This is a genomic window from Paenibacillus sp. FSL R7-0179 (assembly GCF_038002265.1).
GTDB lineage: Bacteria > Bacillota > Bacilli > Paenibacillales > Paenibacillaceae > Paenibacillus_AQ.
Map to the genome: position 1 here is coordinate 2612715 of NZ_JBBOCC010000002.1, position 57671 is coordinate 2670385.

Sequence of the window (57671 nt, forward strand, 5' to 3'; positions counted from 1 at the left end):
TCTTCGATATCCATGCTAACGGTGAGTTGATGAGCCGCGCGACCAATGACATAGACAATGTCTCGAACTCACTGAATCAGAGTGTAACCCAGCTGTTGAACAGTCTGATTACACTAAGCGGCTCTCTGGTCATTATGCTGATGCTGAATGTTCCCCTCACGGGAGTTGCTATGGTAACCATTCCACTGGTCGTGCTGGCGAGCCGCCGGATTACCGGCTTAAGCCGGATCTACTTCAAGGATCAGCAGCAGCATCTGGGTGAGCTGAACGGCTTCATTGAAGAAGCGGTCAGCGGCCAAAAGGTGATTAAGCAATACCGCAGAGAACAGGCGGAGGTTACCAGATTCCGCGGAATAAGCGGGGAGCTTAATAAAGCGAGCATCAAGGCGCAGATTGTATCCGGCCTGGTAGGCCCGGTAATGAACCTGATTAACAATCTGAACTTCGCGCTGATTGCCGGAATTGGCGGCTGGATGGCTTATCGGGAGTTGCTTACCGTGGGGGTCATCGTCAGTATGCTGAACTATGCCAAGCAGTTCGGCAGGCCCGTCTCCGACCTTGCGAACCAGTATAACCTGATCCAATCGGCAATCGCCGGAGCGGAGCGCGTATTTGAATTGATGGATATGCCCTCCGAATACAGCGGGGAGCAGCCTCAGGAGCTGGAGCGGATACGCGGGGAAGTTATTTTCCGGGATGTAGTGTTCGGATACAAGGCGGGCGAGCCTATTCTGAACGGGGTAAGCTTCACTGCGCAGCCGGGCGAGACGATCGCCCTGGTCGGGCCGACCGGTGCAGGGAAGACGACCATTGTCAACCTGCTGACGCGCTTCTATGAAGTGAGCGGCGGTGAGGTGCTGATCGACGGCAGGGATATCAGGGAGTTCAATAAAAACGGGCTGCGCCGTCAGCTCGGAATGGTGCTGCAGGATGCCCATGTTTTCTCGGGAACCATTCGCGAGAATATCCGGTTCGGCCGTCTGGAGGCCACGGACCGTGAAGTGGAAGAAGCGGCCAATCTGGCCAACGTCAGTGGCTTCATTGCGCGGATGCCTCAGGGGTACGACACACTGCTGGGTACAGACGGGACCACCTTGAGCCACGGCCAGCGCCAGCTCTTGACCATTGCCCGCGCCATTCTGGCCGATCCGGCTATCCTCATTCTGGATGAGGCAACGAGTAGCGTGGATACCCGGACAGAGATGCATATCCAGCAGGCCATGCGGACACTGATGAAGGGCCGCACCAGCTTCGTGATCGCCCACCGGCTTAGCACTATTCAGGATGCTGACCGGATTCTGGTCATCCAGGGCGGCCAGATCGCCGAGCAGGGAAGCCACAGCCAGCTTCTTGCGCTGCAAGGGATCTATTCCGAGCTGTATAACAGCCAGTTCAAGCAAGCCTTTGAAGCCGGGTAAGCAAGGCGCATAAGATATGAAAGTCGAACAGCGATCCTCCGGTTAGTTGAGAATCGCTGTTTTGCGTTATGGCTTGAGGGAAATCCTGCACAGTATACAACAATGCGCATGATCCAGCACCATGCTGAGGGAATTCCTGCACAAAGGAGTCAATTTCATAATTCAGTTTACTGAAAAGCAAGATTGGTCCAAAATCTAAGGTCATATTTTTTAAAAAAATCAGGCCACTTGCTGGGAGTCTCTCAACTGCTGATTCAATTTGTCTAATGCAAACTTACTCAAATTGTACGCGAGCGTACTGAGCTGGAAATCGACACTTGCCCGGACACCCCGGTGACGTGTGCGTTTCATCCCGAAATACTCTTTGAGATAGGCAAACACACGCTCCACGGCCGTCCGCTTGTTGTACAGGGTGGTAAAACTTTCGCTACCTCTGGCGGGATAAGTGTGCAACCGCAAATCCGTTTGCATGCGAATTTTAAACACTTTTTGGCAATCGGAACCGGAAAGCTCACAGCCTTTGCATTCGCTAGGCCGGGTGTACTTCAGGGTCTCATACTTGGCATCAAAACTGTCGTAACGGTACGTATGTCCTTGAGCGCACACCGGCGTGTAATCCAGATTCATTCCTGCAGGCGGGTCTTTATGGTGAATCAGGGAAATCGCAGGATAGGCGCCGAGCGTATGAATCAACTGGTAGATTGCCGCGCAGTCGTAGCCTTTGTCGCCCAAGATATGCTTGACCTTTAGCATCGGAAACTTTAGGAGCAGGCCTTTGAGAAGGACGACCGCCATACGCTGGTCATTCGGATTGGCCGAACTAAAGAGCCCACTGAGGATATACTGGCTGTCCGTGTCGACTAGCAGATTCGCCTTGAACCCGTAATAGCTGGTCATTCGGCCCTTCGTATTTTTCTTATCACAACGCGCAGCATGCCGGGGCAACTCGGTCAGCAGTTCATCGTACGTGTACGGCAACATCGCTTCAATGGTTTTCTGGAACGGTCCGAGACTTTGTTCATAGGCTTCCATTTCCTCGCGCCGACGTTCCTTTTCGGCCTGGGATGGACGACCTGGCTTGCTGTACCTGGGTTTCTTCAGCGGCGCGTTCACCGCCTTCGGCTCAGGCTCTTGATGTTCGAGCTGAAGCTGTTCGGCCACCGGAGCTTCGCCTTTCTTTTGCTCCCGGCGAGCCGCACGACGCTTGGAGGCTGATTCGCTAAATTGGCAATCCCATGCCTCAACCATCGAGGAATCCACAGCCAGATGGGTGCCGCTCACAAAACCTTCTTCTAGGGCAGAGGTGACTAGGCGATCCTGAAGTTGTTCCAGCATTCCCGTTTGCGCTAGGGCATGAATCAAACGAGAATAGGAGGCCTGACTGGGAATATTGTCCGAGCCCGTAAACCGGCACTGGACTCGAAATTCGTGGCTATGATTCAATCGCCGGACCAAGGCAGAGACAAACTCGATGTTCTCCATTTTGGCAATCAGCAGCGAGTAGATCATGGCAGGTACGTTTAGTTTTTCAGGCCGTCCACGGTGGCTCTTTTTCCGCAGTGCGAACAGAACTGGAGCTAAATGTAAGTGTTCAAAGATTTGGCTATATTTATCTTCCGGAGCCATCTGGAGCAATTCCTCAAAGGAAAACAGTTCTTCTTGTCGAATAGAATAGATAGGGATTACCTCTTTTCTTCTCGGGTGTTGGTTTCGTCACCTATAACTTCGAGAATTTGGGGAGGTACTCCTTTTTCTATGCTCAAAAAAACCAGGTATAGCAAGGGTTTTGAATTATGAAATTGTCTCCAAAGTACAACAATATGTGTTTCCCAACAGTTAATCTCACCGAATTCCTGCAATAAGTGCAACAATGTGCATGATATGAGCTTAAAAGGATGGATTTCCTGCAAATAGTACAACATTTGTATTCAGTGAGGTGTTCAGTCAGGTGTTCAGTCAGGTGTTCAGTGAGTTGTTTGGTGGGGCGTTCCGTGAGGCAACATCCCTTTCAGAATTGCGTTTCGTGAGACTGCTTTCTATTTCAGATTTGTGTTAAGTAGGACAGCCTACGCTCAAACAGCGGAGCGGGCGGAACGATTGTGTAAAAGCGGAGCGTTCGCCTTTGTGTCCGGATTTTCACCGATTAGGTAAAAATAACATAAATCTGGACACAACAGCGATTGTAACAACGTTCCGTTTGCGCAGCGTCCACCTAAGCTAAGAAGTATATCGGACTCAAACCTAGGGTTTCCCAAGTAACTCCACCATAGTTTTTAGCTAATAATAAGCCAATTTCACCCCAGGACACATAAAGGACATAACACTCGACTATGCTGATAGGTATAAACGGGTTGAAAGCAGGGAGTACATTGAAGAAAAAGTTACTGCTTGTCGAAGACGAGCTGCGTATCCGTGAGCTGGTGTCGGATTACTTCATACAGGACGGCTGGGAGGTGCGCGAAGCCGATAATGGGCAGGACGCGCTCCTATGGTTCGATTCGCTGATGCCGGATCTGCTGATTCTGGATATTATGATGCCCAAAATGGACGGATTTCAGGTATGCCGGGAGATCCGCAAGAAATCGGCGACCCCGATCATTCTGTTGACTGCCAAATCCGCCGATGACGACAAAATACACGGCTTCGAGCTGGGAGCCGATGATTATGTGACCAAGCCGTTCAGTCCCAAGGTGCTGGTGGCCCGGGCCGCGGCTCTGATGAAACGGGTGGAAGGCGCGCACCAGCCAGAATCCGGTGTGGTGAGATTCGGCTCGGCCATCTTCAATACTATGGCGCACCGTCTTGAGGTAGAAGGCGCCGACGTCGAGCTGACCCCGAAGGAATATGATCTCCTGTGGCTGCTGGTCCGCAACAAGGGCCATGTAATCTCGCGGGACACCATCCTCAGCCGGGTCTGGGGAATTGAATTCGAGGGGGACTCCCGGGTCGTGGACAGCCATATCAAGAAACTGCGCAGCAAGCTGGGGTATGAATCCCGCCACATCCGCACGGTCATTGGAACCGGCTACAGATTTGAGGACGAAGAATGAAACGATGGGGAATTACCTTCAAGCTGTTCGTAATGACTGTCATCTTCTTCGTCTGCTTCTACGGGATGGTAATTCTGAGCCAGTTCCTGCTGTTCGACCGCTTCTACCAGGTACAGAAGGAGTCCCGTGTGGAGAAGCATCTGAAGAGCTTCGGGACAAGCTACACCAAAGAAGCCTGGGGCAGAACCCGCACCTCCCGCGAGCTGGTCCGGTTCATGCTGCGCAACAAGACACAGATGGTCATTATGAAGCCGGATGGCCGGATGAAGTCGGAAGATCCGTTCCGCATGAAGCTGATCGATGAGAAGGGCCAGACTCAGGTGATTCCCATGTCCCTGTTCATGAATCAGTTCGGCGACATGCTGAGATCGGCCCATCTGAAGGAGAATGACCGGGTGACTATACAGGGAGAGCATGTCGTCAGCGCAAGCGAGCTCGGGCATCTGTTCTATCCGGTTAATATTACTAAACAAGGCGGAACGCCGGTAGGCGAGGAGGCGGATTCGGACAATACCAGCATTACCGGAACCATTACGGAGCTGGTGCTGCCGGATATGAAAATATGGAGTCCGCGCCAGGGCATCCTGTTCGAGGCCATAGAGGACTGGTTTCCTTTAAATCCGGGTCAGCTGGAGAGCCTGAATAATCTGAACATGGTCAAGGAAGAGTGGACGGCTCCCTGGAGCGGTATCCGCAATTCCGTAATGATTCTGCCCGTGAAGCAGGCCGGCGGAGAGATTGAGCTGTTGTTCTCAGTGACCTCGCTGCAGGATGTTAAGGATTCCAATGAAGCGCTGCGCTGGTTCTTTTTATACCTGGGGCTTGGCGGGTTCGTGCTGATTCTGGTTCTGTCGCTGTTCTATTCCAAGATGGTGACCCGGCCCTTAATCAAGCTCAATAATACGGCCAAACGGATGGTGGCGCTCGATTTCACCGGTCATAACTCCATTCGCCAGAAGGATGAGCTGGGTAACCTGTCCAGAAGCATGTTCACCTTGTCCCAAAGTCTGGACACTGCACTGGGCGAGCTTCGGGAGACGAATCAACAGCTGGTGGAGGAAATGGAGCAGAAGAAGAAGCTGGAGCAGATGCAGCAGGACTTTTTTGCCAGTGCCTCCCATGAGCTGAAGACGCCGCTTAGCATTATCAAGGGCTTCGCCGAGGGGCTGGAGGACGGGGTGAGCGCCGGCAAGCAGGATCATTACATCAAGGTGATTATCGAAGAGGCCGACAAGATGGAGTTCCTGGTAAAAGATATGCTGGACCTGGCCCGCCTGGAGTCCGGCACAATCAAGCTGCGCAAAAGCTCCTTTATGCTAAGCGAAATGACGGAGAAGGTGACCGATAAACTGGTGCATTCCCTTCAAAATAAGCAGCTGGATGTGGTCATTATTCCGGCGAATGAATTGCCCGTGTATGCGGATGCTACATGGATTGAACAGGTGCTCAGCAATCTGCTGACCAACGCAATCCGTCATGCCGAAGAGGGCAGTACCATAACCGTTAGACTGGAGAGTCAGCCTAAGAAGCTTCTGTTCACCATCCACAACAAAGGGGAGCGAATCCCCGAGGATCAACTGGCGCATATCTGGGAGCGGTTCTACCGGATCGAGGCTTCGCGCAGCCGTCTGACGGGCGGAACCGGACTCGGATTGTCCATTGCGAAGCAGATTTTAGATATGCATGGCTGCCAGTATGCAGTGATGAACACCACGGACGGCGTCTGTTTTAGTGTAACCTTTGGAGGCTGAGCCGTCCCCTTACTAACTTGTCAGGAAAGGAGTGAACAGCATGAAATGGAGCTGGCTGCCTTCAATGTGCACACTGGGAAACCTGGGCTTCGGATCAATATCCCTGCTATTCACGATTGAAGAACGTTATGATCTTGCTTTATTAATGATACTTCTGGCTGCGATATGCGATGTTATGGACGGACTGCTCGCCCGGATGCTGCATTGCACCAGTGATTTTGGCAAACAACTGGACTCTTTGGCGGATATTATTTCTTTTGGCATCGCTCCCGCCTTTCTTATTCTGCTATACCGGCTGGAAAATGTGCAGTGGGTCGGACCTGTGGCTGCGGTTGCATTCCTGATCTGCGGGGCGCTGCGGCTGGCCAGATTCAATATCTCGGCTCCTTCTAAGGGCTTTGTGGGCATGCCGATTACGGCAGCCGGATTGCTTCTGTCGATGACCACACTTATAGGTGAGCGGCTGAAGCCGGAAATGCTCATTTTAATTATGGGACTATTGTCCATACTGATGATAAGCAGGTTTCCATTCCCTTCATTTAAAAAATTCGGTAACAGGAAGTGATTGTTCATGCCATGGGTCATCGAGATGATCTCACAATACGGTTATATAGCTATATTCGCGCTGCTGGCGCTCGGGCTTCTCGGACTTCCCGTTCCCGATGAGCTGCTGACGCTGTTCGTTGGCTATCTATCCTCTACCATGGTGCTGGATTTCTCGCTTTCGGTTCTGGTCTGCTTCATAGGCTCGATTACAGGCATGCTGATCAGCTATACCATCGGTCTCAGAGTGGGGCAGCCTGTCGTAGACCGGTATGGAAAATGGGTAGGCCTGACGCCCAAAAGGTTCGCCTATGTCAAACGCTGGTTTTTCCGGTTCGGCAACTGGACGATATTCATCGCTTATTTCGTTCCGGGTATCCGGCATGTGACGAGCTACATCTCGGGCATCAGCGCCATGTCCTTCCGAAAATATTTAATGGTCACCCTGGCCGGTGCCTTTATCTGGTCACTCCTGTTTGTCTCAATTGGCTATCTGATCGGTTCGAGGCTAACCTTTGCCTAAATAAGTAATAATCTTTTATAATCAAACAGGAACTTACAGCGGCTTAACGTTCTGTTATATACTGCAAGTAGTATTTATTGCTATGAAGCTAGGAATTATAGCGATCTTAGGAGGTATGACTGTAATGCCCGAATTACAAGAGATAGTGATTGAAGAATATGTGCCGGCTAAGCATGCCGCTTCCATTGCCGAGATGTGGAACAGAAGCGCAGAGAGCTGGGGCGGAGACGGAGCGTACCGGACCGAGGAAAGCGTGCTGCGTGAACACGAGAACAGCCCGATGCTCAAGTTGTTCCTGGCGGTAAGCGGCTCAGAGGTCATCGGATATTGCAGCTTCTCCCACTATAAAGAGGATACCGGGGCGCTCTATATCGCTCTGCTCAACGTGAGACCGGACTACCATGGACGCAAGGTGGGCAAGGCGCTGGTAAGGCGTTCGATTGAAGAGACAATTAAGCTCGGCTGGCCGCGGCTGGATCTCTATACGTGGCCTGGTAATGTCAAGGCCGTGCCTACGTATAAGAAAAGCGGGTTCTTCTGGGAGAACCGGGATGACACCACTCACCTGATGAACTTCATTCCCTCGGTGCTTCAGACCGGAGCGGTGAAGTCTTATTTCGAGAAGATAGACTGGTATAACGACAGCATTCGTGAAATCAAGGTGGAGCCTGACGGTCATGGGGAAAACGGCTTTGACTATTTTACATATGAATGGCTGAAGGCTGGTCTATCGCTGAAAATGGAATATGAGCGGACCGGCCGTGGCCTGCGCCTGATCGAGACGGAGGATTACCGGATACAGGTAACGATTCCTGCTCAGCATGAGCTGCCGTTTGGTGCGGAATACCCTGTCATTTACGAAGCCGTGAACAAAAGCGGTAAGCCCCTGTCGCTTCAGATTAGCGGTAAAAGCAATGCGCAAATCCGCATGGAGCTGGACGCTGCCCAGGAAATTGAATCCGAGGCGCGGATCGAAGGCCGCTTCTTCATCCATCCGGTGGAGGAGGAGCAGGATCTCTATCAGACCCACCCTGTGGTGGAGGCAGAACTGCTCATTAACGGCCTGCCGGCTGTATTCAAGCTGGGCATTAAGCCCAAATTCCCGGTTAAGGTCAAGCTCCAGGTACCTGACAGAACGCTTTTCGCGGGCGAAGAGGTAGAACTGGATGTAACGGTGGAGAATGAGTACAGCACAGACACCGTGTTCAGCTTTGAGCTGCCGGAGGACGAGATTCTGTCGTTCAGTCAAAAGCGATACACGTTAGAGGTTCCGGCGAAGAGCCGGAGAACCGTCACCGCAGCAGCCCGGCTGCTCGGGTACGGCATTTGGCACCATACGGTGAGCATCCGCAGTGCAGAAGAAGGAGCGGGTTCCGCCATTCTGGAGCAGGAGCTGAGCCTCGTTTTCACTGGAGCAGAGACGGCTTTTGGCGGCAAAACCGACAAGGATTGGATTATCAGCAATGGACGTTATTCGGCCGTACTGAACAAAACGAATCATTGGCTTACTTTTTTCCAGAACCGTAAATATCTGATGAACCTGCCTTATCCGAAGCTTGGCCTGCCTTATACGAATGAGTTCAACAAATTCTCGGCGCTGGATGTGAAGATCTCCAGAGATCAAGAGGCTATCGTACTTGAAGCTACTTATGAGGCCGGCATCAGGGAAGGCCTGCTGCTGACGATGATTGTGAAGCTGTTCAGCAACGGGATAGTCTCCCGTAATTTCAGAATCGACAACCCGCAGGATTCCGGTCAGGAGGAAGAGCTGTTCCTGAAGGACTGCTTCCGCTTCGGTCTGCATGGTGGAGTCATCCCTTACCGCGGCAAATATATAGATCTGAGCGCAGGGGTTGAAGCCTCCAGCCCGGATTACTGGGAAGCGCAGGAATTCACGGAGAACTGGATGTTCGCTAAGGATGAAGGCTTCTCCAGAGGGATTAGCTGGCCGTCAGAGCTCAAGCTGATCCAAGAGTCATGGATGCATGCTGTGGAGCATTCCCTGGGACGGATTCCTGCTGGCGGACAGAAGGAGACGCTGCCGCTGCGGATCGCGCTTGGTACCTGGGACCATTGGCAGGACTTCCGGGCCTTTGCACTGCAAAGCGGCAACAAGAATGCTGAAGAAGTGACCACAACAGAGCAGCTGGAGCTGAGCTTGAATAACGGGAATCCGTTCATTAGCAGAGAGGCTAAGCTTCTCCTTAAGGACCTGAAGAAGAGCTATCTGGCGGGTGAGATTCGGCTCTCTTCCGATGCAGGCAGCATAGAAGAAGCCCGGATCACGGTATTAGAGGAAGAGAAGCTCAGAGAAGCTGCTCTGCCGCTGACAGTTCCAGCAGGAGCAGCCCCGGATGTGCTGACCCTGCATTTGGATATGGAGAGTTATGTGCAGGATCAATCCTTCCTGGTCTTGCCGGTCGCGGATGTACGTGTCAGGCAGGAAAGGCTCACAGCTGAAGGGGCACAGGTACTGGCTGTGGACAATGGGATTCTGCGGATACAGGCCAGCCCTGACTTCGCGCCGGGATTGTTCTCGCTTGCCCATCAGGGCGAGGAATGGCTTGAATCTTCTTTTCCGCAGCCGGTCGCGAAATCCTGGTGGAATCCTTGGGTGGGTGGTATCTTAACCAGTGTGGAAGAAATCGCCTTACGCAGCTTCATGGAGGAGCCGCTAACGGCTGATTTCGCGGAATTGACTGATAATAAGGGGAACCGCTGGTCGGGGATACGGATGAGCGTAACCATTCAGAAGAATGACAAATACAAAGGGCTTGTATTGCATCAGTATTTCATGCTGCTGCCGGGCGTTCCGTTACTTGCCTCTACGGTACATGTGGAGCAGAATACAGGCGGGCCGCTGCACCCATTGCAGCTTGAGACTTCAACCTTCTATCAGGCCGCTTCTTCCATCAAGGGGGGGAGAGGATACCTCAAGAACAGCAGAGGTGAACAACTGGTATATAAGGCTGGCAAAGTGCAGGCAGGAGCTAAAAGTTCAAACGGACTTCTGCAACTGGGCTCTGAGGAGCGGAAGCAACGCTTGACGTTAATTGCAGCACCTGAGCATTCCTCTCCCTCGCTTATGGTTAATGCAGAGGCAATGTTGTCTTATACGGAGGAGTACCTGCATCTGCAGGATGGCAAAGAGCAATTCAGCAAGCCGCAATTCTATCTGATCTCGGATCTTCAGGTACCTGAACAGGCTTATGGCGATCTGCTATCGATCCGGTTCAAGAAGTGAGTCAGGGAAAGGAAGCTTCTATGAAAATCATTGACGCACATGTGCATTATTCCAATATTGCAGCCTTCCACGAAACGGCGCAGACCTTGGCGCATATCGATTATACCGGCAAGGGACTTCAGGAGGAGTTCCGCCGCAGCGGTGTCATTGCCGGAGTCGGCATGGGCGTGACCGAGACGGTTGCCGGAGCTTTTCCCGATTCCGCTGCCCTGAATCCTATGCTGCTTGATCTGAGCGGGACACTGCCGGACAATCTGTTCACCTGTGTGGGCATTAACCCGCTGACCCTTCATCTGGAGGGACAGCTTGAAGCCCTGGAGCAATCATTGCAGCGGACGGATGTCGTTGGCATTAAGCTGTACGCCGGGTATTACCACTTCAATGTGGGGGACGAAATATATGATCCGGTCTATAAGCTGGCTGCCGCTTACGGCCTCCCGGTGGTCATTCATGGCGGATTGACTTACGCGGACCAGGGATTGCTGAAGTATTCCCATCCGCTGTCCATGGAGGAGACCTTCCTGAAGCACCGGGACATTACCTTCATGCTCTGCCACCTGGGCGATCCTTGGGTCATGGACACCGCGGCCCTGCTGGAGAAGAACCCTAATCTCTACACGGATCTGTCGGGTTGGATTGTCGGCGATAAGGCCAAGGTGGACCGGCTGCTGACCGAGCAGACCTATACCGATCATTTCCGCCGGGCGCTGGTGTTCGCTGAGAAATACGACCGGCTGGTCTTCGGCACCGACTGGCCGCTCGTCCCGCTGGACGCCTATATTACCTTCGTGAAGCACCTGGTGCCTGAAGCCTGTCATGAGGATGTCTTTTATAATAATGCACTCAGAGTGTTCCCTAAGCTTGCGGAGCGGATCAGAGAACTGAATTTGTAATGATGGTTTTTAATGCATGCCCCCGGAATGGTATTCCGGGGGTTTTCGGTTTGTTGCGCCGGGCAGCGGGGCGGGCTACTTCTTCTGACGAACGACCTGTGGTAAGCTGAGATTAATACAGCCTCAGCTTTAAACTGTAATAATGAACCTTAGGGTGTTAAAGTCTGAGTATGAACATCGAGCTGATCCTGGATTGATCCTGGGCTGATATTGAACTGATCCTGAGCTGATCCTGAGTTAATCCTGAGTTAATCCTGAGTTAATCCTGAGTTAATCCTGAGTTAATCCTGCACCCTTTACCGACTTCTGCTCTTAAACTCAACTAGCTGATTGTATTTTCTGCAATAGAAAATGCAAAGCTGACCGTAAAATGAGATTCTATTGTATTTCATACAGTAGAATGTTGTGTTTTGAGTGAAAAATGGCCTTTTTTCAATATTCTATTGCACTGAATACAATAGATGCTATTTTGAAGTCTTTTTTAAAGCATTCTAATGTATAAAATGCAGTTACTATCATTCAAGTGCCTACAGCATCCGAATGACTAATGTGCAAATAAGAAGCTTACTCGTAAAGGTCCGGTAATGGTCTATTCACATTCACAGAGGGAGAGCTATCATGCCATACATACAGGTACACGATCTTGAAATGTTCTATGAACAGATGGGCACCGGAGAACCGGTGATCTTCCTGCACAGTCATTATTCCCGCAGCATGCTGGCCTTCAGCAGCCAGGTTCTGGATTTCCAGAACCAATACAGTTGTTACTTCCCGGATCTGAGGGGGCATGGCAGGACCCGCTGCACGGATCTGGACTGGTCTACTCCACGAATAGCTGAGGATGTCGCCGGATTCATGGATCGGATGAACATTGAACGGGCACATCTTATTGGATACAGTATGGGCGCGGGCGCAGGGCTGTACCTGGCGGTGAATCATCCTGGACGGATTGCTACGCTGACTACGATTGGAACCAGCGGCTTCTGTGAACCGGCTGGGGCCGGAGAGTACGAGCCTGAACAGCTGCTGGCGAATCAGCAGCAAGCCTTCATTAATCAGATGATCGAGAGGCATCAGGAGGCCCATCAGGGGAATTGGCAACATTATCTGCGGCAAACGGTGCAAGACTGGATCAGATACCCGGATCTCACGGAGGAGCAACTGGGCAGTATAACCTGCCCGGCACTGCTAATTTCAGGGGAACATGATCCGTTCGCGGGAGAGGATAGAACTGCAAAGCTCGCTTCCCTCCTCACGAATGCAAGGACACTGATCGTTCAGGGAGCGGGTCACCGCCCGCATATGCTAAGGGAACAGCCCATCCTGGTGAACGATACGATTCTAGTATTCCTTGCACAGAATCCTATCCACTAACACACAAGGGGATTTACACATCCAGAAAGGACGTACAGATGAAGAAAGTCATCGTGATCGGAGCAGGGATTCTCGGGGCATCGGCAGCCTATCAGGTGGCAATGATGGGGGCAGAGGTGCTGATTATAGACCGTCAAGACCCTGGACAAGCTACGGATGCAGCGGCAGGGATTATCTGTCCCTGGCTGTCACAGCGGCGCAATCAGGCCTGGTACCGGCTGGCCAAGGCCGGAGCGGCGTTCTATCCCGAGCTGATTAGCCAGCTTGAGGAAGGCGGCGAAGTGCATACCGGTTATGCCCGGGTTGGAGCGCTTAGTATACATATGGATGAGAGCAAGCTCGACAAAATAGAAGAGCGGGCTCGGATGCGGCTGGCAGATGCCCCGGAGATCGGAGTCGTCACACGGCTTAGCGCACAGGAGACCCGTGAACGCTTCCCGTTGCTGGCGGAAGGATACGCCTCGGTTCATATCAGCGGTGCTGCCCGGGTGGATGGCCGCGCCTTGCGGGACGCTCTGCTTCATTCAGCGAAGCAGCAGGGTGCGGTCATGGTTACCGGTGACGCTGCGCTTGTCTTTGAACCGGGCCGGGTCACCGGAGTCCACGCAGGGGGACACTATTATCCGGCGGATGAAGTGATTATCTGTGCAGGCGCATGGGCGAACCCGCTGCTCCGGCCGCTGGGCATTGACTTCAAGGTGAGCTATCAGAAGGGGCAAATCATGCATTTGCAGGTATCTGACCACAAGGATACGGAAGTCTGGCCGGTGGTGATCCCGCCTAGTGATCAATACCTGCTCGCTTTTGCCCGGCAGCAGATTGTTATCGGAGCTACTCATGAGAATGACGTTGAAGGATATAATACCAGAGTGACCGCCGGCGGGATGCAGGAGATTCTGGCTAAAGGGCTGGAAGCAGCGCCTGGACTGGCGGGCGGTACTTATAGTGAAGTGAGGGTCGGCTTCCGTCCGTTCACTCCGGGATTTTTGCCGGTCATAGGGGCTGTTCCCGGGTGGAGCGGAATCCTTGCGGCTAATGGTCTGGGAGCTTCAGGACTTACGATGGGTCCGTATATCGGTTATCAGCTGGCGAAGCTGGCACTTGGGAGAGAGCCTGATCTGGAGCTGGACGATTATAGCCTTCAGAGAGCCATAGCAGGCGGATGATTACGAATACATTTCCTTCATTGGAACATTATGATTCAATTCGGCTGACCTCATGAATTTTTGTTTGACAGAAGTGAAGGTCTGATCCATAATACAATCCATACTAAACGTATATGATTTATAGGAAGGGTGGATCACACGTGATAAATTTAAAAGCTTCTATGAGAAAAACAGCAGGGCTGGGCACACTCGCGGTACTATTCGTATCGCTGCTTGCCGGCTGCTCCGGATCTGCCAATCCTGCAGATTCCAGTAATGGGGCTAAGGCCAGTACGGCTCCAGCGGCAACGGAAAGTGCAAGCACCGCAGAGCCTGCAACTGGAGGCACCTTCGTGTATGGCCGTCCGGCTTCCGTAACGTCGTTTGATCTGCATAACCAGATTACATCGAATAATGCATTTGCGATTGATAAAGTGTTTGAATCGCTGGTTGCTTTTGACAGCAAGGGTGAAATTACCGATCAGCTCGCAGCCTCGCATAAGATCAGCGAAGATGGCTTAACATACACCTTCGTCCTGCGTGACGGCTTGAAGTTCTCGAATGGTACGCCGGTAACGGCCGCGGATGCGGTGTTCTCTCTGGAGCGGCATCTGAAGGTTGGCGGTCCGCTGGCGATCTCGGCCAAGGTGGATACAGTGAAGGCACAGGATGAGAAGACACTTATCATCACGCTAAAAGAACCCTACACCCCGTTCATCTCGGAGCTGTCCAACTTCTCGAACGGAATCATCCCGAATAACTTCGGCGGCGTGACCGAAGAGGAATTCTTCAAGAAGCCGGTAGGCACCGGGCCGTTCGTGATCGAGACTTGGGACCCGGCAGGTGATGTGACCTTTACCAAGAATACTAACTACTGGAAGGAAGGTAAGCCTTATATCGACAAGCTTGTCTATAAGCTAATTCAGGACGACAGCCAAGCCATCAACCAGTTGAAAGCCGGAGAGGTGAATGCAGTTGAAGCCCTGTCGTTACAGAATGCAGGCGAGATCAAGGACGGTGCAGACACAACGGTGGTTACGAACGGCAGCTGGGTGACTGAGCAGCTCTTCTTCAACACCCTGGACAAGCATTTCTCCGATGTGCATGTCCGCCGGGCGCTGGCGCTGGCGCTTGACCGTGACGGACTGACCAAGGCCTTGACTTTCGGCTATGCACAGACTGCGAAATCCCTGCTGCCGCCAACGATTCCTTACAACGCCAATGATACGCTGAAGACGCTGGATTTCGATGCGGCGGCTGCCAAGGCAGAGCTGGCCAAATCGGCCTTCCCTGACGGCTTCTCCACGAAGCTGCTGGTTGCTTCCGGCAACAGCACCCGGGCCCAGGAAGCCCAGATTATCCAGGCCGCCGGCCAGGCGATCGGGATCAAGATTGAGATTGAATCGGTGGAGCTGGCCACCTTCCGTGAACGCTTCTTCGCTTATGATTTCGCAGCGATGCTGAACAGCGGTCAGGCGGATTCCCCGGAAGCGAACTCGATTCTGGCGTTCCAGACCGACCCGGAAGGCTTCAGCAAATCGTACTGGACGCATTACACGAATGAGAAGGTAACCAAGCTGCTGTATGAAGGCCAGAAGACTGCTGATGGTGAAGGACGGGCTGCCATCTACACCGAGCTTTTACAGACGCTTGCCGATGAAGTTCCTTACATTCCGCTGTACTATCCGGATATTCTGATCGGCGCGCGGTCTTCTGTGGACGGACTTGTGGTTCTGCCTAACGGCAGCATCCGTCTGGAAGATGTCCGGCTAACTAAATGATGAAATCCAAGCTGACCCTGAGCGGTGCAGCTGGAAACAACGGTTCTTACAAGTGGCTGGCCTTAGCCCTTGTAAGAGCCTTACTTGTTATCCTCTGCGTAATGACGGCGGTCTTTTTCCTGATCCGAATTGTACCCGGCGACCCCGCCAAAATGATTCTCGGTGAATACAGCACACCTGAAGCGCTTAAGAATATGCACCACACACTGGGACTGGATCTCTCCTTGTGGGATCAGTTCACCCGGTTCGTGAAGCTGCTGTTCACTCAGGGAGATACCGGGAACTCCATTATTGCCGGCACCTCAACCAGAGAGCTCATTGCAGAGCGTGCTCCGGTCACCCTGCTGCTGATTGTAATAGCTTCGGTGCTTGCGATAATTATAGCTCTGCTGCTGGCAACGGTTGCTGCCACCCACAAGGACAAGCTGCTCGACCATCTGATCCGCATTATTCCAGCGGTTACCCTGGGGATGCCGGTCTTCTGGGTTGGGATTCTGTTCATTCTGTTCTTCAGCGTGCGGCTGGGCTGGTTCCCGGTAGGGGGAATCGGCGAAGGCTGGCCGGGTACGCTCCATAGTCTGGTGCTTCCGGCGGTCACGATTGCTTTTTCACAGATTCCTACGCTGGTCCGCTCGCTGCGTGCACAAATGCTGGAGGTACTGGAATCCGAATTCGTTGTTACTCTCCGTGCAGCTGGAATTCCGTCCAGGGTAATCCTGTTCAAGCATGTGCTGCGCAATTCGGCGTTGCCGACTCTGATGCTGCTGGGAGTGAATGTGTCCTACCTGATCGGGGGAACACTCGTTGTGGAGCAGGTCTTCGGGATCAAGGGCATCGGCAGCCTGCTGTTCACCTCCATCTCGAACAGAGATTTTCCGGTGATTCAGGGGATAGCACTCTATTGTGCACTGGCTGTTGTAATTATCAGTCTGCTGATCGAAATCATCTCCGGGTGGCTTGATCCCAGAACGAAGGGGAAATCATGAATACTACACAGATCGACACAACCCTGCCGGACCTCGGGAAGCCCGCAAGCGGACTCCGAAGAGTACTGAATACCCCGTCACTGCTGATCGGGATCATTATGTTCGCAATACTTATACTGCTCGCTATATTTATCCCTTACTTAAGTCCCTACAACCCGACGGAGCAGAATCTGAGCGCCTTCCTGCAGCCGCCTTCCGCAGCTCACTGGCTCGGTACCGACCAGCTTGGCCGTGATTTGTTCACCAGGCTGATCTATGCCGCCCGGACGGATCTGACGATCATGGTGCTGGCTGAGATTATTCCGTTCTGCACGGGCGTCATGCTGGGCATGATCTCGGGATACTATGGCAAATGGACCGATAGAATCATATCGCTGATCACGGATACTTTTATTGCCTTCCCGTTCTATCTGATCGTCATTATCGTGGCCTTCGCCAGCGGGGCAGGGGAGCGCGGAATCTATATCACCTTCATTCTCGTAGGCTGGATAGTATTCGCCCGTGTGGTCAGAGGACTTAGCGCATCCTTCCGGAAGCAGGAATGGATCGCCTCGGCGCAGACACTTGGTCTGCCCGGACACCGCATCCTTTTGCGTCATCTTCTGCCGAATGTATTGCCGCAAGCCGTTGTCGTGCTGATGACGGATATGATCGGACTCCTGGTAGCCATCGTTACACTGGGGTATCTGGGGATAGGGATTGCCCCGCCTACGCCGGATTGGGGAACAATGATCGCTGACGGACAGCCCTTCATTACCACAGCCTGGTGGCTGTCGGCGGTTCCCGGGTTCGCAGTCGTGTATACGGGAATTGCGCTATCTCTCCTGGGGGACGGACTAGCCGATATTTGGAGGAGAAAAGGATGACAACACAACCTGTGCTTGAACTCGAAGAACTGACACTCGCTGCCTCTTCCACAGAAATCCTGGTTAACAGTGTCAGCTTCTCCCTGGAACGCGGCGAAAGCCTCGGACTGGTGGGCGAATCCGGCTCCGGCAAATCGCTGACACTGCGGGCCATTCTCGGCCTGCTTCCGCGCGGGGTGGAGCAGACTGGGGGAGCGGTCCGCAGCAAGGTGAGCAGTGCCATGGTGTTCCAGGACCCCAGAGGGGCGCTGGACCCGCTATGCCCGGTAGTGAAGCAGCTGACCGAGGTTGTCTATTACAGACAAAGAACCAGCCTTAAGGCTGCACGGCGCATTGCCCTGGAGCTGCTTGAAAGACTCGGCCTTCCAGCTTCGCTGAAGACACAAGACCGCTATCCGGGGCAGCTCTCCGGCGGCCAGTGCCAACGTGTCGTCATTGCGCTGGCGCTGGCCTGCAAGCCGGGCATTCTGCTCTGCGATGAGCCGACCACCGCGCTGGATGTGACGGTTCAGCGCCAGATTATAGATACGATTACGAGTCTTCAGGAGGAGCTGGGCTTCGCTATGGTTTTTGTAACCCACAACCTGGCGATTGCCGCCAATCTCTGCTCCAGACTGGTTGTAATGAAGCAGGGCCGGATCATGGAGCAAGGTGAGACGCACAGTCTGCTGCGGCATCCGGCTGAGGCTTATACACAGATGTTAATGGATTCGGTACTCGCTCTGCCTGAGCTGGAAGGAGGCGGGGGCTCATGGAAGTAGCACTACAGGTGCAGGATGTAACTGTCCGTTATGGCGGGTTCACCGCCCTCGATCAGATCCGGCTGGAGCTTGAGCGGCATACCACGCTGGGGCTTGTCGGTGAGTCCGGCTCCGGGAAGTCTACGCTGGCCCGGGTCATCGCCGGACTGATCACCCCGGATGCAGGACAGCTTCTGCTGGGCGCGGAGCCGTTAGGCAGGAAGCGGAGCAAGACACAGCATAAGCAGATTCAGATGATTTTTCAGAATCCGGATTCTTCCCTCAATCCCAGGCATTCCGTCCGGCAGATTCTGGCGGAAGCCTTGCTGTTCCACCGGATTGTAGAGCGTTCGCAGGTTGAGCGCAGAAGTAAGGAGCTGCTGAGCCGGGTGGAGCTGGATGCCAGATCCCTGGACAGATATCCGCATGAATTCTCCGGCGGCCAGCGCCAGCGGATTGCCATTGCCCGCGCACTAAGTGTAGAGCCTAGCCTGCTGATTGCCGATGAGCCCACAAGCGCACTGGATGTCTCAGTGCAACGCAGTGTACTGGAGCTGTTCCATACGCTGCAAGCCGAGCTTAATCTGACGATGCTGTTCATCTCCCATGATCTGGGAGTCATTCATGCCGTCAGCGATACTGTCGCTGTTATGCGTCAGGGGCAGCTGGTCGAGGTGAATTCGAAGGATGAGTTCTTCGTCCGGCCCCAGCATGAATACAGCCGTGAGCTATTGTCTGCGGTGCCCAAGATGCCGCAATATTGAACATTCAACACATCAGGAGGACTATATGAACCGTCAAACTACAGGATTCGTACCATTGACGTTATCTGAGCTGGACACATTAACACAGCAGCTGTCCCGGTTATTTGGGACACAGCATCCTCCGGCAATTATTCCGGGAGAGGCGATTCTAGGCATTGAGGCGGTAGCAGCAGGAATTGCAGCGCCGGGACGTACGATTCTGAACATAGTAACCGGACCTTACGGAAGCTTGTTCGGAGAGTGGCTTACGCGCGGCGGGGCCACCGTTAAGGAAGTGAAGGTTCCGTTCGACCAGGTGGTTACAGTAGAGGAGGTCGCCGCAGCGATTGAGCTGCATCAGCCGGTTGCGATTTCTTTGGTGCAGGCAGAGGTGGTTACAGGCGGCTCGAACCCGGCGGAGGAGATCTTCAAGCTGGCCCGCAGGCACGACCTGATTACGATAACGGATTCCGTGTCTGCTGTCGGGGGAGAGGCGCTGTCTGTGGATGAGTGGGCAGTAGATTTCGCTGTAATGGGTGCGCAAAAAGCGCTCGCCGGTCCTAACGGAATCAGCGCGGTCAGTATTTCTCCCCGCGGTTGGGCCTTCCTGGAGTCGAACGAACGGGCTCCGCGCAATTCCATTCTGTCCTTGCTGGATCTGCAGCCGTCACAGGATGGCGCTGCGCCGCTCCGCGTCCCGCCGAATATCCCGGTCCTGGAAGCCAGAGCCCTGATCGAAGCCCTGGAAGCTGTTGCCGAGGAGGGACTGTCACAAGTAATCAAGAGGCATGAACGTGCAGCTGCTTCTGCTGTCGCCGGGATCATGGAGCTTGGGCTTGCACCTTGGCAGAAGGACAGCAGGCATTATTCTACGCTGACTACGACTGTCCGGATTGACGAGCAGCCGCTTCTGCTGATCAAGCAGCCTATCGGTATCATAGCTCCAGGGGACGGGGAGTTATTCGGTCAACTGCTGCGGATGAACCATTTCGGAACGAATGCAAGCCGCGAAAGTGTGGAAGCAGCGGTACAGACGCTGGCCAGACTGCTGAAGCTGGATGCTGAACCGGCCGTGCAGGCCGTCCGCCAGGTCTGGGGGGAAGCGGAATGATCCTCAAGCAGCCGCAATTTCAGGCATACACCGGAATCCATATTGCAGGTATCCAGGGAAAACGCTTCGATATCGAGATTACGAACGGGCGGTTCACCGCAGTGGCTGATGCGGCGCCGCAGCCGGAACAGGCGGAAGATGGCTCCCGGCAGCAGCAGCTATGGATCAGTCCAGGCATTCTGGATCTGCACACCCATCTGGCCTGGACTGACTTCGACCATGACGACCAGCTCCGCCGGGACCCAAGAGAGATTGAGGTGATGCAGGCGGAGGCCTTCGCCGCTACCTTGCGGACGGGGGTAACTACAGCCCGCGACGCCGGCGGTATTCTGCCTGCCACAATCCGGCATCTCGTGAAGTATTACCAGCAGCCGCTGCGGGTTGAGACCAGCAGTGAAATGCTGGGAGCTGCCGATGCCAAGGGGATCAAGCATTTGGAGAACCGCCTGACGGAGATCTACGCAACCGGGGCAGGCTGGGTCAAAATCATGGCAACCGGCGGTCTCGGCGCACCGACTGAGAAGGTTACGGAGCCGAACTTCTCCGGGGAGGAATTCGCCTTCATCGTCCGTCATGCCCATGCAAACGGGAAGAAGGTATTGGTGCATACCTGGGGCGGCGTGACGATCGACTGGTCCATCGGGGCCGGTGTGGAATCTATTGAGCACGGGATGTTCATGACCTGGGATCAGGCCGGGAGACTGGCGGAATCCGGCGTGGCTTATGTGCCTACCACTTCCATCTACCGGATTGCCGCCGATCCAAAGGGTGTGCTGGGGCTGCCGCCGGTTATCTGTGAACGTGCAGCCCGTGCAGCCGATGCTCATGCCATCGCGCTCGGATATGCCAGAGAGGCAGGGGTGCGGCTGGGCTTCGGCACCGATTACGCGACGCCTGCGCTGCATGGCTACAACCTGCAGGAATTCGACACCCTGCTGGACTATGGCTTGAGCCGCGCTGAGGCGTGGCGGTCAGCTACAGAAGACGCGGCCGGAATTCTCGGAAGCGGCCATGAGCTGGGCCGGATTGCGGAAGGCTATATTGCCGATGCCGTCATCTACGCCGCCGATCCGTATCAGGCCAAGAATGCGGATCAGCTGCGCACGAGCATTGTTACGGTCATTACCGGCGCGCAGGAGGAGGATTTGCTGTAACAGATGCTTGAAAAGGCTGTCCTTTCTGATGAAGGACAGCCTTCTTGCGGTCTGATGGCCCGCTGGCCAATGTAATCGAAAAACCGATTACATTCGGGCGCTTCGCTGGCGCGTGAGCCAATGTAATCGAAAAACCGATTACATTCGGGCGCTACGCTGGCGAGTGAGCCAATGTAATCGAAAAACCGATTACATTCGGGCGCTACGCTGGCGAGTGAGCCAATGTAATCGAAAAACCGATCACATTGGGCAGCGTCTAGGCATGCACCTCGAAACTAACTTCATTCCCCAGTCAGGGTCAATATTGTTCCAATCGTACCATTCACAGCTCCGTATACTGCTTAACCACTTGATCCAGGTAAGCCTCTACCTCAGGCGTCTTCTTATTCCCGGCAGCATCGAGCAGCGGCATCAGCTTGGCCAGAATGTTCAGCACTTTATTATCACCAGCGCCTTCCGTCAGGACATGGTCGCAGGCTCTTCGCAGCTCAGGGTCTAGCTCATTAGTGTCATAGTCATACGCAGGTGTATTATCAGAGCCGAGCAGTATTAAGGGAACCGTATAGGACATTTCATTGCGGATGGCCGCTGTCCGGTTCGACTTCGAATATTTCTGGACGTAATCGCTCATGATGGCCGCTCTGCCGATCAGCTCATCCCATGTGATCACAACAGCCGCATCGAAAGTGGACGGCTTGTTGCTCTCAGTAGCCATGATATCAATATATGCGGCAATATCCTTGCTGATATAGGGCTTGAACACCTTGAAGCCTTCATAGTGCATAACTGCATAATACATGCCTTCGCTGGTCTCCAGCTTGTAGCCTTTATCCCAGACCTCTTCAATGAGTTTGCGGATCGCAGGCTGTTTCACCTGCTTCAGAATCTCCGTATAGGTCATGTCGTTGTTAATCTGGGCATCCATTAGTGCCTTTTGCACAGATTCTGTATATAGTTTCTCAGAGAAGCGCTCCAGCCCCGCCCTCTGGGCATTCTCCAATTGAAGGGTCATTACTGTGCCATACCCGGAGCCAACTTTGGAGATATGGTTCATCAGATATTTGCGTGCCTGCGCCAGGCTTGCGGGATTGCTGGTGTATTTACGGAACTGGTTGTAGACGGCCTGGGCATCGGATGCGGATGCTGCAGCTACCGGCTGTGCACCTGTAAATACTGTACCACCTGCCAGAGTCAGCGCTGTACCGAGCAGCACCGCTCTTACTGTTTTTGTTATGGTTTTTGGTAATTTTTTCATTATGTACCTCCTACGGAATAAGATAAGATGCTTGCTATAACACACTAAAGAAATTAACGAAAAGCAAAAAGAAACGGAGGGGAAATTTGGAACTGGAGGAGCGATAGCGACCGCCTTTGTCAACGGATTTCCACCGCGAAATGCGGGTAAATTCAAGAAATCTGTTGACGGGCAGCGGCCGGAAGTCCAAATGTTCACAGCAGTGACGACCATGCTTCGAGTTCAATCCTAAAGTGTGTTTTTATCTATCCTATTTATTTGTACAAATTTAGGATAAGTGAATCGCACGGCCGCTTCCGAAATAACGCTTGACTTGGAACGCATTTCATAACCTATAGTTCAGTTGAAGACTAGACGAAGGGGAGAAGAGGACATGCATCAGAGCAGCAGAAAGATTATTTTCATCGATATTGACGGAACGCTTCTCATGGAGAATGGATTGGTCCCGGAATCGGCGGTGCAGGCATGCCAGCAGGCACGGAAGAACGGGCATTTGCTATATCTGTGCACCGGACGCTCCAAGGCAGAAATCTATGATTATATCTGGGAGATCGGGTTCGACGGGTTGATTGGAGCCGCAGGCGGTTATGTGGAGAGCGGTGGCGAACTGCTTTATCATAAAAAAGTGACCCCGGAGGATGCCAAGCATCTGATCGATTATTTTAACGCGAACGGGGTCGACTTCATTCTGGAATCCAATACGGCGCTTCACGGCAGCCGCCATTTACAGCCTCACCTGGAACGCAGAATCTATGGTGACTTGCTGAATGACCCGGAGGCGCAGGAGAGAAAACGGCAGTCGCCCCATCCCTATATTGCAACACTCACTTATGGGAACGAGGAGTTATATCTGGATGATGTCAACAAAATATGCTTCTTGGAGAGCAGCCTGCCCTTTGATCAGATTCAGGAGGAATTACAGGACCGGTTCACTGCGATTCAGTGCTCCATCCCGATCTTCGGGGAGAACAGCGGGGAGCTGATGATGCCAGGCGTTCATAAAGCTGCGGCTATTGCTGATGTTCTGAATCATCTGAATATCCCGCTTGAGAACAGTATGGCGATTGGAGACGGGCTTAACGATCTGGAGATGCTGAGTTATGTCCAGGTGGGGGTTGCCATGGGCAATGCCCGCGAGCCGCTCAAAGCCATTGCCGATGATATTACCGATTCGATTGAGAACGATGGACTCTATAACGCCTTCCTGAAGCACGGACTGATCTGACTAACGGGTTGATCTCCAGGAAGAGCTGTGTTAAAATGCACTTAATTAAGCGACAGGAGTTGAAGAGTATCGTGCGGACATTTCTTGCGTAATGTGACCAATAAACAAGCGTTCTTTGTGGCGCGCAATTTATGGTTGATATGCAGGAAGGGTCTGCCTCTTTTCACTCTGGTCCAAATATCCTTGTTCAAGTCCGCCTGGAGATAATTACCTAGGGAACGGATTTGCTGTGTTTATTTGAGCTGCGGGAGGAGAACCTTCTTGCAGCTTTTATTTTTGTGAATACAGGAGGATATGTGTATGTCTTTAATCAATGTGAGCAATTTAACGTTTGCCTATCAGGGCACCTATGATAATATTTTTGAGAATGTGAGCTTTCAGCTGGATACAGATTGGAGGCTGGGCTTCACCGGACGCAACGGGCGCGGCAAGACTACCTTCCTGAACCTGCTGCTCGGCAAATATGAATACAGCGGGACGATCTCCGCACAGGTGGGCTTCGAGTATTTCCCGTATGAGATTGCTGACCGGAAGGTACAGACCCTGGAGATTCTCGATGAGATCGACCCGGAGCTGGAAAACTGGAAGTTCATGCGCGAGCTGTCCCTGCTGAAGGTGAGCGAGGATGCGCTGTACCGGCCGTTTGAATCGCTGTCGAACGGAGAACAGACGAAGGTGCTGTTGGCGGCTCTGTTCGCGCGCGAGAACCAGTTCCTGCTCATTGATGAGCCGACGAACCATCTGGATGCGAAAGGCCGGAAGCTGGTCAGTGACTATCTCCGCACCAAGAACGGGTACATTCTGGTGTCGCATGACCGGGCTTTTCTCGATAACTGTGTGGACCATATCTTATCGATTAACAAGACCAATATTGAGATCCAGAAGGGCAACTTCAGCAGCTGGTGGCAAAATAAGTCCAGACAGGACCAGTTCGAGCTGGCAGAGGATGAGAAGCTGCGGAAGGACATTAAGCGCTTATCGGACTCTGCCAAAAGAACGGGCGGCTGGGCGCATGAAGTGGAGAAATCCAAAAATGGCACCCGGAGCTCCGGCAACAAATTGGATAAAGGCTATGTCGGCCATAAGGCCGCCAAGATGATGAAGCGCTCCAAGTCGATTCAGCAGCGCCAGGAATCCGCGATTGCCGAGAAGTCGAAGCTGCTGCGGAATCTGGAAAGCGCGGACAGCCTGAAAATTGCACAGCTTCCTTATCATAAAGAGCAACTAGTGGAGCTGGAGGAGGTTGCGGTCCATTACGGGGACACTACCGTATGTTCAGGAGTGACCTTCACCATCGAACAGGGGGACAGAATTGCTCTCTCCGGCAGCAACGGCTCAGGCAAATCTAGCCTTCTGAAGCTGATCTGCGGCGGGGACATTAGCTATACCGGCCGCTTCACAAGAGACAGCCAAATGGCTATTTCTTATGTGTCCCAGGACACCTCGCACCTCCAGGGCAGCCTGAACGATTATGCCAGAGAACGGGGAATCGATGAGAGCCTGTTCAAGGCCATTCTGCGGAAGCTTGATTTCTCGCGGCTGCAATTCGAGAAGGAAATGTCAACGTACAGCGGCGGGCAGAAGAAAAAGGTGCTGATTGCCGCCAGCCTCAGCGAGCAGGTGCATCTGCACATCTGGGATGAGCCGCTCAACTTCATCGATGTGATCTCCCGGATGCAGATCGAGGAGCTGCTGCTGGAATATGCTCCAACCATCCTGTTTGTAGAGCACGACCAGGAATTCTGTACGAATATTGCAACGAAGCAGGTGCTGCTCGACTAAGCAGGTCAGCAGACAACGGAATCAGCTTCATCCATTATGCGCATGCCGGTATGATCCGGCATGTGCTTTTTGCTGCACCGGCACATCTGCCTGCCACATCTGCCATCCCCGTCATCCCTTAATCCCGCCTCTGCCTGTAAGCGCTTCACAAGATCAAATCAGAACGATAGATATCCAACCGCTGTTATATAGGCGCGGGCGGCAGTTCCTTTTATGATAGAAGTATCAAGGGGGGAGACGATTGTACAACAAATTCTACAAATACCGCTGGCAATATCTGATGATCTTACCCGGAGTAGTCCTGCTGTTTCTGTTCAGCTATATTCCAATGGCCGGGATTCAGGTCGCCTTCAAGGATTTTCAGATTGGGACCTCGATCTGGGACAGCACATGGGCAGGCCTGGATAACTTCACGTTCCTGGAAGACCCGCAGTTCCTGACCGTGGTCCAGAATACGCTGTACATTTCGGTGCTGAAGTTCATCTGCGGCTTCCCGGCCCCGATTCTGCTGGCGCTCCTGATCAATGAAGTGACCCGGCCGGCGTTCAAGCGCTTCGTCCAATCCGTCAGCTATCTGCCGCATTTCTTCTCCTGGATCGTGGTTGCTTATATTCTGCAATCCTTCCTCACGCTGGACGGCGGGCTGGTCAATCAGTTCATTGGGCAGGCGGGGGGAGAACCGGTGTTTTTCCTGGGCTCGACAGAGTGGTTCCGTCCAATCGTTGTCTTCAGCGGCTTATGGAAAGAAACCGGCTGGAACACCATTCTCTATCTGGCCGCCATTACCACCATTGATCCGCAGCTGTACGAATCGGCGAAGGTGGAAGGTGCAGGCAAGCTGGCACAGATCCGCCATATCACCCTTCCCGGAATCATGCCGACCATCTCCATAGTGCTGATTCTCAGTATTCCAAGCTTAATTACAGTTGGGATGGATCAGATTTATCCGCTCATGAACTCTGCCAATCATAGTGTTGCCGATGTACTGGACACTTATATTCTCCGCAACGGGCTGCAGCAGGGGTACTTCGGGATGGCGACGGCAGTAGGGCTATTGTCTTCGTTAATCAGCCTAACCCTGGTCGTCTCAACCAATCAGCTGTCCAGAAAACTAAACGGGGAAGGACTGTGGTGAAGGCACATGAAAGCAAGCCGAGGTGAGAAAATAGCAGAATACATCATTATTGTGCTGCTATCCCTGTTATGTGTATCGGTGCTGTATCCGTTCCTCTACATGCTGGCGATTTCGCTGAATGACGGTGCGGATGCGGCCAAAGGCGGGGTCTATCTCTGGCCGCGCCGCTTCACACTGATCAATTACGAGATTGTGCTCGGCAATGAGACCATCAGGCATTCCTACCTGATTACAGTGGGCAGAACGATAATTGGCACGGTTGGCGGGCTGCTGGTCACGCTGCTGGTGGCCTTCGGCCTCTCCTACCGGGGCCTGCCGCTGCGCAGCACGATTCTAAGCTACATTCTGCTGACTATGCTGTTCAGCGGCGGACTCGTTCCCTTTTACATTCAGCTCAATAATCTTGGCCTGATTAATACGTTCTGGGTGTATATTCTGCCGGGACTCTTCTCCGTCTGGAACATGTTCGTCATGCTGAAGTTCATTCAGGGCATTCCGGAAGCGCTCGTCGAGTCGGCGGAGCTGGATGGGGCAGGACCGGTCCGTATTCTATGGCAAATCATTGTCCCGTTATCGAAGCCTATGCTCGCTGCGCTGGGGCTGTTCACCGCAGTGGGCCACTGGAATGACTGGTTCGCCGGAGCCTTCTTCGTCACGAAGCAGAATTTGATTCCTGTGCAGACCTTCCTCCAGCAGCTGCTGTCGGCACAGGATCTGTCGGCCGTGCTGGGCTCCAACAACAATCAGGAGGCGCTGGCCCGCAGCTCGCAGCTCCAGAATATTACGCTGATGTCGATCAAAATGTCTGTGGTGATGGTCAGTGCGCTTCCGATTCTCTGTGTGTATCCGTTCCTGCAGAAATATTTCGTCAAAGGCGTTCTTCTGGGGTCCGTGAAGGGCTGATCTCTTAGCTTAATGGCCTAATGGCCGTAGAAGCATTATGCAGTACAATAACATAATAGGGGGAGTATTCTAGTGAAAATCAAACAAGCCCGGCTTACAGCTCTGGCCATGACGGCGCTGCTGACTATCGTCAGCGGATGTTCCGGCTCCAATTCCGGCGGCGGAAATACGAAGGCAAGCAACAGCGGTACAGGAAATAAGACGGCTGCTACCCAAGGGGCAAGCGGTTCTGCCAGCTTCAACCTCTGGCTTGGCTGGACGGCAACCATCAATAATGACAGTCTGGTACAGAAGTATTGGCGGGAAGAGGAGCCGGGGGTCGATGTCAAGCTGGAGGCTACACAGGGCGATGCGATGACAGCGCTTAACCTGAAGATCAATACCGGCGGGTTTGAGGATGCGGCGATCTTCAGCCGGAACGAGACGGTGAAAAGCGCCATGCGGCGCTCCAAGCAGGTGCTGCCGGTGGAGCAGTATTTCGATATGCCAGATAAATATCCGGGACTTGCGACGATCCCCAAGCCATATCTGGAGCTAATGAAGGACGAGGACGGCCATATCTGGTCGATTCCGACCTGGTTTGACCAGAACCCGGAGGCGCCTTGGCCGGGCTGGGCATCGCAGGGCTGGTTTGTCAGAACGGATGTGTTGGAGAAGGCAGGCATGACTACAGCCGATCTGTCCACACTGGATGGGGTTGAGACCTTCCTGAAGAAGGCCGCACAGCAGAAAGACGCCTCCGGCAAAACGCTGCTCCCCCTGTCCTTCCTTATGGACACTAATGATTCGCTCGGCTGGAGTGATGAGAATGCAGTGCTGACTGCGTTTGGCGTCAGTACCGGCGGCAATGGTATTCAGAAGCAGGGGGATCAATTTCTTTTTGCTTATGATAATCCCAATTATAAAGCGGCTTATCAATGGATGAATAAGCTGTACCGGGAGAAGCTGATTGATCCGGAGGTAGTAACCAATAAGGGAGAGCAGTATATTGAGAAGAACAAGTCCGGCCGGGTTGCGCTGAATGTAGGCAGCTTCTGGAACATCAACGCTACAGCCTGGGAGACACTGGATGGCCCTACGGAGCCGGGCTGGTTCTATGAAGTCATTCCTTTTCCGAAGGTTGCAGGGGTAGAGAAGCTTGGCATCAACCAGGTCACGAACCCGAATCCGGGGTATGATGTCTATATCAGCCAGAAGACCAAGAACCTTGAGGCCATTCTGAAGTTCCTGGATTACAGCCTGCAGCCGAAGGCAGAACAGCAGCAGGTAATGAGCGAGGGGCCGGCAGGCAAGTACTGGGACTGGGTGGACCAGCCGCTGGGCAAGTGGAAATTTATAGATGAAACGTACAAGACCGCACGCAATTCCGGCGATGCCGCCCAGAAATCAAAAGTTACACCGGAGCTCTACATGACCTCTTCCTATAGCAATGAGTGGTACCCGTGGTGGAACACAGAAGATGGCGGTAAGGCAGGCGCAGCCAAGACGATTCAGTTCACCGAAGCCATCGGGAAGATGGGGACCATCCGTGTAGCAGAGCCTTATGATCTGATCGAGGTTAAGCAGGGCGGGGTATGGGAGAAATACTCCCTGGAGCTGGAGAATATCCGCAAGGAATACCGGGCTAAGCTGCTGATGGCGGGGGATGATGCCAAGTTCGAGGCGGAGTGGAACGGGTTCCAGGAAGCGCTGGAGAAACGCGGACATTGGAGTGAGGTCAAGGCCGAGTGGCTTGGCAGATATGAGGAAAAAATGAACGCAGGCAGCTAGAAACAAGTGGAAACGGCTTTGCCGTCCTTTTAAAGGACGGTACCGTTTCAGCGAGAAATAGAAGGATAATGTATAACGTGAAACATATTAATTCTTAAATTTTAAAATACGCCGGAGCGCCCTTCACCTGTGAGGGGGGCTCCCTTTATAGTTCTTGGGAGGGCCATATGATCAAGCAGAGCATAGAGAAAGGTATTATTCGTATGACCCGGTCCATGAATCTGAGAGGCAAAATTGTCCTGTTCTACGGCCTGATAGTATTCCTTCCGACGGTGCTGCTTGCTGCGGGGGCAGGCTACCTGATGCTGCAGACCGTCCGGGCCAATTATATTCTGACCATCAGGGAAGCTGTCCGCCAAAGTGCGCAGAGCATTGAGTTCCGCAAGCAGAGCTATGACCTTCTGGCCACACGGACAGCGACAGATGGTGAATTGATCTCAAGATTAACGCGGGATTATGCGGATATCACAGAACAGCTTGGTACCGTCAATTACGTGGACAGATCCTTCCTGTTTACAAGCAAATACCTTCCGGGTATTGAGAATTTCCGCATCTACCATACCAATGATACGCTGGTGCAGGATGGCGGCTTGTTGTGGAAGCCCGAGGGGCGGATGCTGTCCGGACAGCGGGAGCAGGACTGGTATGCGCAGCGGCTTTTTTCTCCGGATAATCTGATGTGGACCAATGCCAAGGATGACAGGAACAAGCTTGTCGTATCCCACAAAATCCTTGACAGCAACGGGGATGTACACGGGCTGGTTTATCTGCTGCTGGATTATAAAAGCGTGTTCGCGGAATCCTTCGACCATCCCTTTGACGGCGCCGGGGAAATGTATATCGTTGACGGCAGTGAACGGATCATCGCCTCCTCGGAACCGTCCGAGATCGCTGCTTCGTTATCCTCCTCTTCGTTAAGTGAGTACTGGGGCAGCGCTGACGGAACTACCCGGACGAACAACGGAACGGTGCTGATTACACAGGAGATCAAATCCGGCTGGCGGGTCGGCGCACTGGTGCATCTGGACCGCCTGGAGGAACAGTCCAGACGGATTCTGTATTATATCGCAGCGGGAATTGCGTTCTTCCTGCTGCTGTCGATTTTCCTGATCATGACTGTCCTGAAGAATACCATCTGGCGGATACGCAAGCTGGGGAGCCGGATGACAGATATATCGGAAGGATACTTCGAAGTAAAGGTGAAGAACCGGGACAAGGATGAGCTGGGTGAGCTGGAGGTGCTGTTTAACTCCATGTCCGGGCGGCTCGGGAAGCTGGTTAAAGAGCATACGGAAGCGCTGCTTAAGGAGCGTGAGCAATCCTTCCGGGCGCTTCAGGCACAGATTAATCCGCATTTCATCTATAATTCGCTCAGCCTGATCCGCTGGCGGGCGCTGGATCTGCAGGATGAGCTGCAAGTCCGCACGATAGATGCGCTGACGACCTTTTACCGGCTGGCACTGGGCAATCAGGTCAATGTAACCCGGCTGCGCGATGAGCTGGAGCATGTGAAGGCGTATATCGATATTCAGCAGCTCCGTTATCCAGGGCAGGTCTCGGTGGAATGGGAGGTGAAGCCGGAGATCCTTGATCTCTATACCATCAAGCTGATCCTGCAGCCGATTGTAGAGAACTGTTATCTGCATGGCGACATTACGGCCAGGGAGCATGCTTTTATTCAGATCACGGCTGAACGCAGTGGGGATGAGGTGCGCATCCAGGTGTTTGACAACGGGCAAGGGATCGGACAGGATAAGCTTGAAGAGATACGTGCCGGTACTTACAGCGGCAGCAGGAACGGGTTCGGCATGAACAATATCAGGGACCGTCTGGCGCTATATTTCGGTCCCGATGGCCGCCTAGAAATCGACAGCGCAGAAGACGAATGGACGGCGGTAACCATCCATATTCCGGTCTGCTTAGAACGTCCCGAGCTGAAGAGGAAGGAGGGGTAACATGCGTGCATTGATTGTTGATGATGAGCCCATGCAAATTCAAGGTCTGCTACGGCATATCCGCTGGGAGGCACTTGGCTACAGAACGCCGCTAACTGCCCATTCCGGGATGGAAGCGCTTGCGATTTTGAAGGAGAATCCTGTGGATGTGCTGATTACCGATGTGTCGATGCCCGGGATGACCGGAATTGAGCTGCTCGCCAGAATCCAGGCTGATTATCCGCAGCAGCAGGCTATGCAATCGGTAATGATCAGCGGCTTCGATGAATTTGAATTTGTGCAGGAGGCGATCCAGCTTGGGGCTAAGGCCTACGTGCTGAAGCCGGTCAAGACGGAGGAGCTGGAACAGAAGCTGGAGGCTCTCCGCGCAGCCGCTGAGAAGAAAAAACAGCTGGAGCAGGAAACAGCCCTGCTCAGGGAGAAGGTTACAGAGAGCCGGGAAGTGCTGCTGGAGCGCTTCATTAAGGATTTGACCGGCGGCTGGGTTCACAGTGCTGAACTGCTGGATTCATGGCGCCGTCTGCTTGATCTTCCGGCAGGAGAGTGGCAGGCTACACTGTTCCTGTTCGACTGTGACAGTCTTCACCTGCATCATAACCAGGATGCCAAGGAGCAGATTCTGCTGGGTGAAGCACTGCAGAATGCGGTGAAGCTGGGGCTGGAGGGCTTTTCCGGCGCTTATATCGGGAAAGCGGGAGCGGGTGAGACCGCTGTGCTGGTGCTGGAAGCGGTTCCGCAGGTGCGGGCCAGGCTGGAGAAGCAGTTAAGCTTCATTCAGGAAGTGCTGCGGGAGCAATATGCTGCTTCCGTTACGGTCGGCGTCAGCAGAGAGGCATGCAGCTGGACAGAAATTCCGCTCCTGTATAAAGAGGTCCGGCATATGATTGCCGATGCACGGCTTGCCGGATACGGACAGATTGTCTATTGTGACCGGCATCTGATGAATGAATACCAAGACTTCCGGCTGCGTGAGGAGTATATTCCAGAGATCGTAGGGCTGCTGGAGCTTGGGGAAAATAGCAAAGCGTCGGCTTATGCAAGCCATGCTTTTGAGATGATGCTGGCCGGAGAGCCGATCTCCTTCTCCTATGTACAGGCGTTCGGCATGGGACTGCTCAGCGAATTGGCACGCAAGCTTAAGCGGGATCAGGATACGGATACCGAAACGAACATTCTGATGTGGCAGCGTCTCATTGACTGCACCGGAGTGGAGGAAGTGCGGAAGGCCGTTCTGGAATATCTCGCCCATTACACACAGCGTAAGGAGAAGGAGCAGACTGCACAGCAGCATCATCTGATCCAGCAGGTCCGGCGGCATCTGGCTGAACATCTGCAGGAGAATCTGACGGTGAAGCAGCTGGCGGGGCTGTATCATCTGAATTCAAGTTATTTAAGCGTATTGTTCAAAAAAGAAACCGGCCAGACGATCTCCGAATATGTCCAGGAAACGCGCATGAATAAGGCAAAGGAGCTGCTCCGTGATCCTGGCATCAAGGTGTATGAGGTGGCGGAACAGGTAGGCTTTCAGACGGCGGCCTATTTCACCTTTCTTTTCAAGAAGACCACGGGTACCACCCCGCAGGAGTATAGAGATTACTATTACTAGGAGTGATAATTGTGCTGTCAAAGATCAGCCTTGAAGGCGAATGGAAGCTGCAACTGGAAGAGAAGGGGAAGGGACTGGTATTTCCTTTTACCGATGCAATCAGGCTGCCGGGAACTACGTCCCATGCCCTTAAAGGGCCGAAGAACAGCAAGATTCTCGTTGGCGCACTGACGGATGAATATCTGTTCGAAGGACCGGTCTGGTACTCCAGAGAGGTTGTGATTCCGGAAGAGCTGGCGGGTAAGCAATGCTGCTTATATCTGGAACGTACAAGGCTTACCACCCTATGGGTGGATGATGTGGAGATCGGCAGCCGTGACAGCCTGAACACTGCGCATGTATATGAGCTGCCGCAGCTGCAGCCCGGGAATCATACGCTTACGGTCCGGGTCGACAACACCGGCTATCCGACCAAAGGCGGGCATATGACCTCGCCGGATACCCAGACTAACTGGAACGGGATTACCGGCCGGATGGAGCTGCAGTTCTATGGGGAAGCCCGGATTAGCGGTCTCCGGCTGAAGCCTGATCTGCCTGCACGTTCGGTACGGATCACCGCCACGCTGGACAGCAAGCAGAGTGCTACACTCGCGGTATCTGCCAGTAGCTTCAATAGTGAGCTCACACATGCCGTAGAGGAACAGGAATATGTCATCGTACCGGGTCCGTTCACTATAGACTATACACTGGGTCCGGGTGCGCTGCTGTGGAGTGAATTCGCTCCCAATCTGTATACTCTCAGCCTTGTTCTCAAGGGCAGTGATGGTATTCCCGTTGACCGGCAGGAGGTGATCTTTGGGCTTAAGTCCTTCCGGGCTGAGGGAGATAAGTTCACCATTAACGGTGAGCAGACCTTCCTGCGCGGCAAGCATGACGGCCTGATCTTCCCGCTCACCGGCTATGCTCCGACAGACGTGGAAGAGTGGGTACGGATTCTGGGGATTGCGAAGTCTCACGGCATTAACCATTACCGCTTCCATACCTGCTGCCCGCCGGAAGCAGCCTTCACCGCAGCCGATCTGCTCGGAATCTACATGCAGCCGGAGCTGCCGTTCTGGGGAACGATTACCGCAGAGACGGACGAAGGCCACAACCAGGCGGAGCAGGATTACCTGATCAGCGAAGGATATGCCATCCTGCGGGAATTCGGCAATCATCCATCGTTCGTGATGATGTCGCTGGGTAATGAGCTGTGGGGCAGCAAGGAGCGGATTGATTCGTTCCTTGCAGATTATAAAGCGTTCGATGACCGTCCGCTCTACACTCAAGGCTCCAATAACCATCAGTGGGTCCCGGAGGTGCTGGAGCATGACGATTTCTTCAGCGGTGTACGCTTCACACGCGATCGGCTGTTCAGAGGCTCCTATGCCATGTGCGATGCTCCGCTGGGACATGTCCAGACCTCGCTGCCAGGTACAATGAAGGATTACGACGACCAGATTGTTCCGCCGGGCTTTGGGAGCGGTGAAGCCGTGTCCGCTGAGGCAGGCGGCGAGATCCTGATCCAGTACGGTACTGAAGCCAAGGCTGTGCAGGGTGGCAGTGAATCCAGAGAATGGATTCCCCGGGTACCCGTGGTCTCGCATGAGATTGGACAATATGCGACGTTTCCGAATTTCGCGGAAATTGAGAAATATACCGGCCCGCTCAAAGCGGAGAATTTCATCATCTTCCGCGAACGGCTGGAGAGCAAGGGGCTTGGCCATCTGGCCGATGCTTACTTCAAAAGCTCAGGCCAGCTCGCTGTCGCTTGCTACAAGGAAGAGCTTGAGGCTGCCTTCCGTTCCCGCCGGCTGGCAGGGTTCCAGCTTCTGGATCTCCAGGACTTCAGCGGCCAGGGTACAGCACTCGTAGGTGTTCTGGATGCCTTCATGGATTCCAAGGGTCTGATCAGCCCGGAAGAGTGGCGGACCTTTTGTAATGATGCCGTGCTGCTGGCAAGATTCCCTAAGTACAACTACGGCGCCGGGGAGACCTTCGCAGCCCATGTGGAGCTGAGCTGCTTCCGCAGTGGAATGCCGGAATCCATCGAGCTTCACTGGGAGCTGGCGGTTGAAGGGGGAGCTCGGACAACAGGCTCAGCCGGAGCCTTTATTCCTGCCGGAATCCATTACATTGACATTTGCGATCTAGCGGTTGAGCTTCCGGTGGTGGACCGGATGAGCCGTGCGGAGCTGGCGCTCAGGGTTCAGGGAACCGATATCCGCAAGAGCTATGACCTGTGGATATATCCGGAGCAAAGCGATAACCCGCTTGAAGCTGAAGGCATTCATGTGTTCACAGAGCTGTCTGAGGAGGCAGTCTCCCTGCTGGAGCAAGGGGGTAATGTGCTGCTGATGCCGGAACCACAGTCGGTTCAGAACGGAATCGAAGGCTATTATTGCACGGATTTCTGGTGCTACCCGATGTTCCGCTCGATCTCGGAGAGCATGAACCGGCCGGTGCCAATTGGTACCATGGGTCTGCTGATCGATAACGGCCATCCGGTGCTGCGCGATTTCCCGAGCGAGGCACACTCCACCTATCCGTGGTGGACTATCGTGGAGCATTCCAAATCGCTTATCATGGATGAGGCGGACCGCAGCTGGAATCCGATTGTACAGACGATCGATAATTTCGAACGTAATCACAAGCTGAGTTTCCTCACAGAGTGTCGCGTAGGTAATGGTAACCTGCTGCTGTGTGCACTGGATGCTGCTAAGGTAAGCGGAGCTCTTGAAGGCAGACAATTCTTGACCAGCATAGCTCGTTATATGAACTCTGCTGATTTCCAGCCGCAATACCAGGCAACGATTGAGGAGCTTCGGGCATTAATTTGTTAAAATGATCTAATAGAGCTGTCCCCAAGCCGTAAATCGGCTATTGGGGCAGCTCTTTATTTAGGTATAACGCCAGAATCCATAGGCTTCGCGCTATAAACTGTAGGTGCCGGAACGGTGGTAACTGCATTTTATACAATGGAATGCTGTAAAAAAGGCTTCTAAATAGAATCTATTGTATTCGGTACAATAGAATATTGAAAAAAGGCCCTTTTTCGCCCAAAACCCAACATTCTAATGTATGAAATACAATAGAATCTCATTTTAAGGTCAGCTATGCGTTTTCTATTGCAGAAAATACAATTAGCTACTTGAATTTAAGAGGAAAAGTCGGTAAAGGGGCAGGATAAGACTACTATTAGTTCGATGTTCATTCTCACAGGTTTAAAACAGGTACATGACTACTCTGCTGAACATACTCCAGGAACCTTCTGGAGGCGGGGGACAGATAATGGTCCTTGCGCCATTGCAGGCCAACCTCCCATTCCCAACCAGGTTCCTGGATGGGAATCCAGACCAGACCGTCAAGCATCAGTCCCAGCGTCTGCGGAAGCACGGAGACGCCGAGCCCGGCTTTGATGAAGCCGGCCACAGTAATCAGATCCTCAGCATAATAGGTTGAGGACAGCTCAAAATTAGTATTTTGGAAGAGGGAGGTGATGGTGTGCTTGAGTCCGCAATTCGTCTTCAGTCCTACAAACGGCTCACCCGACAGCTCGAACAGACTCAGCGAGGAACGCGCTGCGAACCGGTGGGAACTGGAGACCACAATATAAATCGGCAATCTGCGAAACACCATCCATTCCTTATTCTCCGCCGTAGTCTCTTTGGACGTAATCAGCATATCTGAGGTCCCGTTATCCAGCGCTTCGTCAATGTCCCCGTGATTCCCCTGATACAGATCGAACCGCACCTTCGGATGGTCTGCCTGATAGTCTCTGATGAGCGATGGGATCAGGTCCACGCCAAGAATATTCAGATAAGACAGATGAACGGTTCCGCTCTCCGCATTGGACGACTCCTCAATCTCCCGCACCCCATTCCTGATATTGCGCAGCGCTTCTTCGACCCGTGAACTGAACATAACCCCATAGCGGTTCAACTGGACATTGCGGCCCTTACGCTCAAATAAAGGAACCCCCAGCTCACTTTCCAGTTTGGAAATTGCATGGCTCAGGGCAGGCTGCGTAATTCGCAGCGCTTTGGATGCAGAGGTCATATGCTCAAGCCGGGCTACGGTCAGAAAATACTCCAATTGTGTGAGCTCCATGCAGACAGCCTCCTTATATATTACTATTATTAATGAATTTAATGAAAATAATAAATTAGACGCTCATATTAATCAAGTCTAATATATACATATAGACCTCAGGACGGCTCGACTTCCAGCCTAACCTGAGGAATCCTTAATGAAAAGAGGCTGTAACGATGGCTATAACTTATGCAAGTCCGCTGACAGAATACGAAGGTAAAAGAATCCTGGTAACAGGCAGTACCAAGGGAATGGGACAGGCAATCGCTGCCCGGTTCACAGCGGCAGGAGCTGAAGTTATGACTACTGCCCGGACACTTCCGAAGGAAGGGCCCGCTTCGGATTTGTTCGTCCAGGCCGATCTGTCCACGCCTGAAGGCGTGGAGCGAGTCATTGCAGCAGTCAAGGCCCGGTTCGGGCGGCTCGACATTCTGGTGAATAACGCTGGCGGCAGCTCAACACCAGCTGGAGGATTTCTCGCAGCATCCGATGAACACTGGATGGATGCGCTGAATCTGAACCTGCTGGCAGCTGTGCGGCTGGACCGGGGACTGATCCCGCTCATGCTGGAGCAGGGCAAGGGAGTCATCATCCATATCTCTTCCATTCAAAGAGTGTTGCCGCTGATCGAATCGACCATCCCCTATGCAGCCGCCAAAGCTGCGTTAAGCAGTTACAGCAAGAGCTTATCCAAAGAATTCTCTCCGAAGGGCATCCGGGTGAACCGGGTTGCGCCGGGCTTCATTCAAACCGAAGCAACCGGGGACTTCTTGAAGAGTATTGCGGAGGTGACCGGCAGTGTGGAAAGTGCGCTGCAGTCGGTAATGGACGCACTGGGCGGCATACCCATCGGACGCCCCGGCTTCCCTGAGGAGGTGGGCGAGCTGGTGGCCTTCCTCGCTTCTGACCGCGCAGCATCCATAACGGGTGCTGAGTACGTGATTGACGGCGGAACCGTACCTACGGTGTAAGGTGAAGCTAACCCTCACCTGCAAGCTCTGACTAAGCAATCCCCTACTTGATAGAACAGTCGGTTCAGCTATTTATTGGCTGTACAGCTGTTCTTTTTTTGTATTATTCAGTCTATTATTTTCTTGAAATTGTTGAGGATTATTGGAACTGTAAGAGGTTTTACAAACGAAAAGCAAAAAGAAGCGGAGGGGAAATTTGGAACTGGAGGAGCGGTAGCGTCCGCCTAAAAGCTTTCCGAAGGAAAGCTCGCATCGGAAGCATAAGCTTGTGTTTGGATTTCAACCGCCGAAGTGCGGTTCGAATCAAGAAATCTGGGGACGGGCAGCGGCCGGAAGTCCAAATGTTCACTGCAGCGACGACCTAGCTTTAAGTTGTAATAATTCTTTATCTTTTCTTTAGATTTGGTTTAGACTGGATTAAGAATGGCAGGCTATAGTTACAAAGAGCGCGGCTTGCATGACAAGATAGAGGGGGATTCACCATGTATACCATTCTCATAGCCGATGACGAATCGGAGATTGTTGAGCTTCTGCAGCTGTATCTGGAGAAGGAATATACGATTTTGACCGCAGAGAACGGAATTGAAGCGCTCCAGCGGATGCAGAATAATAAGATTGATCTGGCGATCCTGGATATTATGATGCCGGGGATGGACGGGCTGCAGCTGCTGAAACGGATTCGGGAGCATGAGCATTTCCCTGTGCTGTTCCTGTCCGCCAAGAGCCAGTATCATGATAAAATCCTGGGGCTGGAGCTTGGAGCGGACGACTATATCGCTAAGCCTTTTAATCCGCTGGAGATTGTGGCGCGTGCCGGGGCCATGCTGCGGCGGGTGCATCAGTTCGATGCTAAGGCACCGGAGGAGGAGAAGCGCAGTGAGCAGATTGTTCTTGGAAGGCTGACGCTGGACCGGAGCACCTGTCAGGTTGAGGTGGCCGGGGAGGCCGTCGCTCTGACTTCGACCGAATACAAGATCCTGGAGCTGCTGATGCAGCAGCCGGGACGTGTTTTTACACGCAAGAAGATATATGAGACTGTCTGGGAAGATTTCTACGTCTACGAAGACAACAGCATAATGGTGCATATCAGCAACATCCGCGACAAGATCGAACGAGATTCCAAGAGACCGGAATACCTGAAGACGATCAGGGGATTGGGGTACAAAATTGAAGCACCCGTGGAAAAGTAGAGATAACCGTCCGCTGCAGACGTCGCTGACCATCGACTTCCTGCTGTTCAACTGTATGCTGCTTATGCTGGTGTTAGTGGTCTATCTATTTGTCCAAAAGGATATTGCCCAGGTCATCCGGGAGCAAATGAAGCCAGACCCCAATCTCTCTGTGGAGGCCGGAGCGTACCAGGAGGAGCTGGGCCAAGGGCCGGAGAGTGAGCGTCTGCTGAAGAGCGGTGGCTGGCTGGAGCTGCTGGATTCCGGCAAGAGGGTGATTCAGGTCATTGGTGAGAAGCAGGATGAGATTCAAGCTTATGACGAGGACATGCTGTATCTGGGATTGGAGAACCGCAGCGACCAGCCTTTTTACTATTCTATTACGAGTGTTACGGAGCAGGACAGCGGGGCAGCCTGGATGTTGCTTAAGATTCCCCGCGATGTAATCAATATCTCCATTAACAACGAGTTTCTGGTCTCCTATCTGAATCATTCGGTGTTCTTTTATGTATTCCTGGTCAGCGGTTTGATTCTGCTGCTGATTTTTGTGTACAGCTATTGGGTCTCCAGACGGATCAAGAAGCCGCTGCGGGTGCTGAATCTGGGCTTGAACCGTATGATGGAAGGGCATTACAACACACGCATCGCCCTGTATGCAGAGACCGAGTTCCTGCGGATCGGCCACAGTTTTAACTATATGGCTGATGTGATTGAGAAGACCACCGAGGAGAAGCGTCTGGCGGAGAAAAGCAAGCAGCGGCTGATGGTTGATCTGTCGCATGACCTGAAGACCCCTATTACCAGCATCCAGGGGTATGCGCAGGCGCTTGTCGAAGGACGCGTTACTGACCCGGAGCGGCAGACGAAATATTTGAATTACATCTACACCAAGTCCGTGCAGGTCACGAAGCTCATTACGCATATGCTGGATCTGCTTAAGCTGGACTCACCGGATTTCATCCTGCGGATAGAGCGGCTAGAGCTGGGCGATCATCTGCGGGAGATGATTGCCGACACCTACGGCGAGTTTGAGCAAAAAGACTTCGAGCTTCACCTGCAGGTGCCCGAAGAAGAGGTCTATGCCCGTTATGATCCCGAGCTGTTCGCCAGTGTCATTAATAATCTGATCGGCAATGCGCTGGCCTATAATCCCGAAGGGACGCGCATCCGGGTATCCGTGATTCCCGAGGATACGCAGATCAGGATCGAGATTGCAGACAATGGCGTCGGCATTCCGAGGGAGCTGTGGGACACGATTTTTGATCCGTTTGTGCGGGGAGATGAGGCGCGGACGACGGCCAGCGGAGGAACCGGACTGGGCTTGTCCATCGCCAAGAAGAACGTGGAGAAGATGGAGGGTTCACTGCTGCTGGAGAGCAGGGAAGGGGAGCCGACGGTGTTTGTGATCCGTATCCCGAAATAGAGGAAATAATTAACTTCTTGTCGAATGTACTGATCTGGAAGATTCCGGCACCTTGCCGGGACACCTAACTTACATCGGGGGAAGGAATTAGAACATCTATGAAAAAACTAGCATTACTGCTCACCACTCTGCTGCTTGCGCTCGGAATGGTCTATCCGGGAGGCGCCGGACAGGCAGCGGCCGCAACCGCACCGGCGTACACGGAGATTGCTACGTTTGTCGAAGGCAACCTGCTTATTTCGCCAGTCAAATCTGTGCTTGTAAATGGCTCTGCCTATGTACCGGTTAAGCTGGCCGGACAGATTCCGGGTTTCACTGTGGTGGCGGATACCACTGGCGTAACGCTCACAGGCAGCAAAGGAAGCACCAAGCTGAACAAGGATAACTCCATTTTGTACAAAAGCTCCAATTACGTAGCCTTCAAAACCCTGCTGAAGCTCGGCGCGATCGACGGCAAATACGCCTCCAGCGCCATAGCGTTGTTCGTCTGGAGTACAGAGGATGGCAAGAATAAGAGCAACAGTATGCTCTACGCGATCAGCAAGCTGCCTGGAACGATGGGGACTGCGCTAGGTAAAAAGGTATACTTATATGGACATCCGGGCAGCCACTGGGTGAAAAGTGTACAGTACGTTGATGACAACAACCAGAACTTTGTGATGCAAAATGAGGCCGGAACCGAATGGGTCCTGGATTTGAATGATTTTGTGGACAATACCATGTATTATAGTGAGAATATCGATTATCTGAAGTATTACTATAATGGACAAACGGTGTGGACCCGGAACGCCAAGATTAGCGATAGTCCGTTCAAAAACTTTGAAAAAGCGACTATCGCTAACTTCCGCTCCAATCCTGTAAACGGGAATTTAGAGATGATCATCCGCCGGGCCAACGGACAGGAGATTCCGGTGGAGATTGATCCAACTGCGGGTGATTATGGTGATTACGTCGAAGACATCTTATATTTCAAGAATCCGCAAACGACCTTCAAGATCAGCGATAAAATGTGGTCAGCCATCCGTGAAGAGCGGGCGGTCAGCGGCATGACGATCACAGAGCTCCTGCTCTCCTGGGGAGATCCGGACAAGGTTTATGATGGGTATGTAGTGTACGGCGACCAATACGTCTATTTCATCAATGATAAGGTCTTCTCTATAGTTAATCTGTAATTAAGCGTGGACGAGGGGCTTCCCGTCAGCGGGCTTGCTTAAGGAATTCACAGAATTCCTTGGGCAGGCTCTTTTTCTTTGGGTTAGCGGTTTAGCTGGTGCAACTCTTCCAGGTTTTGAGCTTCGGGGATTTCATGTATAATGAATGCACTGGAACCAGCTATTCTTTTACACTATAGGAGGACATTATGCAACTCATTCAACCCCAGGCGATTCAGACCCGCATCGACCAATTCGTCGGCGAGGATCTATATATCCATCTTGAGCTCACAACAGGAGCTTATGCCAGTCATATCGACAGCACACGTCCCCCGGGCTCGGCGTTCATCAGCAATGCAGTGATCCGTTACACGAACGGCTCTATCTCAGGCACAGGACCTTACCGGGTTGGCCTGAAGACAGAGCAAGGCTGGATTTACGCCGAAGGACTTACCCATGTAGATGAGCACGATAAGGAGCGGCTGATTCTGGCCGGCCATGACAGTCAGGGCAAGCTGATTGTGGCGTTGCAGCTTAGCCGGACCCCTTTTTAAACAAAATGGAGGAACAACTAGCGTGAATAATAAATCTATGAACCATACAAGAATTCTGGTTGTGCTTCCCCATCCCGACGATGAGGCTTACTTCGTATCCGGGACACTGGCGATGTATATCGCAGCAGGTGCAGAGGTGACCTATGCCTGTCTGACACTGGGAGAGATGGGCCGGAACATGGGCGTTCCGCTCCTTGCAAACCGCACGACCCTGCCGGCTATCCGCCAAGCGGAGCTCGAAGCTTCCTGTAAGGCCATTGGGATTCAAGACCTGAGGATGCTGGGCTTCCATGACAAAATGATTGAGTTCGAAGACCCGGCACTCCTGGATCACCGGATTGCATCGCTCGTGAAGGAGCTTACCCCGTCGCTGGTTATTACGTTCTACCCTGGTTATAGCGTGCACCCGGATCACGATGCTACTGGTGCTGCGGTGATCCGTACCATTGCCCGGCTGCCCGCTGCGGAACGTCCGGTTGTACATAGTGTCGCCTTCTCGAACGGCCATCAGCAGCGGATTGGAGCAGCCGATGTAGTCACCGATGTGACTCCTTTTATCACGGTCAAAATCAACTCCATTCTGGCGCACCGCACCCAGTTCCAGCCGGAGAAAGTGCTTGGCGGCCTTAAACCCACCGATCCGGTAATCTGCGGCAAGTACGGTACGGAACGCTTTTGGACCTACCGGTTCCCGGAATGCAAGGAACAGCCGGAGGAAGCGGTACTGTGCAGCAATTAAGAATGGAGGGGTAGAAATGACAGAAGAGCGGGTATATATCCGCTTCCCCGGGCCTGAAGATGCCGCTGAGCTGTTGGGGATGTATTTGCGTAACCGTGAGTTTTTTGAAGAGCATTCGCCGGAGATCTGCGGGGATTTCTATACAGAGGAGTACCAGCGGGACAAGCTTACGCAGTATGAAGAGTTCAGGGCAGCAGATGAGAGATACGACTTCCTGGTCATTCACAAGGCTGACCGCCGGATCATCGGCAGTGTCAGTCTGTCTTTTGTGGTGAGGGGACCGCTGCAGAGCTGTATGATCGGGTACAGTCTGGACAAGGAATATAATGGTAAAGGCTATATGACGGAGGCGGTGAAACAGGTCGTGCGCTATGCCTTCGAGGAGCTGAAGTTCCACCGGATTACAGGGGAAGCTTCACCGGATAATCCCGGTTCTATCCGTGTACTGGAGAATGCAGGCTTCCATAAGGAAGGCATTGCCCGGCTGAATGTGAAGATCCGCGGCGTGTGGAAGGACCACCAGATTCTTGCAATCATCAACCCGGCGGATATTAGTTAATGGATTTAACGCACGGATTAGCTTAAATATTAACATTGTGGAGGATCACCGATGAGCCAGCGTTTACGAATTACCCGTTCCATGCAGGAAGAGAATGCAGAGCAGGCACTAACCCTGGAGGAATGCAAGCAATATTTTGCCGGTAAATCCGGCTTCAGTTATTCACAGGTCTACACTGTGCAAGGTGCAGAGAGCACGATGTCGATCGAAGGGGATTTTTTCATGTGGAGTCATGAGGGTGCGGAGTACCCGTTCCGGCTGTACATGGGCGAGCTGTACGTGGCCTTGTCCATGGAGGCGATTGTGCCTGTAATTCTTGAGATTGCCACGGACCTGCGGGCCGATGTGGTTGAGGGGTAGGGAGGAATGAACCTATGAACAATACACAGACTACAGAACATAAGCGCATACTGGTGGTGTTTCCGCATCCTGACGATGAGGCTTTTGGAGCGGCTGGCACTATTGCGAAGTATATTCAGCAAGGCGCCGAAGTAACCTATGCCTGCCTGACGCTAGGCGAAATGGGACGCAATATGGGGATTCCGCCGTTTGCCAACCGGGTGACGCTGCCGGAGATCCGCAAGGAAGAGCTGCGGGCGTCCTGCCGGGCTATCGGCATACAAGACTTAAGAATGCTGGGCTTCCACGATAAAATGATTGAATTCGAGGATCAGCAGCTGCTGGATCAGACACTGCTGGCGCTGATCCATGAGCTGGCTCCTACGCTTGTGATTACCTTCTATCCCGGCTACAGCGTACACCCGGATCACGATGCTACAGGAGCAGCCGTTATCCGGGCAGTCCGGCAGCTGCCGCCTGCAGAGCGGCCGGTGGTTCACTGTGGCGCATTCGCCATCGGCCATGAGAAGCACATCGGCCTCCCGGATGTGCATGTCGATGTCACCGCATTCCTGGACAAGAAGATGGCCGCTATCCAGGCACACCGTTCGCAATTCCAGGCGGCGGAGCTTGTCGGCAATCAGGTGCTGACGGCCGAGGAGATTCAGCTCCGCTTCGGACGGGAAGTCTTCTGGACCTACCCCATGAACACACAACACTAAGAGAAGGCAGGAATACCTTATGAATCCTATGAATCAGAAAGACAGAATGCTCGCAGGATTGCCCTATAAAGCATGGCTGGACGGATTAACCGAAGAACGGACAGCCGCGAGGCTACTGGTTCACCAACTGAATTCACTCTCTCCCGACGCACACGAGGAGAGAGACGGGCTGATCCGCAAGCTTTTGGGCAAGACAGGGGAGCTTGTGCATATTGAGACTCCCTTCCGCTGCGATTATGGATCGAATATCACTGTAGGGAATAATTTCTATGCTAATTTCAACTGTACGATTCTCGATGTAGGCAAGGTGGTCATTGGCGAGAATGTCATGTGCGCTCCGAATGTATCACTCTATACAGCAGGCCATCCCGTCCATCCCGATTCCAGGAATTCAGGCTATGAATACGGAATTGCCATCACCATCGGCAACAATGTGTGGATCGGCGGCAATGTTATTGTGAATCCAGGTGTAACTATCGGGAATAACGTGGTCATCGGTGCGGGCAGTGTAGTGACTAAGGATATCCCTGATAATGTCATCGCCGTAGGCAGTCCGTGCCGGATTATCCGCGAGATCACGGAAGAAGACCGGAAATATTACTATAAGGATCGGGAATTTGACGTTACGGACTATTTGTAGAACGGGTTAGGCCGTCCTTAAGGGACAGGCTTCATTTCAAATCAGCACATAAGCGGCCCTCAGCGGCCCGTGTACCCCGACCACCAGCTTCATTTCAATATCCGCGGAATTAGAGGGACCGGAGATGAAATTAATCGATGAGCCCATCGGTTCCCCGGCCTGGATTCTCCGGTTAAATGCTGCGGCCGCATCCGTAGAGCGAAGCACCAGCTTCTCGCGTTCAATCACCGCAATATAATGCGCAGGCAGGAAATGGAGCGAACGTCCCTGATCGGGGCGGCTCTCCACCACAACCGTTCCCGATTCCGCAAGTGCATAGTCGGCGAAGACAATAGCTGTATTCGCCGATTCGGCACGCCTGGTATTCTCCGCCCGTCCCGCCGCTTCTTCCCATACGGCAGCCTCCGGGAAGACCAGCCCGTACTCCTTGAACCGGGAATCACCGGAAGTCATCACGTTCCCGCCGCCATTAGCCTCTATCAGATCATCTAACGTTCTCTGCAAAAGCTCCCGCGTCGTTTCAATCACCTGCGTGTGAATGAAGAAGCATTGCTCTTTAAGCATCTCTACAAGATCCTCTTGGGTAAGAGGGCCATAGCTGTCAGGAATCAATTCCCGGATCGCAGGACGCTGAACCTCTGACTTCCGTGCCCGTCCCAGCTTGGCGGCAATGGTATTCAGAAAAACCTCCTTATTCATGTTCATATTACTCTGAACCTCCTTTGCGCTTCTCCAGCCATGCCCGGAAGCTGTCCTGCGGCTTGACGGGCTGGTTCAGGTCGCGTGAACCAATCCACCCCTGAATGATGGCCGGTCCCCGTACAATACGTCCATGCTTGCTCATGATCCGGCTGGCCGAATGGGCGAGTCTGAGAGTTTTGCCGAATAGGGCAGGGGAGGAGAGCAGCTTAGCGGCGGCCTTCATCTGGAATCGGTCGGCAGCGCCGGTTCGCTTCTGCTTCACAATATTCTGGCGGTGCATCACAAGCTGCTCATGCAGCGGGATTTTTACTGGACATACATCTGTACACGCCCCGCAGAGACTGGAGGCATACGGCAGCTCCTTATAGTCGTCATAACCGCCAAGCAGCGGCGTAATGACCGCACCAATCGGACCCGGGTAGATGGAACCGTAAGCATGGCCGCCGATATGACGGTAGACCGGACAGACATTCAAGCAGGCGCCGCAGCGGATACATTGCAAGGCTTCGCCAAATTCACTCCCCAGAATATCGGAACGGCCGTTATCGACGACCACCAGATGGAATTCCTCTGGTCCGTCGGTCTCTCCCGCCGCTGAGGGACCCATGACCGTGATATAGCTGGTCAGCTTCTGGCCGACCGCACTGCGGCAGAGCAGATTATCCAGGATTTCCATTTCCTCAATCGACGGTACAATCCGTTCCATGCCCATCACTGCGATATGCGTTTTGGGAATCGCGGCGGTGAGGTCGCCGTTCCCCTCATTCGTGACGAGATTTATTGCGCCCAGGTTGGCAATGGCGAAATTACAGCCCGTAATCCCAACCTCCGCATCCAGGAACTTCTGGCGCAGGACGCTGCGGGCGAACCCGGCCAACATCTCCGGCGTCTCATCGCCGGTGTATCCGAGCTTCTCCGCGAAGACGCGCCTGATCTGCTCCCGGTCTTTATGCAGAGCGGGGGCTACGATATGGGAGGGAGGGTCCCAGTCATCCATCTGCAGAATGTATTCTCCGAGATCCGTCTCAATCAGCTCACAGCCGGCTTCGAGCAGCACATGGTTCAGTTCAATCTCCTCAGTAACCATGGACTTGGATTTGACGACCCGGGTCGCCTGCTTGCGTTCAATGACATCCCGTATATAACTGCTGGCCTCTTCCTTGGTTGCGGCAAAATAGATATGTCCACCCTGCCGCTCAACATTATCCGCAAGCTGCTCCAGATAAAAGTCCAGGTTTGCCAGCGTATGCTGACGGATCAGCTGGCCCACCGTCCGCCACTTCTCCCAATCTCCAAGTGCGGTAGCAGCGGTCAGCCGCCGGGTCTTAAGGCTGTCTTGTGCGGACCCCACGGCACTGCGCATAAAGGAATCCCCAAGGCCCTCCGCGGTCCGTTCGCTGAAGCTGCGTGAATCCGTTTGCAGGCTCAAGTCAGTTTCCCCCTTTCTGATTGGCAGGCGTATGCTGGTTGAGCACCTCTGCAATATGCATGACGCGTACCGGCTCACCCTTGCGGGACAGGCGCCCCCCGATGTTCATCAGGCAGCCCATATCTGCACTGATCAGGATATCCGCTCCGGTATCCAGTACACAGCCGCATTTCTCATCGGCCATCTGCCCGGAGATTTCAGGCATCTTCACCGCAAAAGTGCCGCCGAACCCGCAGCAGTTGTCGCTGTTTTTAAGCGGCTCAAGCTTAAGTCCCTTCACCTGCTCCAGCAGCTGGAAGGGCGTTTCCTTCTCGCCCAGCAGCCTTGTCATGTGGCAGGAGCGGTGGTAGGTTGCCGTTCCTTCGAGCGTGGCACCTATATCGGTGACCCCCAGCACTTTTACAATGAACTGGGTGAGTTCATATGATTTTGCTTTTAACGCAACCGCTTTCAATTCCCAGTCCGGGTCCCCGCTGAAGATCTTCGGATACTCATGAAACATAGCGATACAGGAGCCGGAGGGCCCTACGACATAATCCGAAGCCTCGAAGGCCAGCATCATGTTCTGCATAGCAAGCTTAGATTCCTGAAGATAACCGCTGTTATATGTGGGCTGTCCGCAGCAGACCTGTGAAGCCGGGTAATCAATCTCGCAGCCAAGCCGCTCCAGGACCTCTACCATGGCAATACCAGCAGCCGGAGCCATAAGATCTACAAGACAAGTGGAAAAAATACTGACACGCACTCCCATCCCTCCCATCAATGAAAACCTATACTCACAGCTTAACTCAACAAGTCAATGAAAAACAACACAAAAACAAATAAAAAATGTGAAACTTATTGACAATAAATATTGATAGCGTTTACACTATGGATGGGTTAATGGAATAATCTACCTTGAGGGGGAGAAACAGTGACCAAGCATTTGATGTATATCAACGGCCAATTTACGGAATCCGAAGGCAAAGAGTGGATGGAAGTGACCAATCCGGCAACCGATGAAGTCATCTCACAGGTTCCCAAGGCAACCAGGAATGATGTTATACGCGCCATTGATGCAGCGGAGCAAGCACAGGCTGAGTGGGAGGAGACTCCTGCGGTAGAGCGCGGCAAGTATTTGCATGCAATTGCTGACGGCATCCGGGCAGAGGCGGACAGCATCGCCAGGCTGATCTCGGAGGAAGTCGGCAAGACACTGGAATTATCGACCGTAGAGGTTCATTTTACTGCGGATTATTTGGATTATATGGCGGAATGGGCACGGCGTTATGAGGGGGAGATCGTGCAGAGTGACCGTGATAATGAGCATATTTTTGTATTCAAAAGAGCGATCGGCGTCACCACGGGCATTCTGCCCTGGAACTTCCCGTTCTTCCTGATCGCCAGAAAAATGGCCCCGGCGCTCATCACCGGCAACACGATTGTCGTGAAGCCCAGCGCGGAATCTCCGAACAATGCCATGGCGTTCAGCCGGATTGTGGATCAGGCCGGATTGCCTAAGGGGGTATTTAACCTTATTACAGGCAGAGGTGCGGAAGTGGGCAACGAGCTGTCCAGTAATGCCAAGGTAGGCATGGTTAGTCTTACAGGCAGCGTACCGGCAGGGCAGAAGGTGATGGAGGCGGCAGCTGAGAATATCATCAAGGTCAGCCTGGAGCTGGGCGGCAAAGCGCCTGCTATCGTCATGAAGGATGCCGATCTGGAGCTGGCGGTTCAGGCGATTGTCGCTTCCCGGGTCATTAATACAGGCCAGGTCTGTAACTGTGCGGAGCGTGTCTATGTCCATGAAGACATCAAGGAGGAGTTCACCACGCGGCTGGTTGAAGCGATGAAGGCCGTGAAGTATGGAGACCCGCTCAAGGACACGGACATCCAGATGGGACCGCTCATCAACAAGGCCGCGCAGGAATCGGTACAGCAGAAGGTGGACCGTGCCGTTCAGGAAGGGGCTAAGATCGCTCTGGGCGGTAAAAAAGTTGAAGGAACCGGCAGCTTCTTCGAGCCGACAGTGATCATAGACGCTACGAATGAGATGGAGATTGTGCAGGAGGAGATTTTCGGTCCGGTCATTCCCGTCATTTCGTTCTCAACCCTGGACGAGGCGATTGCCCTCGCCAATGACAGTGAGTTCGGCTTAACCTCATCGCTATATACGCAGAATCTCAATGTCGCCATGAAAGTCATCAAGCGGCTGAAATACGGGGAGACGTACATCAACCGCGAGAATTTCGAGGCGATGCAGGGCTTCCATGCAGGCTGGAGAAAATCCGGCATCGGCGGCGCTGACGGCAAGCACGGCTTGAACGAGTACCTCCAGACGCAGGTCATCTACCTGCAATATGATAAATTGGTGAACTGAATACGCAGTGATTGTTTGCTGCTTTGGTGAGGCGGCCCTTGTTTGGGGCCGTTTTTTCTGTTGTTTCTCGGAGAGGCAGGTGCGAGGGGCGGGGGCAGATGTAGGCGGAAAACCGATTACATTCGGCGCGGTGGAGGCGTGTAGGCGAAATGTAATCGAAAAACCGATTACATTCGGCGTGGCGAAGGCGTGTAGGCGAAATGTAATCGAAAAACCGATTACATTCGGTGTGGCGAAGGCGTGTAGGCAAAATGTAATCGAAAAACCGATTACATTCGGTGTGGTGGAGGCGTGTGGACCAAATGTAATCGAAAAACCGACTATATTAGACAGGCGCGGAGGTTAGAGGAGGAGCTGTAGCGGAAAACCGAACACATTAAGCAGAATTATACCCGGGCAATATTGCATTTATATTTTTACCCGGGTATAATTAGGCCAAATAGAAGGGAGGTCAACATATAACATGAGTACGATTAATGAACAGACGAATACTTACTGCACAGCATTTTTGGGAGTGGAGATCGCTGCCAGCGGTGCCTTACAGCACGTGGTTACGGTGGTGAAGAGTAAGCTGAGTGACAGCGAGCTGGCCCGGGTGCTTATCTTTGACGATTCCACGGGGAAGCCGATAGATGTAGATTATCACGGGGAAATAGATGAGGTGCTTACGCGGTTAGCTGAGCCTTCAGAAGAGTCAGCCGTTACAGAAGTGAATCCCCAGAACACGCGCCGGGCCGGACGGCCCAAGCTGGGGGTCGTATCCGGTGAGGTTACTTTATTGCCAAGGCAGTGGGAATGGCTCAAAGCCCAGCCTGGAGGGGCATCCGTAACCCTGCGCAAGCTGGTTGATGACGCCCGGCGCAGCGGAGAACAGCAGGGCACCATCCGCAAGTCACAAGAAGCAGCGTATGCCTTTATGACAGCTATGGCCGGGGATTTCAACCATTACGAAGAAGCTCTGCGTGCGCTGTATGCCGGTGATTCGGAGCGTTTTGACCAATACACTCAGGACTGGGCACCTGACATCCGCAGCCATGTGAAGCAGTTAGCTGCAGATGCATTACAGAAGAATTGAAGGAGAACAAACCCCTTATGAACATTATACAAACGAACAACATTGAGCTGGCGTATGACAGCTTTGGCAATGAGAATGACGAGGCCATCATCTTGATTGCCGGACTTGGAACCCAGATGATCCGCTGGACAGTTCCATTCTGTGAACAACTGGCAGCGCGGGGCTTCCGGGTGGTCCGTTTTGACAATCGGGACACGGGCTGCTCGACACATTACAGCCATTACCCGGCAATGGATTTCAGCGCTTTGGCGGCTGCGCTCATGTCGGGCCAAAGGCCGGACATGCCTTACACGCTCGATGACATGGCCGGTGACGTGATCGGACTGCTCGACGCCCTGGGAATTGACAAGGCACATGTCGTTGGCCGGTCCATGGGCGGAATGATCGCCCAGCTTGTTGCCAGTAAGTACCCTGAGCGGGTCCTGTCGCTCACCTCTATCATGTCTACGTCCGGGAATCCTTCCCTTTCACAGGCTTCTCCGGAGGTGATGGGGATGATGACAACTCCGGGGCCGAATCCGTTTGAGAATGAGGCAGGATTTGTGGCGCACAGCATGGCTTTTGCCAAGCGCATTGCCGGCACCGGCTATCCATTTGAAGAAGCAGCTTACCGGGCACTCATTGCGGAGGAAGTCCGGCGGGCCTACGATCCAGGCAGCGTGGGACGGCAGATTGCCGCGATTGCGGTCTCCGGTGACCGCCGTCCGCTACTGGCAGCCATACAAGTCCCTGCCCTTGTCATTCATGGCATGGACGATCCCCTGTTCGTTCCGGCGTGCGGGGAGGACACTGCTTCCTCTATCCCGGGCGCTAAGCTGATGCTCGTTGAAGGCATGGGACATGACCTGCCGCACCAGTTGTATCAGCAGATTATAGATGCTATTGAGCGGGCAGCTCATCGCAGTTGACTAATCACTACATTCTGTAGTAGATTATAACTACTACGTAGTGTAGTAATAATGTTATGGACGCATAACAGACATACGAGGTGTTCACGGTGAACAAGATTCAAAAGCTATCGGATACAGAATTAGAGTTAATGGAAGCCATTTGGGCGAGTACGCCGCCAGTTACTTCAACGGAGCTGCTGAACCAGTTCGCGCATAAGGGTAGGGATTGGAAGGCGCAGACGATATCTACCTTTTTGTCACGGTTAGTGGATAAGGGGTTTCTGACGGCTACCCGGCATGGGCGGCTCAACAAATATGTGCCCGGCATTTCGCCTGAGGACTATAAGCTGGTGGAGACTCAGCATGTCCTGGATGGGCTGTATCAGGGTTCGGTCAAGAATCTGATCTCTGCCATGTATGATGGCGACAAGCTGTCGGACCAGGATATTGATGAGCTGAAGCAATGGTTCTCGGAAAAATAGGTGATGATGATGAACACTCTTCTGAATCTTCTGATTTCACTAACCGTTGCCGGAAGTGTAGTAACTATCAGTATATACGCACTGAAGAGGTTATCGACCGGACATTTCCCGGCCCGATGGCGTTACGGACTCATTAAGCTGGCCTTAATCTTTTATTTGTTCCCTATAGCTCTTATAATGCCGTGGCTATCAGAGCACTTCATCGCGCCGGGTGCAGCCACAAGTGTACAGAATCTCCAGAGTTGGAAGCCCGAAAATATAACAGATTCACCCCAGCCTGCAACATTAACTTTAACAACAAGTACCGCCTATGTCCTGTTAGGAATTTGGATAGGGGGTGCCATCACTTTTGCCGCCTGGCAAGGGTATGCTTACCGCAGGTTTACCAGAGTACTTAAGCGTAACCGGACCATGGTACCGGAGAATAGTGAGACAGCCATGATGCTGAGGAGCATCAAGGAGGAGCTTGGCCTCACCTGTAGCGTGAAGCTCGCCTACAGTCCTGTCACACGCAGTCCTTTTCTGGCAGGACTATGGAGACCGGCGGTCTATCTGCCTGTAGACAGCCATGCCAATCTTGATATGGAGATGGTGCTGCGCCATGAGCTGGTTCATCTGAAGCGGAAGGATCTGTGGATCAAGGCTGCATTGCTATTCGTCCGTACCTTGCATTGGTATAATCCGCTGGTTCATAAGGTACGTCATGAGCTTCATACCTGGAGCGAGCTGACCTGTGACCAGGAGGTGGTGCAGGAGATGTCTCATGCCGACCGTAAGCGTTACGGCGGGACGATACTGAATGTCATGGCAGGGCCAGCCAGTCAACCCGGAGCGTTCTACGCCTCATTATCCGGTGACGGTAAACAATTACAAAGGAGATTAACCCATATGCTTAACGTCAAAAAACTAAACAGACAAACCCTCTTCCTATCGGTTACCGCAGTACTGTTAATTGCAGGGATCGGTACCTCTACGGCGGCATTGGCCTCTAAGATGACACCACAAGTGGTCGCCGACACGGAGTATACTTCTTCCGATAATGCCGCCTCCGAACTTGCAGCTTCTAAAGTGCCCGAAGGTAAAATAACCGAGCCTGCCAAAGTATCTGGCACCCGGTCAGCCGAGAGCAGCACTATCCCCGTCCAGGAATATAAAGCAGGACAACTCGTTGCCGGGCCTGCTGAATCTGCTGATTCTGTAACAGTTCCCGCTGAAGTGGCTCCCGGAGCTGCTCAAGCAGACATCACTGCACAGCCGCTGCCTGAGCTTGTACCAGCCCCTGCTGAAAGTGCTCCCGTAACTGTGCCAAAAGCAAACGCCACCCAATCTGATTCCGGGCTTGCCCCGGCACCAGTCCCTGACCAGAAAGAGGCTATTGCAGAGGCGCCTCCCGAGCTGGTGCCGGCTCCTGCATCCGTTGAGGATATTCCAGCACCTTCTAAGTAACATAAGATATCTTGTGTAGAATATTATCAATGACAAGAGCGGCTTCCATGTGGGGCGGCTCTTGTTCTTTGCGTTGCGATTGGACACTGACTATATTTATAGAGATATTCCCCTTCTCTCGGCCGCGCCCAAATGAATATGATATTATCGTAGCTGTATCTTCATTGGAGCATGTGGGCTCGGCACAGGTACTTGAGCAGAAATTGAGTGAAATGAATGCCGGGACAAGAGCAGGCGGGGCAATTCGTATTATTATTGCGTCCAATATCCGGGAAATACTACTAGAGAATAAGCAAGAGCTCGACCCCATGTTTGAAGTGAATCTGTCTACTGAGAAAATGATCGAATTATTAAATCAGCAGTTTGCCGGGTGGGAGATAGAGAAGCTGATCGTAAAATCCTTAGCTTTTGAGATCAACAGAAACGGGCAGCCCGTCAAGCTGACCTCTGATTGTATAACCTTTGTTTCCAAGAAAAGCTGATCTTATAGAGATCGGCTTTTTTTAAAGTGATGAAGGTAACGTATCTGAGGTAAGACGTATCAAAGAACTTTGGATTTCTTCCGCTAAGAGCGGTTCAAATCAGGAAATATAAATACAACAGCGGCCAAGCTTTGAGTTTTTATCTGAAGCAAGCAGTTGCTCCAATCCACTTAAATTAGACTTTTCCTCCCCGCCTGTGACCACACGCACCACATCTTCCGTGAAGTAGGCTACATTTAGAGTATGCCAAATGAAAGGTTTCACAAACTTCCGAAATTTGATTTGAATCCTCCTTTTTAAGCGGCTGGCGTAATAGAATGAGGTTGCTGATAAGGATTATCAATCAAATATTGGAGGCTACCACTAATGAGTACACAAACCAGACAAATCGCCGAGGACATCCACTGGGTAGGCAAAATAGACAACCGTGAAGTTCCGTTCCACCGCCTGATTCTCGCCAAGGGCACCACCTATAACTCCTATCTTCTCAAAACCGGCAAGCCGACCGTAATCGATACCGTGGATATGGAATTCGGCCGCGAATATGCCGAGTGTCTCGCCGGAATGATTGATCTTATGGATATTCATTACATTGTCATTAACCATACCGAGCCTGACCACTCCGGAGGACTGGCGGCACTGGCAGCGCAGGCCTTGAATGCTACGATTGTCTGCACCGAGATCGCAGTGCCGGAGCTGCAGGAGATGTATAAGCTGCATAGCCGCAACTTCCTGGTGGTGAAGGACGGGGACACACTGGATATCGGCGGCAAAACCCTGCTGTTCAAAGAAACGCCGTACCTCCACACCGCAGAGACGATGATTACGTACTGTGTGGAAGACCAGATCCTGTTCCCTTGCGATATTTTCAGTACGCATGTGGCTGCCGAGCATCTGTTCAGCGATGAAGCAGGCTTCGATATCACGGAAGATTACAAAGGCTATTATGCAGCGATTATCCACCCGCACAGAAGATATGTAAGAACGCTGCTGGAAGCGGTGAAGGATCTGCAGATCCGCATGATTGCGCCCTCCCACGGGTTCCTGATCCGCGAGGACATTCCTAAGTTCATCGGGCTGTACGCCACCATGAGCCGGGAGACCACCCAGGGCAAGAAGGCTGTCATTGTCTATACCACCATCAAGAACAGCACGAAGAAGATGGCCGCGATCATTGAGAATTGCCTGAAGGAGAACAATATTGAGACAGAAGTCTGGAACGCAGATAAAAGCAGCACCGCAGACATCCTGCGCAGCATCGAATCGGCAGACGCCGTCTTCATCGGCAGCTCCACGAAGTATGCGGACATGATCGGGAACCTGGAGGAAGTGCTGAAGGGCATGCAGGAGATGAACCTGGAAGGCAAGCTTGCTACGGCATTTGGCTCTTACGGCTGGAGCGGAGAAGCCATCGAGGTCATTCAGGATTACCTGAACGGAACGAACATGACTGTACAGAGCACCTCCGATGTGATCAAAACCACCGGTATGACCCATGTAGAATTCCCTGTCCGGGTGAGATTCTCCCCAAGAGAGCCTGAGAAGGTCCAGAAGATTAAGCATGCAACCGAATTTGTCTCGGATCTGCTGCTCAGTTCAATCTAGGGAGGAGGAAGCGAACATGTCGAAGCATTACGTAATCGTTGGGGGCGGTGTAACCGCCGTCCATGCTGCCAAAGCGATCCGCGATCAGGACGCGGACTCGGAAATCTCGATTATCGGGGAAGAGAGCGGCCTGCCGTATAACCGGATCAAGCTGACCAAAGGCCTGTTCACCGACCTGCACAGCGAGAAGGTTCTGATCAAGAAGGAGAAATGGTACCGTGATAACCGCATCACCGTGCAGTCGTCCACCCGCATCGTGTCTATCCATCCGGAGCGCCAGACGGTAGAGACAGAGAGCGGCCAGTGTGTGGAATACCATAAGCTGCTGCTCTGCATGGGGGCGAAGAACCGCGCATTAACCATCCAGGGTGCCGGACTTGCCAACGTACACACCATCCGGGAGCTGGCTGACGCAGACCGGCTGAAGGACAGTCTTAAGGAAGGCAGCCGCGTAACCGTCATTGGCGGAGGGGTGCAGGGGATTGAGACCGCCTGGGCGCTTCACGAGGCAGGGTATAAGGTGACCGTGGTTGAATATGCACCTGCCCTGATGGGCAGACAGCTCGACAGCTACTCTTCCAAGCATCTGCAAGAAACCCTTGAACATTCAGGGGTGAAGGTGATTCTTCAAGCGGGTGTGGCTTCCATCGAGGGGACAGAGGTTGTCACCGGGGTTACGCTGAATGACGGCACGAGCTTCCCGTGTGACCATGTGGTCTACTCGATTGGGATTGTTCCGAATACTGCTCTGGTTGACGGCTCGGTGATTGAGGTCCGCAGCGGCATCATTGTGGATGAACATCTGCAGACGAGTGCTCCGAATATCTATGCAGCCGGGGACGTTGCAGAGTTCGGCGGGCTGGTGGAAGGCCTGTGGGGCGGAGCAATGGAACAGGGCAAGATCGCAGGAAGCAATATGGCTGAAGCCCTGAGTGTGTACCGCAGAGCGGTTCCGGTAACCTTGTTCAATGCGTTCGGGGTGTCCTTATTCTCCATTGGCAACACCGATGAGCGGAATTGCGATGAGTCGGTATGCGGTGAAGAGAATGGAGCGTACACACGGATTTTTGTGAAGGATCATGTCATTGTCGGGGCGTTGTCCTGGCAGGGTGCTGCAGCTTCGCTGGCTTACAAGGCGGCTGTTGAGCAAGGCGTCCGGCTGAGCGGAAGTGCTGACGGCAAGAGCATCGAAGAGATTATAACTGAGGCGCAGGCTGTATTGAATTAATTCACTAACCATAAAAACAGGAGCTGATTACGATGAAAAAATATATCTGTACCCCTTGCGGCTACATCTACAACCCGGCGGTAGGCGATCCCGATGAGGATGTAGCCGCCGGCACAGCATTCGAGGATCTGCCGGAGGATTGGGTCTGCCCGGTCTGCGGAGAGGATACCAGCCACTTCGTACCTGTCGAAGAGAAGAATACAATTACCCAATAGAGGATTAAAGCTAAGGCTTCACATTTCACATTACAGGGGGAATCGGTATGAAAGAGCATTCCTGCCAGCACGCCGCAGAACCTTGTACACGCAAGGTACCGATTTTTGCCGCGCTGACCGACGAGGATCTTACCCGGATCAGCGCGATGATTAAGCACCGCAAATTCACCAAGGGCCAGCCGCTAATTCTCGAAGGCGCGCCGTCCGATACGCTGTACATTATTCAGCAGGGACATGTGAAATTATCCAAGCTCACGCCCGAAGGGAAGGAGCAGATTTTACATATCCTGACGAACGGGGATTTCTTCGGAGAGCTCAGTATTTTCAACAGTGACGAGCTTAGCAACTTCAGTGCGTATGCGCTGAAAGACACCAATATCTGCCTGCTGACCCGCAGCGATATGGAGCAGCTAATGACCGAGAATCCCGACATCTCCCTGCGCCTGCTCTCAAGCGTAACCAAACGC

The 57671-nt window shown here is 53.0% G+C and carries 51 protein-coding genes (2 of these 51 cut by a window edge); 44 read left to right on the forward strand and 7 right to left on the reverse strand.

Going from position 1 to position 57671, the window contains the following annotated elements; all coding sequences use genetic code 11:
• A protein-coding gene (locus MKX63_RS27845; RefSeq protein WP_341021771.1) for an ABC transporter ATP-binding protein crosses the window boundary here: on the forward strand, positions 1-1418 show its 3' portion. It extends 424 nt beyond the left edge of the window; only the last 1418 of its 1842 coding nucleotides appear in the window; its start codon lies off the left edge, out of view; the stop codon is at positions 1416-1418.
• Positions 1419-1637: 219 nt separating this feature from the next.
• Here MKX63_RS27845 and MKX63_RS27850 read toward each other — a convergent pair whose 3' ends face one another.
• Positions 1638-3044 (reverse strand): transposase, encoded by a 1407-nt coding sequence (locus MKX63_RS27850; RefSeq protein WP_341015997.1) that lies wholly within the window; start codon positions 3042-3044, stop codon positions 1638-1640.
• 743 nt (positions 3045-3787) lie between these two features.
• Here MKX63_RS27850 and MKX63_RS27855 point away from each other — a divergent pair.
• From MKX63_RS27855 to MKX63_RS27925, 15 genes are all read left to right on the forward strand, one after another.
• Entirely contained in the window at positions 3788-4468 is a 681-nt protein-coding gene (locus MKX63_RS27855; RefSeq protein WP_341021772.1) for a response regulator transcription factor, read from the forward strand.
• Positions 4465-6219, forward strand: coding sequence for a sensor histidine kinase (locus tag MKX63_RS27860; protein ID WP_341021774.1), 1755 nt, complete (start codon positions 4465-4467; stop codon positions 6217-6219). The genes MKX63_RS27855 and MKX63_RS27860 overlap by 4 nt, the downstream gene beginning before the upstream one ends.
• Before the next feature lie 40 nt (positions 6220-6259).
• Positions 6260-6784 (forward strand): CDP-diacylglycerol--serine O-phosphatidyltransferase, encoded by a 525-nt coding sequence (pssA, locus tag MKX63_RS27865; RefSeq protein ID WP_341021776.1) that lies wholly within the window; start codon positions 6260-6262, stop codon positions 6782-6784.
• 6 nt (positions 6785-6790) lie between these two features.
• On the forward strand, positions 6791-7285 hold the full coding sequence (locus tag MKX63_RS27870; RefSeq protein ID WP_341021777.1) for a DedA family protein: 495 nt from the start codon (positions 6791-6793) through the stop codon (positions 7283-7285).
• A 124-nt stretch (positions 7286-7409) separates the two neighbouring features.
• Complete coding sequence (locus MKX63_RS27875) at positions 7410-10529, forward strand: GNAT family N-acetyltransferase (protein ID WP_341021778.1); 3120 nt, start codon at positions 7410-7412, stop codon at positions 10527-10529.
• A 20-nt stretch (positions 10530-10549) separates the two neighbouring features.
• Entirely contained in the window at positions 10550-11422 is an 873-nt protein-coding gene (locus MKX63_RS27880) for an amidohydrolase family protein (RefSeq protein ID WP_341021779.1), read from the forward strand.
• Between the two features lie 618 nt (positions 11423-12040).
• Positions 12041-12796, forward strand: a complete 756-nt coding sequence (locus MKX63_RS27885; protein ID WP_341021780.1) for an alpha/beta fold hydrolase — start codon at positions 12041-12043, stop codon at positions 12794-12796.
• A gap of 38 nt (positions 12797-12834) precedes the next feature.
• Positions 12835-13962, forward strand: coding sequence for an NAD(P)/FAD-dependent oxidoreductase (locus MKX63_RS27890; RefSeq protein ID WP_341021781.1), 1128 nt, complete (start codon positions 12835-12837; stop codon positions 13960-13962).
• Positions 13963-14123: 161 nt separating this feature from the next.
• Positions 14124-15722: an ABC transporter substrate-binding protein gene (locus MKX63_RS27895; protein ID WP_341021782.1), complete on the forward strand. Its 1599-nt coding sequence runs from the start codon at positions 14124-14126 to the stop codon at positions 15720-15722.
• Entirely contained in the window at positions 15719-16708 is a 990-nt protein-coding gene (locus MKX63_RS27900; RefSeq protein ID WP_341021783.1) for an ABC transporter permease, read from the forward strand. The genes MKX63_RS27895 and MKX63_RS27900 overlap by 4 nt, the downstream gene beginning before the upstream one ends.
• Positions 16705-17574 (forward strand): ABC transporter permease, encoded by an 870-nt coding sequence (locus MKX63_RS27905; protein ID WP_341021785.1) that lies wholly within the window; start codon positions 16705-16707, stop codon positions 17572-17574. Before MKX63_RS27900 ends, MKX63_RS27905 begins: the two co-directional genes overlap by 4 nt.
• Positions 17571-18335, forward strand: a complete 765-nt coding sequence (locus tag MKX63_RS27910; protein ID WP_341021786.1) for an ABC transporter ATP-binding protein — start codon at positions 17571-17573, stop codon at positions 18333-18335. The genes MKX63_RS27905 and MKX63_RS27910 overlap by 4 nt, the downstream gene beginning before the upstream one ends.
• The gene (locus MKX63_RS27915) at positions 18326-19078 is read left to right on the forward strand and encodes an ABC transporter ATP-binding protein (protein WP_341021787.1); all 753 of its coding nucleotides are present in this window, start codon (positions 18326-18328) and stop codon (positions 19076-19078) included. Before MKX63_RS27910 ends, MKX63_RS27915 begins: the two co-directional genes overlap by 10 nt.
• Before the next feature lie 25 nt (positions 19079-19103).
• Complete coding sequence (locus MKX63_RS27920) at positions 19104-20168, forward strand: pyridoxal-phosphate-dependent aminotransferase family protein (RefSeq protein ID WP_341021789.1); 1065 nt, start codon at positions 19104-19106, stop codon at positions 20166-20168.
• Complete coding sequence (locus MKX63_RS27925) at positions 20165-21322, forward strand: amidohydrolase family protein (RefSeq protein ID WP_341021791.1); 1158 nt, start codon at positions 20165-20167, stop codon at positions 21320-21322. The genes MKX63_RS27920 and MKX63_RS27925 overlap by 4 nt, the downstream gene beginning before the upstream one ends.
• A gap of 322 nt (positions 21323-21644) precedes the next feature.
• Here MKX63_RS27925 and MKX63_RS27930 read toward each other — a convergent pair whose 3' ends face one another.
• The gene (locus MKX63_RS27930; protein ID WP_341021793.1) at positions 21645-22577 is read right to left on the reverse strand and encodes a hypothetical protein; all 933 of its coding nucleotides are present in this window, start codon (positions 22575-22577) and stop codon (positions 21645-21647) included.
• Between the two features lie 373 nt (positions 22578-22950).
• On the opposite strand from MKX63_RS27930, the gene MKX63_RS27935 reads away from it, so the two are divergent.
• From MKX63_RS27935 to MKX63_RS27970, 8 genes are all read left to right on the forward strand, one after another.
• Complete coding sequence (locus MKX63_RS27935; RefSeq protein ID WP_341021796.1) at positions 22951-23802, forward strand: HAD family hydrolase; 852 nt, start codon at positions 22951-22953, stop codon at positions 23800-23802.
• 300 nt (positions 23803-24102) lie between these two features.
• Positions 24103-25584: an Lsa family ABC-F type ribosomal protection protein gene (locus MKX63_RS27940; protein ID WP_341021798.1), complete on the forward strand. Its 1482-nt coding sequence runs from the start codon at positions 24103-24105 to the stop codon at positions 25582-25584.
• A gap of 241 nt (positions 25585-25825) precedes the next feature.
• Positions 25826-26719, forward strand: coding sequence for an ABC transporter permease (locus tag MKX63_RS27945; RefSeq protein ID WP_341021799.1), 894 nt, complete (start codon positions 25826-25828; stop codon positions 26717-26719).
• Between the two features lie 6 nt (positions 26720-26725).
• Positions 26726-27622 (forward strand): carbohydrate ABC transporter permease, encoded by an 897-nt coding sequence (locus MKX63_RS27950; protein WP_341021800.1) that lies wholly within the window; start codon positions 26726-26728, stop codon positions 27620-27622.
• A 72-nt stretch (positions 27623-27694) separates the two neighbouring features.
• Entirely contained in the window at positions 27695-29392 is a 1698-nt protein-coding gene (locus tag MKX63_RS27955; protein WP_341021802.1) for a hypothetical protein, read from the forward strand.
• Positions 29393-29559: 167 nt separating this feature from the next.
• The gene (locus MKX63_RS27960) at positions 29560-31347 is read left to right on the forward strand and encodes a sensor histidine kinase (RefSeq protein WP_341021803.1); all 1788 of its coding nucleotides are present in this window, start codon (positions 29560-29562) and stop codon (positions 31345-31347) included.
• 1 nt (position 31348) lies between these two features.
• Positions 31349-32953: a response regulator gene (locus tag MKX63_RS27965; protein WP_341021804.1), complete on the forward strand. Its 1605-nt coding sequence runs from the start codon at positions 31349-31351 to the stop codon at positions 32951-32953.
• An 11-nt stretch (positions 32954-32964) separates the two neighbouring features.
• Entirely contained in the window at positions 32965-35775 is a 2811-nt protein-coding gene (locus tag MKX63_RS27970; RefSeq protein WP_341021805.1) for a glycoside hydrolase family 2 TIM barrel-domain containing protein, read from the forward strand.
• A 373-nt stretch (positions 35776-36148) separates the two neighbouring features.
• On the opposite strand, the gene MKX63_RS27975 is transcribed toward MKX63_RS27970, so the two are convergent.
• On the reverse strand, positions 36149-37042 hold the full coding sequence (locus MKX63_RS27975; protein ID WP_341021806.1) for a LysR family transcriptional regulator: 894 nt from the start codon (positions 37040-37042) through the stop codon (positions 36149-36151).
• A 158-nt stretch (positions 37043-37200) separates the two neighbouring features.
• Between MKX63_RS27975 and MKX63_RS27980 the strand changes: the two genes are divergently transcribed.
• From MKX63_RS27980 to MKX63_RS28025, 10 genes are all read left to right on the forward strand, one after another.
• Complete coding sequence (locus tag MKX63_RS27980) at positions 37201-37995, forward strand: SDR family oxidoreductase (protein ID WP_341021807.1); 795 nt, start codon at positions 37201-37203, stop codon at positions 37993-37995.
• 482 nt (positions 37996-38477) lie between these two features.
• Positions 38478-39185, forward strand: a complete 708-nt coding sequence (locus MKX63_RS27985) for a response regulator transcription factor (protein WP_341021808.1) — start codon at positions 38478-38480, stop codon at positions 39183-39185.
• Positions 39163-40587: a sensor histidine kinase gene (locus MKX63_RS27990; RefSeq protein ID WP_341021809.1), complete on the forward strand. Its 1425-nt coding sequence runs from the start codon at positions 39163-39165 to the stop codon at positions 40585-40587. Before MKX63_RS27985 ends, MKX63_RS27990 begins: the two co-directional genes overlap by 23 nt.
• A gap of 98 nt (positions 40588-40685) precedes the next feature.
• Positions 40686-41759 carry a hypothetical protein gene (locus MKX63_RS27995; protein WP_341021810.1) on the forward strand — a complete coding sequence of 358 codons (1074 nt, stop codon included), beginning with the start codon at positions 40686-40688 and terminating at the stop codon, positions 41757-41759.
• 188 nt (positions 41760-41947) lie between these two features.
• Positions 41948-42292, forward strand: coding sequence for a YojF family protein (locus MKX63_RS28000; protein ID WP_341021811.1), 345 nt, complete (start codon positions 41948-41950; stop codon positions 42290-42292).
• Between the two features lie 37 nt (positions 42293-42329).
• Positions 42330-43031, forward strand: coding sequence for a bacillithiol biosynthesis deacetylase BshB2 (gene bshB2, locus MKX63_RS28005; RefSeq protein WP_341023324.1), 702 nt, complete (start codon positions 42330-42332; stop codon positions 43029-43031).
• 16 nt (positions 43032-43047) lie between these two features.
• Positions 43048-43590: a GNAT family N-acetyltransferase gene (locus tag MKX63_RS28010; protein WP_341021812.1), complete on the forward strand. Its 543-nt coding sequence runs from the start codon at positions 43048-43050 to the stop codon at positions 43588-43590.
• Positions 43591-43641: 51 nt separating this feature from the next.
• A complete protein-coding gene (locus MKX63_RS28015; protein ID WP_341021813.1) occupies positions 43642-43950 on the forward strand; it encodes a hypothetical protein in 309 nt (102 codons plus the stop codon).
• 14 nt (positions 43951-43964) lie between these two features.
• On the forward strand, positions 43965-44651 hold the full coding sequence (bshB2, locus tag MKX63_RS28020) for a bacillithiol biosynthesis deacetylase BshB2 (protein WP_341021814.1): 687 nt from the start codon (positions 43965-43967) through the stop codon (positions 44649-44651).
• Between the two features lie 28 nt (positions 44652-44679).
• Positions 44680-45291: a sugar O-acetyltransferase gene (locus tag MKX63_RS28025; protein WP_341021815.1), complete on the forward strand. Its 612-nt coding sequence runs from the start codon at positions 44680-44682 to the stop codon at positions 45289-45291.
• A gap of 36 nt (positions 45292-45327) precedes the next feature.
• Here MKX63_RS28025 and MKX63_RS28030 read toward each other — a convergent pair whose 3' ends face one another.
• From MKX63_RS28030 to MKX63_RS28040, 3 genes are read right to left on the reverse strand one after another with little or no spacing between them, the layout of a single operon-like run.
• Positions 45328-45996, reverse strand: a complete 669-nt coding sequence (locus MKX63_RS28030; protein WP_341021816.1) for a LutC/YkgG family protein — start codon at positions 45994-45996, stop codon at positions 45328-45330.
• 1 nt (position 45997) lies between these two features.
• Positions 45998-47422 carry a LutB/LldF family L-lactate oxidation iron-sulfur protein gene (locus MKX63_RS28035; protein WP_341021817.1) on the reverse strand — a complete coding sequence of 475 codons (1425 nt, stop codon included), beginning with the start codon at positions 47420-47422 and terminating at the stop codon, positions 45998-46000.
• Between the two features lies 1 nt (position 47423).
• Positions 47424-48167 carry a (Fe-S)-binding protein gene (locus MKX63_RS28040; RefSeq protein WP_341021819.1) on the reverse strand — a complete coding sequence of 248 codons (744 nt, stop codon included), beginning with the start codon at positions 48165-48167 and terminating at the stop codon, positions 47424-47426.
• A gap of 168 nt (positions 48168-48335) precedes the next feature.
• Here MKX63_RS28040 and aldA point away from each other — a divergent pair, with 168 nt between their 5' ends.
• The 6 genes from aldA to MKX63_RS28070 all read left to right on the forward strand — a co-directional run bounded on the left by aldA (position 48336) and on the right by MKX63_RS28070 (position 54156).
• On the forward strand, positions 48336-49781 hold the full coding sequence (aldA, locus tag MKX63_RS28045) for an aldehyde dehydrogenase (RefSeq protein WP_341021821.1): 1446 nt from the start codon (positions 48336-48338) through the stop codon (positions 49779-49781).
• 463 nt (positions 49782-50244) lie between these two features.
• On the forward strand, positions 50245-50856 hold the full coding sequence (locus tag MKX63_RS28050) for a DUF2239 family protein (RefSeq protein WP_341021822.1): 612 nt from the start codon (positions 50245-50247) through the stop codon (positions 50854-50856).
• Positions 50857-50873: 17 nt separating this feature from the next.
• Positions 50874-51764 (forward strand): alpha/beta fold hydrolase, encoded by an 891-nt coding sequence (locus MKX63_RS28055; RefSeq protein WP_341021823.1) that lies wholly within the window; start codon positions 50874-50876, stop codon positions 51762-51764.
• Positions 51765-51853: 89 nt separating this feature from the next.
• A complete protein-coding gene (locus MKX63_RS28060; protein ID WP_036693854.1) occupies positions 51854-52228 on the forward strand; it encodes a BlaI/MecI/CopY family transcriptional regulator in 375 nt (124 codons plus the stop codon).
• Between the two features lie 9 nt (positions 52229-52237).
• Positions 52238-53674, forward strand: coding sequence for a M56 family metallopeptidase (locus MKX63_RS28065; RefSeq protein WP_341023326.1), 1437 nt, complete (start codon positions 52238-52240; stop codon positions 53672-53674).
• Between the two features lie 29 nt (positions 53675-53703).
• Positions 53704-54156 (forward strand): hypothetical protein, encoded by a 453-nt coding sequence (locus tag MKX63_RS28070; protein ID WP_341021824.1) that lies wholly within the window; start codon positions 53704-53706, stop codon positions 54154-54156.
• A gap of 99 nt (positions 54157-54255) precedes the next feature.
• Here MKX63_RS28070 and MKX63_RS28075 read toward each other — a convergent pair whose 3' ends face one another.
• The gene (locus MKX63_RS28075) at positions 54256-54420 is read right to left on the reverse strand and encodes a hypothetical protein (protein WP_341021825.1); all 165 of its coding nucleotides are present in this window, start codon (positions 54418-54420) and stop codon (positions 54256-54258) included.
• A 102-nt stretch (positions 54421-54522) separates the two neighbouring features.
• Here MKX63_RS28075 and MKX63_RS28080 point away from each other — a divergent pair, with 102 nt between their 5' ends.
• The 4 genes in view from MKX63_RS28080 to MKX63_RS28095 are tightly spaced (at most 47 nt apart) and all read left to right on the forward strand, a layout consistent with a single transcriptional unit that may run on beyond the window.
• The gene (locus tag MKX63_RS28080) at positions 54523-55761 is read left to right on the forward strand and encodes an FprA family A-type flavoprotein (RefSeq protein ID WP_341021826.1); all 1239 of its coding nucleotides are present in this window, start codon (positions 54523-54525) and stop codon (positions 55759-55761) included.
• Between the two features lie 16 nt (positions 55762-55777).
• On the forward strand, positions 55778-56989 hold the full coding sequence (locus MKX63_RS28085) for an NAD(P)/FAD-dependent oxidoreductase (RefSeq protein WP_341021827.1): 1212 nt from the start codon (positions 55778-55780) through the stop codon (positions 56987-56989).
• A 32-nt stretch (positions 56990-57021) separates the two neighbouring features.
• A complete protein-coding gene (gene rd, locus MKX63_RS28090) occupies positions 57022-57204 on the forward strand; it encodes a rubredoxin (protein WP_036693846.1) in 183 nt (60 codons plus the stop codon).
• Positions 57205-57251: 47 nt separating this feature from the next.
• Positions 57252-57671, forward strand: partial view of a Crp/Fnr family transcriptional regulator gene (locus MKX63_RS28095; RefSeq protein WP_341021828.1) — the 5' portion only. Its footprint extends 291 nt past the window's final position; only the first 420 of its 711 coding nucleotides appear in the window; the start codon lies at positions 57252-57254; its stop codon lies beyond the right edge, outside the window.

Excerpts from the sequence above, each read along its gene's own strand:
- MKX63_RS28050 (WP_341021822.1), top strand. The coding sequence starts at position 50,245 with ATGAGTACGATTAATGAACAGACGAATACTTACTGCACAGCATTTTTG.
- MKX63_RS27860 (WP_341021774.1), top strand. The coding sequence starts at position 4,465 with ATGAAACGATGGGGAATTACCTTCAAGCTGTTCGTAATGACTGTCATC.
- MKX63_RS27960 (WP_341021803.1), top strand. The coding sequence starts at position 29,560 with ATGATCAAGCAGAGCATAGAGAAAGGTATTATTCGTATGACCCGGTCC.
- MKX63_RS28010 (WP_341021812.1), top strand. The coding sequence starts at position 43,048 with ATGACAGAAGAGCGGGTATATATCCGCTTCCCCGGGCCTGAAGATGCC.
- MKX63_RS27980 (WP_341021807.1), top strand. The coding sequence starts at position 37,201 with ATGGCTATAACTTATGCAAGTCCGCTGACAGAATACGAAGGTAAAAGA.
- bshB2 (WP_341021814.1), top strand. The coding sequence starts at position 43,965 with ATGAACAATACACAGACTACAGAACATAAGCGCATACTGGTGGTGTTT.
- MKX63_RS27995 (WP_341021810.1), top strand. The coding sequence starts at position 40,686 with ATGAAAAAACTAGCATTACTGCTCACCACTCTGCTGCTTGCGCTCGGA.
- MKX63_RS28065 (WP_341023326.1), top strand. The coding sequence starts at position 52,238 with ATGAACACTCTTCTGAATCTTCTGATTTCACTAACCGTTGCCGGAAGT.
- MKX63_RS27905 (WP_341021785.1), top strand. The coding sequence starts at position 16,705 with ATGAATACTACACAGATCGACACAACCCTGCCGGACCTCGGGAAGCCC.
- MKX63_RS27850 (WP_341015997.1), bottom strand. The coding sequence starts at position 3,044 with ATGGCTCCGGAAGATAAATATAGCCAAATCTTTGAACACTTACATTTA.
- MKX63_RS27975 (WP_341021806.1), bottom strand. The coding sequence starts at position 37,042 with ATGGAGCTCACACAATTGGAGTATTTTCTGACCGTAGCCCGGCTTGAG.
- MKX63_RS27900 (WP_341021783.1), top strand. The coding sequence starts at position 15,719 with ATGATGAAATCCAAGCTGACCCTGAGCGGTGCAGCTGGAAACAACGGT.
- MKX63_RS27930 (WP_341021793.1), bottom strand. The coding sequence starts at position 22,577 with ATGAAAAAATTACCAAAAACCATAACAAAAACAGTAAGAGCGGTGCTG.
- MKX63_RS28070 (WP_341021824.1), top strand. The coding sequence starts at position 53,704 with ATGACAAGAGCGGCTTCCATGTGGGGCGGCTCTTGTTCTTTGCGTTGC.
- MKX63_RS28025 (WP_341021815.1), top strand. The coding sequence starts at position 44,680 with ATGAATCAGAAAGACAGAATGCTCGCAGGATTGCCCTATAAAGCATGG.
- MKX63_RS27940 (WP_341021798.1), top strand. The coding sequence starts at position 24,103 with ATGTCTTTAATCAATGTGAGCAATTTAACGTTTGCCTATCAGGGCACC.
- MKX63_RS27870 (WP_341021777.1), top strand. The coding sequence starts at position 6,791 with ATGCCATGGGTCATCGAGATGATCTCACAATACGGTTATATAGCTATA.
- MKX63_RS27880 (WP_341021779.1), top strand. The coding sequence starts at position 10,550 with ATGAAAATCATTGACGCACATGTGCATTATTCCAATATTGCAGCCTTC.
- MKX63_RS27875 (WP_341021778.1), top strand. The coding sequence starts at position 7,410 with ATGCCCGAATTACAAGAGATAGTGATTGAAGAATATGTGCCGGCTAAG.
- bshB2 (WP_341023324.1), top strand. The coding sequence starts at position 42,330 with ATGAACCATACAAGAATTCTGGTTGTGCTTCCCCATCCCGACGATGAG.
- MKX63_RS28030 (WP_341021816.1), bottom strand. The coding sequence starts at position 45,996 with ATGAACATGAATAAGGAGGTTTTTCTGAATACCATTGCCGCCAAGCTG.
- MKX63_RS27950 (WP_341021800.1), top strand. The coding sequence starts at position 26,726 with ATGAAAGCAAGCCGAGGTGAGAAAATAGCAGAATACATCATTATTGTG.
- MKX63_RS28015 (WP_341021813.1), top strand. The coding sequence starts at position 43,642 with ATGAGCCAGCGTTTACGAATTACCCGTTCCATGCAGGAAGAGAATGCA.
- MKX63_RS28085 (WP_341021827.1), top strand. The coding sequence starts at position 55,778 with ATGTCGAAGCATTACGTAATCGTTGGGGGCGGTGTAACCGCCGTCCAT.
- MKX63_RS28080 (WP_341021826.1), top strand. The coding sequence starts at position 54,523 with ATGAGTACACAAACCAGACAAATCGCCGAGGACATCCACTGGGTAGGC.
- MKX63_RS27890 (WP_341021781.1), top strand. The coding sequence starts at position 12,835 with ATGAAGAAAGTCATCGTGATCGGAGCAGGGATTCTCGGGGCATCGGCA.
- MKX63_RS28055 (WP_341021823.1), top strand. The coding sequence starts at position 50,874 with ATGAACATTATACAAACGAACAACATTGAGCTGGCGTATGACAGCTTT.
- MKX63_RS27935 (WP_341021796.1), top strand. The coding sequence starts at position 22,951 with ATGCATCAGAGCAGCAGAAAGATTATTTTCATCGATATTGACGGAACG.
- MKX63_RS27965 (WP_341021804.1), top strand. The coding sequence starts at position 31,349 with ATGCGTGCATTGATTGTTGATGATGAGCCCATGCAAATTCAAGGTCTG.
- pssA (WP_341021776.1), top strand. The coding sequence starts at position 6,260 with ATGAAATGGAGCTGGCTGCCTTCAATGTGCACACTGGGAAACCTGGGC.
- MKX63_RS27985 (WP_341021808.1), top strand. The coding sequence starts at position 38,478 with ATGTATACCATTCTCATAGCCGATGACGAATCGGAGATTGTTGAGCTT.
- MKX63_RS27895 (WP_341021782.1), top strand. The coding sequence starts at position 14,124 with ATGAGAAAAACAGCAGGGCTGGGCACACTCGCGGTACTATTCGTATCG.
- MKX63_RS28000 (WP_341021811.1), top strand. The coding sequence starts at position 41,948 with ATGCAACTCATTCAACCCCAGGCGATTCAGACCCGCATCGACCAATTC.
- MKX63_RS27885 (WP_341021780.1), top strand. The coding sequence starts at position 12,041 with ATGCCATACATACAGGTACACGATCTTGAAATGTTCTATGAACAGATG.
- MKX63_RS27915 (WP_341021787.1), top strand. The coding sequence starts at position 18,326 with ATGGAAGTAGCACTACAGGTGCAGGATGTAACTGTCCGTTATGGCGGG.
- MKX63_RS27910 (WP_341021786.1), top strand. The coding sequence starts at position 17,571 with ATGACAACACAACCTGTGCTTGAACTCGAAGAACTGACACTCGCTGCC.
- MKX63_RS27920 (WP_341021789.1), top strand. The coding sequence starts at position 19,104 with ATGAACCGTCAAACTACAGGATTCGTACCATTGACGTTATCTGAGCTG.
- rd (WP_036693846.1), top strand. The coding sequence starts at position 57,022 with ATGAAAAAATATATCTGTACCCCTTGCGGCTACATCTACAACCCGGCG.
- MKX63_RS27925 (WP_341021791.1), top strand. The coding sequence starts at position 20,165 with ATGATCCTCAAGCAGCCGCAATTTCAGGCATACACCGGAATCCATATT.